Here is a 57,671-nt window from a genome sequence, read left to right on the forward strand (position 1 = left end):
TTGTTTTTATTTCTTAGTTCTAAAGCCTGTTTTAAAGTATAGGGTTCGTATTTGAAATCCGGCCCGTACATTCTTTTGGCATTTTCTTCAATAGTAGAATCAAAACCTGCTTCTTTTCTTCTTTTATTAACATTTTTGAGATCTTTAACAGGCCAGACAAAATTGACAAAGACTTGTTTTCCGTTCTTATCTTTTGTCATTTCTCCTTTTCCCTGGGTACCGTAGATCTGTTCCTTGTCTTCCTGCATCAGATATCGGTCTTCCATCATCGCAACCCATGTAAAAGGAATTTCTTTCTGTTTTCCAGCTTTTTTTATGAGAGGAAGATATTTTCCAATTTTGGTTGAATGCTGGATTACGTACCATGCGGCCTGGTTTGTAGGTTCTCCTACAAGTGTTTTTCCGGGATAGCCATATTGAGCAATAATATTTTCTATTTTCTGCACGTTCAGGCTATCATGTTCTGCAACCATCTGCCAGCCTTTCTTTTTGAACTCTTCTTTGTCAATATTCAGGGTTGCCAGGAGCTGCTCTCTTTTTTCCGGAGTTATTTCGGAATCGAAAAGCATTCTGTATCCCTGATCCACCTTCATAATCTCATCGAGTTCTTTTTTCAAAGCTTCATTTACTTTCTGCTGGGCATTCATCAGAAAAGCTGAAATCCCGAAAAGCAGTAGAAAAATTTTTCTCATTTTGTTTATTATGGTGTCTGGTTAATGTTTTTTATAAGTCGGTGACTTTTTTCCCGATTTTATAGACTGTTCCAACAAATTTTGCAATCAGCTCACTGTTTTGATTGGTAATCTGAATGTCATAAACCGCCGTTTTTCTGGTATCATTCACCAAAATACTTTCGGCTCTGAAAATATCTCCTTCCTTTCCGGCTTTGGTAAAATTGATAATACAGTTCAACGCGACAGCAGCATCACCTGTATTGTTGGATGAAAATGCCAATGCAGAATCTGCAAAAGCAAATGTAACTCCGCCATGAACTGTTTTAAGCCCGTTAATCATATCTTTCTTAATGGGCATTTCTATTAAACAGTAATTTTCTTTTACTTCAATCATTTTGATATTCATCCACTGGGAAAAATAATCCTGATTGAACATATAATCTGCTACTTGTCTTGGATTCATTTCTATTAATTATATGTTTGTTATTTCTTCATACAGCTCATCGGATAACCTGTCGTAAACATTCATTGTTTTGCCCAGAATGACTTGCTCGTATGAAAGACTTTCTGAGTCTGATGAATTTTCAGAGGGATAGGATTCATTTAAATCAATTCCATTTTCGTTGGCTAATCTTTTGATCAGTTCTTTATATTTCTCATTAAACTTTCCTAAAAGCTCAAGTCTTTCTTCAGCATTGACAGAAGAAGCTTCCTGAGTTAAATATTGTTTCTCAATCAAAAGTCTGGTTTCCAGCTCAGCTCTGAATTCTTCTATATTCATGAAGTTTTTTTGATATAATAATCTACTTGAGAGATGCTTCGACTTCGCTCAGCATGACAATACACTAGCAGATTTAAATATTTTTATAGTTTCCTCAGTAAAGGACTTTGTCTATACCTTTCTTCCTGATATTCTTCGTAAAGGTTTTGTAAGGTTTCGGAGATCTTTGCATATCCGATTTCTTTACCCCAGCTTAATAATCCTTTTGGATAATTTACTCCTTTTTGCATTGCCAGTTCAATATCTTCATCATTCGCAACGCCCAATCTTTTTGCTTCAACCGCTTCATTGATCAACATTGAAATGATTCTTAAAAAGATCTGCTGGTACAAAGCATCATCTTTCTGAGCAACAGGGTTTTCTGCTCCTTCGCTGTAATCGTAGAAACCTCTTCCTGTTTTTCTTCCATGAAGTTTTGCTTCAGACATTCTTTGCTGTAATAGAGACGGCTTGTATTTCGGGTCGTAGAAATAATCTTTGTAAACTGTTGTTGTTACTGCAAAATTGACATCAACTCCAATGAGATCCATCAATTCAAAAGGACCCATTTTGAAATTCCCCAAAGTTTTCATGGCATCATCCACCTGTTCCGGTGTTGCGATGTTTTCCTCAACAATTCTAAGTGCTTCCCCATAATAAGGTCTGGCAATTCTGTTGACGATAAATCCGGGAATATCTTTGGCAATAACAGGAGTTTTCCCCCATTCTTTCATGAGGTTATAGATTTTTTCTGCTAAAGTTTTTTCGGTTAATAAGGATGGAATAACTTCCACTAAAGGCATCAACGGAGCCGGATTGAAAAAGTGAATTCCAATGAAACGCTCCGGTTTCTTTAGTTCTGCACCCAGAGAGGTGATAGAAATAGATGAGGTATTGGAACTAAGGATACAGTTTTCTGAAACATAATTTTCAAGCTCTGTAAACACTTTGGTTTTGATGTCTTTGTTTTCTATGATGGCTTCAATGATGAGTTCACAATCTTTGAAATCCTTCAATTCAGTAGCAATGGAAATATTAGCTAAAATTTCAGTCATTTTCTCTCCTGAAATTTTTTGTTTGTCAACTAATTTGGTCAGTGTTTTTTCCAAACCTACTGTTGCCGTTTCTACTTGTTTTGCATTGGCGTCATAAACCCAAACTTTGCATCCGTTCGTAGCGGCTACTTGTGCAATGCCGATTCCCATTGTTCCGGCACCGATAATTCCAATATTCATTTTTATTTGTACAATGTATTAATGTAAAATGTATTCATGTAAATCGTTTAAAAATCATTAATACATTTTACATGAATACATTAATACGAAATTTATCTTCCTTTATAATTAGGTTTTCTTTTTTGTAAGAAGGCGTTTACACCCTCGATGAAGTCTTCTGTTTCTGCTGCTTCCTGCTGTAGATCTCCTTCCAGCTCAAGCTGCTCTTTCAACGTATTGGTATAAGAATGTGCAAAAGCTTTTTTGGTAAGCTTAATTGCCGCGGTTGGCATGTTCGACATTCTTTCAAGAATTTCCATTGATTTTGGAGCGAATTCTTCTTCCGAGAAAACTTCAGCAACAAGACCATAGGATTTAGATTCTTCAGCAGATAATTTTTTACCTGTAAACGCTAAATAATTTGCCAATTGTCTGCCTAAAAGCTTCGGTAAGAAGTATGTTCCTCCTGTATCAGGAATTAAACCGATATTTGAGAATGCCTGTGAGAAGTATGCTTTATTACTTGCCAAAACAAAGTCACAGATCAGAGCCAACATAGCACCAGCTCCTACTGCAGGACCATTCACCAATGCGATAACGGGTTTTCTGCAACGTGTAACTTCTGTCACCAGCGGATTGTAATAATCTACCACAATTTTTCTGATAATATCCTGATCATGGTGCTCTTTGCCTACCACAAAAGCTTCATCCAGATTCTGACCTGAGCAGAACGCTCTTCCTCTTCCGGAAATAGCAACACATCTTACAGTTTCATCTTCGTTGCATTCTTTGATAAAATCTTTCAGATCTCCTAAAGCCGGTTTTGTAAGGGCATTCATTGTGTCTGGTTGATTCAGATATGCGATTTTAAGCTTCCCGTCAAAATGCGTTTCAATATCGAGTTGTGTATACATAGTTTTTATTAATTTATTATTTAACAATGCACTAATTTAACAATATAAATTCATGTAACAACCTAAGATTTTAACAATCTAACAACAGCATCGTTATGCTCTGCATATTCGTCAGTTCTATTGATAAATTGGGTCATAATCTATAGTTACACTTAATGACATTTGAAATAATCAAAAGGTTCCAGGCAGTCTAAGCATTGATAAGAGGCTTTACATAAGGTAGACCCAAATCTACTGATCTGCTTGGTATGTTCAGAACCACAGCGCGGACATTTTTTCGGTTTCCCGATGTGATGTTCGTCAGCTCCTTTTTCGGGAGGGGTGATTCCGTAGACACGAAGTTTTTCTCTCGCTTCATCAGTAATCCAGTCTGTTGTCCAAATTGGGAACATCTTGGTTACTACCTTTGCTTCCCAACCGTTTTCTTTCATCATTTTGATAATATCCTCTTCAATGGTAAACATGGCAGGACAGGCAGAATAAGTAGGCGTAATGATCACTTCACAAGTATTTTCACCAGTGACCTGTGCATCTCTTACGATTCCTAATTCCACGATATCAATCACGGGAATTTCCGGATCGGGAATTGTTTTTAATAAATCTAAAAGCTGATTCATATTTTACTTTTTACCAGAATCAAGAATTATTTTCATTGAATTCTGATAATCCAAATTATCTGTTATTCCGTTGTGATACTGATCTTTTAATACAATCAGGCTATCACCTTTTTTAAAGCTATTTTTTAGTTTTAAGGATGACTTATAATTAATAACCTCATCTTTATCACCGTGAAAAATTACAACTGGCGACTTAACGGTTTTTAAATATTTACCAGTCTCAAAATTATATTTCAGTAAAAACTTGGGAAGAAATGAAAATTTTTGAGTCATTTCATCTTCCATACTATAATACGGAGCCTGTAAAATCAATAATCTTGCGTTCTGCGTTGATGCTAATTTTGCAGCTAAGCCCGTTCCTATAGAATATCCTAAAATAATAATTTTGTTCTCCGGATATCTTTTCAAGAGCTCCTTGTAAGCACTCTCAACATCCGAGAAAAGCTGATCTTTATTCTTAATCTTATCTTCACTTTTTCCGTATCCTCTGTAATCCAATATAAATGTATCATAGTTCATATTGGCATACAGTTCAGCTACTTCACCCCATTCTTTTAATGAACCTCCGTTCCCATGAAGGTAAAAAATTACTCCTTTAGGGTTTTGAGCTTTAAATAAAACGGAGTTTAAATGTTTTTTATCTTGTGTTGTAACCGTTATTTCTTCAAAATCACCATCAAATTTAAATTTGTAATTCTCCGGTAACTTTTCAGGATAAAAAATAATTTTCTCCTGATAGAAGTAGATTCCCACGCATAACATCACATATGCGATAAGAAAAAAAGCAAATATTCCCAGAAGTAACTTTTTCATACTTGTTACCAAGTACAGCCCGGATACGCTCTCTGCATATACTGAAGCTCACAAAGAATAAATCCGAAATATTCGGTATGATATCCTGTTCTTGATTTTGGCTGCATAAAAGGATTTGATGGATATTCCAACCCGAAATCTGCAAAATCTTTCTTCGTAATGGCAATGAATTCTTCGTAAAGAGCATCTGCATTCGGAACGATGTTCAAGGCAATAAGATCATCTTCACCTTCTGTTTTAGCAAAAAGACCTTTTGTATATTCCCAGATATCTTCAATGGCTTTTACCACACGGGATTTGCTTTCTTCTGTACCCTGAGCGAAAATTTTCATCCATGATGCAGCATGGGTATAATGATATCTTACTTCTTTTAATGATTTCTGAGCAATGGCTGAAAGCTCTTGATCTGCAGAGTTGGACAATGCCTCATACATCAGTTTCTGATATACAGCAAAAACGTACACTTTCAGAATTGTTTGGGCATAGTCTTCATTTGGAAGTTCTGTCCAGTGTGCATTTACATATTCGTGTTCATATCTTAGAAAGGCTAAGTCATCTTCACTTTTACCGTTGTCAATTACTCTTGAAGCATAAACATAAAAGTTATTAGCCTGCCCCAGCTCATCCAACGCAATGTTTGTCAATGCAATATCTTCCTCTAAATAAGGACCTTCACCGCACCATGCAGACAAACGCTGTCCCATAATGAAACTGTCGTCTGCGAGTTTTAATAAATAATTATATAATGGGTTCATTGTTTTATCAATTTGAAGACTGATAGATGATAGATGGATAGAAAATAGACAAGTAAACCTTAAGGTCTTTTATCTAGCCGTCTATTATCTCAAAAGTCCTATTACATATTTTTTACGTCGTTTGGAATGTCGTAGAAAGTTGGATGACGATACAGTTTGTCATCAGCCGGATCGAAGAATGCTTCTTTGTCAATTCCTTCCGAAGTCACAATATATTTACTTGGAACTACCCAAACAGAAGTTCCTTCTTTTCTTCTTGTATAAACGTCTCTTGCGTTCTGCAAAGCCATTTCTGCTGTTGGTGCCTGTACAATTCCAACGTGTTTGTGAGATAATCCCGGTTTAGTTTGAATAAACACTTCCCACATATCTAAATTTGCCATAGTCAAATTAATTTAACAATGTATCAATGTACCAGCTTAACAATGAGATGCTTTGACAAGCTCAGCATGACAATGATTGTTACATTTCTACATTGGTATATTGTTACATTATTATATTACTTCTTTTTGTTGTTTTTCTGCAAAAGCTATCGCAGCTTCTTTCACCCAGGAATTTTCTCTTTGAGCCTTTCTCTTCGTTTCGATACGCTTTTTATTGCAAGGGCCGTTTCCTTTTAAGATTTCCATAAACTCATCCCATGGAAGTTCTCCGAAATCATAATGTTGTCTTTCCTCATTCCATTTCAGATCTTTATCCGGAACAGTTAATCCTAAGAATTCAGCCTGAGAAACAGTAACATCGATAAATCTCTGACGAAGACTATCGTTACTTTCTCTTTTTACTCTGTAATTCATAGAGATCTTCGAGTTTGGAGAGCTGTCATCATTAGGTCCGAACATCATCAGAGCCGGCCACCAGAAACGGTTTAGTGAAGCCTGAGCCATTTCTTTCTGTTGTTTGGTACCACGGCAAAGTGCCATTAAAATCTCATATCCTTGTCTTTGGTGGAAAGATTCTTCTTTACAGATTTTCACCATTGCTCTGGAATAAGGACCGTAAGAATTCCCCATCAGCATTACCTGGTTCATGATAGCTGCACCATCTACCAGCCAACCTATTGCACCGATATCTGCCCAGCTTAAGGTAGGATAGTTGAAAATACTTGAATATTTCGCTTTTCCTTCCAACATATCATCATAAGTTGCATCTCTGTCTGCTCTGATGCTTCCGTCTCCTAAAGTTTCTGTTGCAGAATAAAGATATAATCCATGACCTGCTTCATCCTGAACCTTAGCTAAAAGAGCCATTTTTCTTCTCAATGAAGGTGCTCTTGAAATCCAGTTCGCTTCCGGCAGCATTCCTACAATTTCAGAATGGGCATGCTGTGAAATCTGACGAACCAATAGTTTTCTGTAATCATCGGGCATTACATCTTTTGGTTCTACTTTATTTTCGTCATGTACGTATTGTACAAATTTTTCTAAGTCCATTTTTTTGTTTTTTTGTAAAATGTAAAAAGTATTAATGTATTCATGAATACAATTTACATTCAATCGTTAATACAATTTAAACATCATAATTAAGCATCACCACATTGGTTGTCGGGTGACATTGACAGGTAAGAACGAAGCCTCTGGCTACTTCTTCTTCGGTAAGTGCGTAGTTTTTCTCCATAAAAACTTCTCCTTCCAAAACTTCCGCTTTACACGTACAGCACACTCCTCCTTTACATGCAAAAGGCACAGGAAGATTGTCTTTCAATGCTTTATCTAATATACTCTCTTTTTTAGAATTAAGATGGAACGAATATTCATCATCATCGATAATTACCGTCACCATACTTTCTATATTGGCAATTGCTTTGAATTCATCACTCATTTCCTCCGTATTTTCTTCATCCGGAGCGGTAAAATATTCAAATAAAACCTGAATAGCAGGTACTTTTTTATCTTTCTTCAGGTAGTCTGCGATGCCTTTAATCATTTCTGCAGGTCCGCAAATGAAATAAGTAGCTTCTCTTACATCAATATCTGTGTATCTTTCAAATAGCTGCTCTAGTTTTTCAGAAGAAATTCTTCCTTCAAAAACAGGATCTTCATGTTTTTCACGGCTTACCAGATAAATCACCTTCAGTCTGCCATTGAAATGTTCTACCAGCCTATCAATTTCAGCTTTTCTTAAAATATGATTCATGCTTCTGTTACTATAGAACAGGTAAGCATTACTGTTAGGTTCCTGATAAAGGCTTTCTTTAATATTGGATAAAACAGGGGTAATTCCGCTTCCTGCAGCCAAACCAACGTAAGTTTTTACGTTTGTAGGATGATAAGAAGTATTAAAACCACCCATCGGAGGCATTACTTCCAGAATTTCATCCATGTGAAGATGCTCATTGAAATAGCCTGATACTTTTCCACCCTCAAGCAATTTCACCAATACTTCCAGGGTATTGCTTTTTTCACTCGGAGCATTACAGATAGAGTAAGAACGTCTTTCCTCATTTCCGTTGATCATCATTCGGAAATTCAGATACTGCCCTTGTTTGAACCTGAACTTATCTTTCAGTTCTTCAGGGATTTCCACGGCCACGCTAACGGCCTCAGAAGTATCTTTCTGAACTTTAACTGTTTTAAGTTTATAAAATGAATTCATTATTTTTTAAGTATTCTATTAATTTTTCCACCTTCGCACTTCGGCAGGCTGTCCTGGGCATGAACTTTCACTTTCGTAGTGATTCCTACCCGTTTTTTTATTTCGTTTTCTATGTTTTTTCCAAAGTTCCCGACAAAATTAAAATAATCATCGGTATTTGCTTCTATTTTCTGTGTCTTTACCAGCTCATCATCAATTTCAACATCAATATCCAAAGCGACACACATATGTTCTTTTTCAACAGGCGTCAGATAGTAATTGGGCACCACTCCTTCCACATAGGAAAAAGCATCTTCAATCTGGCTTGGATAGACATTTACTCCTCTTACGATCAGCATATCATCTGCTCTTCCGACAATGGGTTTCATTTTCACCATTGTTCTTTTGGCATTTTCATCATAATAAAGGCTTGTAATATCATTGGTCCAGTAACGAAGAAGCGGCATTGCTTTTTTCGTTAATGTTGTAATCACCAATACACCTTCTTCTCCGAAAGGAACCGGCTGTTTGGTAACCGGATCTAAAATTTCGGGGTAAAAATGATCTTCCCAGATATAAGAACCTCCTTTTTCTTCAAAATCTTCCATTGAAACTCCCGGACCGATAATTTCGCTCAACCCATAGATATTAGTTGCATGAACACCTAATTTTTCTTCAATATGACCTCTGATAATTTCTGTCCATGGCTCTGAGCCTAACACAGCATATTTAAGACTGATTTCATCTGCGGAAATTCCTCTTTTGGCAAATTCATCCGCAATAGTCAAAGCATAGGATGGAGAACAGCAAATCACTTCCGGCTTAAAGTCTACAATCAGATCTACCTGTCTCGCAGTCATGCCTCCCGAAATAGGAAGAACACTCATCCCCAGTTTTTCTGCTCCGTAATGAAGTCCTAATCCTCCTGTGAAAATTCCATAACCATACGCATTGTGCAGCTGCATTCCCGGTCTCGCTCCTGCAGCATGTAAAGATCTTGCCACCACTTCACTGAAAAGGTCTACATCTTCTTTAGTATATCCTACCACTGTTGGTTTTCCTGTTGTTCCGCTGGAACAGTGAATGCGCTGAAGCTCATTCTTAGGAACGGTAAATAAACCAAATGGATAGTTATCTCTTAAATCCTGTTTGTAAGTAATAGGGAGTTTCCTGATATCTTCAATCGACCTTATATCCTGTGGAGATATTTGTAATTCATCAAATTTCTTTTTATAAAATTCCGATTTTTCTCCCAAGTAGCTGATCAAACTGATCAACCGGTCGGATTGAAGCTGTCTCAACTGACCCAGCTCCAGATATTCAACTGCAAAATCCATAAAACTAACTAACATTTGTTAGGTGTAAATTTAAAAAGATTTTATAAGCTGGCAAAATTTTTATGACTTTTGTCATATTTTGAATGATTCTAAATAACAAGATAAAAGCTTAATGCTTTCTTTTGAAAATGTAAAATGTATTAATGATTTTCCTTGCTAGGGCCTATCAATGTTGGTTTCCCAGCAGACCATATAGGATTTTCTCTCTAATTTCATCGGTAATTTCATCAGTAGAATCACTGCTTCTTTTGAACCAGAAATAAGAATTGTTTAAAGTATGGAGAATAAATCTTGTAGTAAATGATGGTGATTTAAGTTCCCAATTTTCTGCAATATAGATCTCAGAAATCAGTTTTTCAACTTCCTGCTGATAGTTTTTTCTCAGCTCTACAAATTCAGGAAGCTTTTCTTCCAGATGTCTCCATTCATTAGAATAAATATGAGTAACATCACGATTTTTAAGGACAACGGATAAATGTTTATCCAGTAACAGATTCAGTTTTTGCCTTGGAGCAATATCCGTATTTTTCACTTCCTGAAGTTCATCGAAAAACTCCTGCGCAATGCCAAAACAAATCCATTCCAGAATTTCTTCCTTTGAACGGATGTGTGCATACAGCGATGCTGCCTTGATATTGAGTTTCGTAGCCAGGTCTCTTACTGAACTTCCCATATACCCTTTCTCTTTGAAAAGCTCTACTGCTACGTCTAATATTTTTCTCTGTTTTTCTTTTAGTTCCATCTGGTAAAATGCAAAAGTAATTATTCTAAAATAAAAAGCTGAATTTTAACACTTACATCAAATAAATTCTCCCATTTTCATATCTGCCCGTTAGAAGTTCCTTCTCACAGTATGACTATTTGGTCATGGATTTCAAAGAAATAATTACGAAATCGGAAATTTTGTCAAGTTAATTTTCCGTTAAAAATACAATATCCGGAAAATTTGTCCTATTTTTTTGTAAATTTAATAATTGAATACTTTTTGCGATATAGTCATCGAATAAATGATTAAATAATTGATGGCATTAAGAAACTGAGCCTCAAAATTTGGTTTCTTGATGTTTTTTAAACAAAACTTTGAACACAATACCAAAAATATATAAAATATGAACTTAAACCAATATACAGTAAAATCACAGGAAGCCATCCAGGCAGCACAACAGCTTGCTATGGAATTGGGCAATCAAAGTATTGAACCTCAACATCTCCTTGAAGGAATCTTTCAGGTGGATGAAAATATATCGCCTTTTTTACTTAAAAAATCTGAAGCAGACGCTAATTTAGTAAGAGAGCGCAACCGTGAAAATTTAGAAAAACTTCCAAAAGTACAGGGAGGAAATATTTACCTTTCACAATCTGCCAACAAAGTATTATTGGACGCACCCAACATTGCCAAAAAAATGGGCGATGAATATGTAACGATTGAGCATTTATGGCTATCACTTCTTGAAACCAGCTCAGAAGTTTCCAAAATGCTGAAAGATATGGGCGTAACCAAAAATCTGCTGGAAGGCGCTATAAAAGAATTAAGAAAAGGAAGTAAAGCAACTTCTGCAAGTTCAGAAGAAACCTACCAATCCTTAAATAAATATGCTAAAAACTTCAATGAATTAGCAGCAGAAGGAAAACTGGATCCTGTAATCGGACGTGATGAAGAAATCAGAAGGGTTTTACAGATCCTTTCAAGAAGAACAAAAAACAATCCAATCCTTATCGGGGAACCGGGTGTAGGTAAAACAGCCATTGCTGAAGGAATTGCCCACAGAATTATCAACGGTGACGTTCCCGAAAACCTGATGGATAAAACTTTATTCTCATTGGACATGGGAGCTTTGATCGCCGGAGCTAAATACAAGGGTGAGTTTGAAGAGCGTCTGAAATCCGTTGTGAATGAGGTTACTAAGTCTGACGGACAGATTATCCTTTTCATTGACGAAATCCACACTTTGGTAGGTGCCGGTGGTGGTGAAGGAGCTATGGATGCTGCCAATATCTTAAAACCAGCCTTAGCAAGAGGTGAATTGAGAGCGATTGGAGCAACCACTTTGAACGAATATCAAAAGTATTTCGAAAAAGATAAAGCGTTGGAAAGACGTTTCCAGAAAGTAATGGTGGAAGAACCAGATACTGAATCTGCAATTTCGATCCTTCGTGGTATTAAAGATAAATATGAAGCTCACCACAAGGTAAGAATCAAAGATGAGGCAATTATTGCAGCTGTAGAAATGTCGCAAAGATATATTTCAGACCGTTTCTTACCGGATAAAGCAATCGACCTTATTGATGAAGCTTCTGCCAAGCTGAGAATGGAAATCAATTCCAAACCAGAAGAACTGGATGTTCTGGACAGAAGGCTGATGCAGCTGGAAATTGAACTGGCAGCCATTTCAAGAGAAGGCAACCAAACCAAAATTGATCATCTGAAAGAAGATATTGCTAAAATTTCAGAACAAAGAAATGAGATCAATGCTAAATGGCTGAAAGAAAAGCAGAAAAGTGAAGATCTTACCCAGATCAAAAAAGATATTGAATCTCTGAAACATGAAGCAGAAAGAGCTTCCAGAGCCGGAGATTATGCAAAAGTAGCGGAGATACAATATGGAAAACTTCGTGAAAAAGAAGAAGAACTCAACAAAGTTGAGCTGGAAATGCAGAACCATCAGAACGAACTGATCAAGGAAGAGGTTACTGCAGAAAATATCTCTGAAGTGATTGGTAAATGGACAGGCATTCCTGTAACCAAATTATTACAATCGGAAAGGGATAAATTATTAAATCTGGAATCTGAACTGCACCACAGAGTCGTAGGACAGGATGAAGCTATCCAGGCGGTTGCTGATGCGATCAGAAGAAACAGAGCCGGTCTTAGTGATGATAAAAAACCTATCGGATCTTTCTTATTCCTGGGAACAACCGGAGTGGGTAAAACCGAGCTGGCAAAAGCATTGGCAGAATTCTTATTTGATGATGAAAACAATATGACTAGAATTGATATGAGTGAATATCAGGAACGTCACAGTGTTTCAAGATTGGTAGGAGCTCCTCCAGGATATGTAGGATATGATGAAGGCGGGCAATTGACTGAAGCGGTAAGAAGAAGACCATATTCCGTAGTGCTTTTGGACGAGATTGAAAAGGCACATCCGGACGTTTTCAACACTTTACTACAGGTTTTGGATGATGGACGTCTGACTGATAATAAAGGCCGTGTGGTTAATTTTAAGAATTCAATTATCATTATGACCTCGAATTTAGGCTCCCACCTTATTCAAGAGAATTTTGAGAATCTTACTGAGGAAAACCAGGATGAAATTGTGGATAAAACAAAAGTAGAAGTTTTTGATCTGCTGAAACAGACACTACGTCCGGAATTCCTGAACAGAATTGATGAAATTGTATTATTCCAGCCTTTAAGAAAAAAAGAAATCGGAAAAATCGTTCAGTATCAGTTGAGAGGGTTCAATGAAATGTTATCTAAACGAAACATTATCATGACTTTCACTCAGGATGCAGTAGATTATCTGATGGAAAAAGGTTACGACCCTGCGTTCGGAGCAAGACCATTGAAAAGAGTAATCCAGCAGGAAGTATTAAACAAACTGTCTAAAGAGATTCTTGCAGGAAAGGTAAATGACGGAGACAGAATTACTTTGGATTATTTCGTAGAAACAGGTTTGGTTTTCAGACCTACTGAACAATAAAATAGTTTTTTTCATATACATTATTTTTGTGAATAGGTGCTGTAAAGTGATTTGCAGCACTTATTTTTAACACCAGGACCTTTAAGCAATTTATTTTTGATAAATAATGATTTTCATCCAATTTCATATTTTTAGAAAAAATATTCTTATTAAAAAATCCAATCTATAGTACATTCATTAAAAAACAACACTGAAAACATAAACTTCACACACAAAACAGAAATAAGTTATATTTAACATAAAATAATATGTAAATAATTAAATATATCGCATTGTTATTTCTCATATATTCGTTTGTATTAAAAAAACGAGATTTTATGAAAAAAACAATTTTAGGAGTTTTAATCACACTCATGGTTTCATGTAACAACAATGAGACAGAAAATGTTACTCCAGAAAACACAAATGTTGAAGAAACTAATATTACAGCTGGCAAAGAAGCTTTTTGCGGCTCTGATATTCTCAGAAGAAAACATCTTGCTGAAGATCCGGCAGCCATGCAGCGAATGCTTCAGATAGAACAACAAACCGTCAGTTTTATTGAGCAGAAAAAAATGGGTAAGATTTTACCTGACGGAAGTGTAGAAATACCTGTAATATTTAATGTTCTTTATACGAAAGCATCTAATAATGTCTCAGATGCCAGAATAAATTCTCAAATTGATGTACTTAATAAAGCCTTTGCATCCACTCATGCTGATATCTCCAAGATTCCTGCAGAATTTCAATCTGTAAATGCGGGTGATACCAAAATTAAATTCAGATTGGCAGGCATTAACAGAAAATCCACAAAGACTTCCAGATGGGCACCGGATGATAAAATGAAAAAAGCATCTACCGGAGGAATGGATTCTACTAACCCTAACCAATATTTAAACATCTGGGTGGTAGATTATATGCCTTATCAGACCGGATATGTTTTAGGATACGCTACTTTTCCGGAAGACGCCGGGCTTTGGAACGATGGTGTTGTTATGATGGACGACTATGTAGGAGAAGGAGGCCCTGATGCCACTCACAACCAAGGAAGAGTTACCGTACATGAAGTAGGGCATTATTTGAACCTCAGACACATTTGGGGAGATGCAAATTGCGGAGATGATTTAGTAGGTGATACTCCTCAACAGATTACCAAACACTCTGGTGTACCAACCTATCCCAGATACGAAACATGTGGCGGAGTTTCACGTTCTGTAATGTTTATGAACTACATGGACTATTCAGATGAAACAACGTTATTCATGTTTACACAACAACAAAACAACAGAATGCAAGCATCCGTTTCAGCATCAGGTCCACGTGCAGGATTAAGAGTTCTGTAAAAAAATTAAAAAAATAAAAGATCGCTTCTTCAAGCGATCTTTTTATTTTAAAGCCCTCCTTCTTTCAGACAGGATTTATATTGAAGGATTTTTTCTGCACCCGCTTATTCTTTACAAAACATACAATCCGTAAAAACACGGTAAAAATAACAGTATAATTCCCTATTCGCGAATACATTTTCTACCATATTTTTTCCGAGATTTGCATATTAATTGAGTTTCATCCGTAAAACGTTAAGCTATGAATACAGAATCAAACAATCCGCTGCAACCTGGAACAATGTCAAATAGCCTTATCCAGGCTCTGATCGATAATTACCGTCAAAACCATTTAAGTGCAATTAATACTGCTTTAGGTATTCAGGACGCTCATTCTATTTGGTTTGATCTTCCAAAATTGAAAAATTTTATTGCAAAGATTGAAGAAGAGGCTGCCAAAGTAAACCCTGCAACTTCTGACGAAGATCTGGGAATCAGGTTTTATTATGCTACATATCCGAAACAGGAAAACTGGTCTATTATGGATTCACATCCTGTTCCGGTAGAATACGCCGGAAAACATACTTTAGTGATGATTCCAACCGTGAAAAAAGCCAGTGAAACAGGAGAGCTTGTTGATTTTGACTTTAATCCTTTTCATACTGTTGAAGGAAAATCCTTAGCGTTAAATGCACATAAAGCTAAAGACAAAGGAGAAGACCCTGACACAGGCCTTGGAGAAAACAGTGGAACACTTATTCCACCAGCTCCACCTATGGGCACTTCTTATTAATTATCATTCTTAAACACAGTATGACTGAGATTCAAAAAATTTTTTCGTCATTTATGTATTGGGGAGAAGCCTTTGCTGCTTTAATCTCCATAATTTATTATAACCGTGTAAAAAAACAACACTGGAAATATCTGGCAATTTATCTCATTCTTATTTTTCTGTGTGAATCAGCTGTAAAATGGGGAGAAAAACCACTAAAAATAGACAGAATAAATTTTTACAACTACTTTGTGATTCCATTACAGTTTATATTTTTTTATTGGCTGTATGCAAAAGAATCTCTAAAGAAAGTAAAACTGTTCTACATTTTGACGGGCATATATATTTTATCATATATTCTCAGGGCACTTTTTTTCCCGGAAAAGAAAGTAGTATTTTCCTTCAATTACAACATAGGTTGTTTACTTTTAATGGGTCTTGTTATTATGGAGTTTTACAAACAGGTTAATTCATCTGAGATTCTCAATTTCAGTAAAAACAGAATGTTTTATATTAATCTGGGAATAACGCTTTTTTATATCGCTAATCAGCCATTTATGACATTTAACTCTTTTCTGTGGAAATATATAGATATCTGGGATATTTATTTTATATATTTTCAGGTTTCAGGAGCAGTGATGTATATTTTATTTGCAAGTTCATTCATATGGGGAAAACAGAGCTCTTAATAACCATTATTTCATTCAACATCTTTTTTCTGATGTTTGTAATAGCCGTATTTATTTATATCAGAAATTACAGACAGCGGAAAAGAGAATATCTGAATGAAATCGAGATGAAAAATGAACTTCATCAGAGAGAGCTTCTGGCCACCCAATTGGAAATCCAGCAGGCCACCATGCAGCAGATCGGAAGGGAATTGCATGATAATATCGGCCAGAAACTAACCCTGGTGAGTCTGTATGTACAACAGATGCTTTACGAGAATAAAGCTCCGGAAGCCAGTGAAAGGATTGACCAGGTTTCTCAGATTATCAATCAGTCTCTGCAGGATCTCAGGAGTTTATCTAAAACACTGACAGATGACAACATCAATCAAAAGGAAATTGTAACTTTAATACAGGAAGAAGTAGACAATACCAATTCTTTTAAAAAGTGCCATGTAAGCTTTGAACATAATTTTAAGCAGCTGGATCTAGGTTTTGTTCATAAAAATATGCTGCTCAGAATCACACAGGAATTTATTCAGAACAGCATAAAACATTCCCGTTGTAAAAATATTTTTATATGCCTGAATACTTCCGAAGATATCCTTTGGGAACTTGACATCCGCGATGATGGAATCGGGTTTGATACTTCACAGATCAAATCCAACGGAATAGGTCTTACGAATATGAAAAACAGAGCCGAAATTATTGGAGCAAATTTTCATATGGAAAGCCGGGAAAATACGGGAACCCGAATCAATATTATCTTAAAAAAACAGTCATGAAGAAATCTATTGTAATTGTTGACGATCATATACTTATCGCAAAAGCCCTGGAAGGCATTATTGGTAATTTCAACGAGTTTGAAGTCATCTATGTATGTGAAAATGGAAAAGACCTTATCCAAAAAATCGAAGAAGGAAATACCATTCCGGATATCATTCTTTTAGATATCAGCATGCCGATTATGGACGGTTTTGAAACTGCTGTCTGGCTTACAAAAAATCATCCTGCCATTAAAATTATGGCACTTAGTATGCAGGGTGACGACAACAGTGTGATTAAAATGATCAAAAGCGGAGCAAAAGGTTACCTTTTAAAAAACACCCACCCAAGAGATCTGGAAACAGCGCTTACCCGATTGAACAGCGATGGATTCTTTTATCCGGACTGGGCTTCTAAAATTATTTTCTCCAACCTTAATAAAGAAACGGAATCCGAAATTGCCGTAAGAATTTCTGACAGAGAAAAAGAATTCCTGAAGTATACTGTAACGGAACTCAGCTATAAAGAAATTGCAGACAGAATGTGCTGCAGCCCAAGAACTGTAGAAAGTTATCGCGATCAGCTTTGTGAAAAACTGGATTTAAAAACCCGTGTCGGATTGGCTGTATTTGCTATTAAAAATGGTTTTGCAAACTAAAATTTACCGTGAAAAAATTCTTTTTAAAATAAATTTAAACGAAAAGTATTCACGAAAAATAATCAAAAACAGAAAACACAATAACATATTTTATAGAATTGATTAAAATTCAAAACATTTAAAACAACAATGAATTAAAACTAAATAAATACGTAAATAATTATCAATTCATTAATAAAATAAGAAAAATATTTGCATATTAATTTCAAATAATATAATTTCACATCCTCAACCTAAATGATTTTGATATGAAAAAACTATTATTTGGAGCTTTTATGCTCAGTGTAATGACTGCATGTAACAATGACAACATCACCAATCAAAATGAAAACACAACTGACGAAGCAGTAACTACAGCAGGCTTTGCTCAAAGAGGCTGTGCTTCTGAAGAAATCAGACAGGAAGCATTGAAAAAAAGTCCTGAACTTCAGCAAAGATTTGCGGCATTAGAAACCAATACAGAAAAATTCGCCAATGATATAAAGTTTGGAAAAGTTCTGGCTGATGGTACTGTAGAAATTCCGGTTGTAGTGAATGTCATTTACAAGACTACAGCTGAAAACGTTTCTGACGCAAGAATTGCTGAGCAAATTGCAGTATTAAATGCTGACTATTCCGGTACCAACAGTGATGCCAGCAAAATTCCAACTGAATTCCAGACCGTAAGCTCTGGTGACACAAAAGTAAAATTCAGATTAGTAAATACTGTTAGAAAGTCTACTTCAAAAACCAGCTGGGCTACCAATGATGATATGAAAAAAGCGTCTAAAGGAGGAATTGACGCGACCAATCCTACTAATTATTTAAATTTATGGGTTGTAAGCAAAATGACCAGCCAGGGACGTACAATTCTCGGATATGCAACTTTCCCTGAATCTGCAGGTTTATGGAATGACGGTGTTGTAATTGCTGCTCCATATTTTGGAAAGACAGGAGCTTCTTCACCTTTCAACCTGGGAAGAACAGCAACACATGAAGTAGGGCACTATTTAAACTTAAGACACATCTGGGGAGATGCTAATTGTGGAAACGACCTGGTAAGTGATACTCCTACACAGACTACGGCAAATTACGGAAAACCTTCCTATCCTCTATACAATACTTGCAGCGGTGTACAAAGATCTGTAATGTTTATGAACTATATGGATTATGTAGATGACGCAGCTATGTTCATGTTCTCTTCAGGACAAAAAACAAGAATGCAGTCTGTAGTAGCCTCTTCTGGTGCCAGATCAGGACTAAGAGTGTATTAAAATTTAAACCCCTTTAAAATATTTAAAATCTATCTCCAATTGAGATAGATTTTTTTATTCATATTCTATTTAGCCCAAACAAAATTATAAAAGATCATACAGGAACGAATCAGTTCAACTACTTTTTAAGATCAATTCTTAGATTAATTTATAAAAAGCCTTCTATAAATCATGAAGAAAACAAAATTATTTACATTAAAAAACACATATGAATGTTCAGCATAAAACAATTAATCAAAATTGATTAAAATTCAAAACAAATCATATTTAGATAATAAATAATTAAACAAAATATGTTTTATATAATTATTTACCAACAATTCAACAAAATAATTTGCATATTAATTTCAAATAATATAATTTCACATCGTAAACAAAAATGATTTTGATATGAAAAAACTATTATTTGGAGTTCTTGCTCTTGGATTAATGTTTTCATGTAATAATGACAACATGTCCAGCCAAAATGAAATAGATCCAGCTACAACACCTTCTGTAACAGCTGAGTTAAATAGAAATTGTTTTTCGGAAGAAATAAGACAAGAAGATTTACAAAAAAGCCCGGAACTAAGACAGAGGTTTACAGAACTGGAAGCCAACACAGAAATGTTCTCCAAAAATACCCAACTTGGAAAAGTTCTTACTGACGGCACCGTTGAGATTCCTGTTGTTGTCAATATTCTATATAGTAATGATGCCGAGAATCTTTCTGATGCAAGAATTGCTGAGCAGATTGATGTATTAAATGCTGATTATAGCGGAACCAATACAGATGTAAGCAAAATACCAACAGAGTTTCAATCAGTAAAGGCAGGTGATGTAAAAATAAAATTCAGACTAGCTAATACTGTTCGTAAGGCAACCACAACCACAAGCTGGGTGCGAGACACCATGAAAAAATCTTCCAGCGGAGGAATAGATGCCACAAGCCCTTCAAATTATTTAAATATCTGGATCGTAGGTAAAGTAGTAAGCACTGATGGAAGAACCATTCTTGGCTACGCTACATTCCCTGAGTCTGCCGGATTATGGAATGATGGAGTTGTAATTCCTGCACCATACTTTGGAAAAACCGGAGCGGTAACTAATTTCAATCTTGGAAGAACTGCCACCCATGAAGTGGGACATTATTTGAATCTAAGACATATCTGGGGGGATGCAAAATGCGGAGATGATCTTGTAGCTGATACTCCTACACAGACTTCTGAGAATTACAACACTCCAAGTTACCCACTTTACAATCGTTGTAGTGGTAAAAACAGATCGGTAATGTTTATGAATTATATGGATTATGTAAATGATGCAGCAATGTTTATGTTTTCGGCAGGACAAAAAACAAGAATGCAGGCTGTAGTAGCCTCTACTGGTGCCAGATCCGGATTAAGAGTGTATTAAGACATATGTTTAAATTATATTGTAAAAGTCTATCCCAAATTTGGGATAGACTTTTTTATACCCCTTTATAGATTAAAATTCAGAATACCATTCTATTACCAGCTCAGTAATTTATCTAATAAAAAGCCTGGAATAAACTATATTATTTTATTTCAAAAACATATAATCCAGTAAAAAAAACTAAAAATGAGAATAATGCATGAAACACATCACTTTAATTATATTCTTAAGATATTTTCATTAACAGATTTTCAATGAAAAATATCCTACAAATTATATAGAGTATAAAATTATTTACACTTAAAAACACACTTATGCGTGAAATATAAAACAAATCAATGCAATTGATTAAAATATAATAAATATTATAATAAGTTACGATAAACATAATTAAAACAACCTTTGAATAAACATTTGTTAAATATTTTGTAAAATTATTTGCATATCAATTTTAAAAAATATAATTTCACACCCTCAACCAAATTATATTATAACGATATGAGAAAATTCTTATTCGGAGCCCTGGTTCTGGGCTTTATGTCGGCATGTAACTCCGACAACTTAAGTAATCAAAATGAAACGCCCCTGGATCAGGAAGCTTCTGCTCCAAGCGCTCTTAAAAGAAGCTGTCCTTCGGAAGGAATAAGACAGGCAATGCTTCTGAAAAATCCTGCACTAAAACAAAAAATGGCCGATATTGAATTCGGTACTGAAAAATTTACTGAAAATCTTAAATTAGGAAAAGTTCTGGCAGATGGAACCGTTGAGATTCCGGTAGTTTTTAATGTAATTTACAACACTTCTGCTCAAAATGTTTCTGATGCAAGAATCGCAGAACAAATTGCAGTACTGAATGCTGATTATGGTGCTACCAATTCTGACATTAATAAAATTCCTTCAGCATTTCAACCTTCGGCTGCAGGTGACGTAAAAATCCGTTTCAAATTAGTAGCTACCAACCGTAAACAAAGTACAAAAACAGGCTGGAGATCTGATCTTGAGCAAATGAAAAAGGCAAGCACAGGGGGAATTGATGCTACTGATGTAACTAAAAATATGAATATATGGGTTGTTAACTCAATCCTTGATGAAAATAACCAACCAGGAACTTTAGGCTATGCATATTACCCTGAAAATGCAGGACAATGGTATGATGGTCTTGTAATAGGATACCAATATATCGGAAAAACCGGTGCTTCTGCTCCATTCAACTTAGGAAGAACAGTAACTCATGAAGTAGGACACTACCTGAATCTGCCACACCTTTGGGGATCATCTGATACAGGATGCCAAACAGATTACTCCAATGACACTCCGGTATCTCCAGGTCCTAACTACGGGAATCCTACTTATCCTCTGAACAGAGTTTGTGGAGGGGTAAGCCGTTCTCAGATGTTCATGAACTATATGGATTATGTAGATGACAAATCTATGGTAATGTTCTCAGCTAATCAAAAAACAAGAATGCAGGCTGTAGTAGCAGCATCAGGGCCAAGATCTGGCTTAAGATAATTAGCCAATCAGCTGAATATTATAAAAACATTAAAATAGTCTATCTCAATTTTTGGGATAGATTTTTTTAATATTTTTACGCGACTTAAAATTTCAGCACCACTACGATGAAAAAATTAGCATTAGCATCAGGAATACTATTGCATCTATACTGTATAAAAGCACAGGATACTATCCGATCCCGAAATCTTATGGAAGATATTGTGCTTGTCAATTCCACCGGTTGTGTATTTCAGCAGAAAACACCATTTTTCAAAAAGGAATGGGTGAAAAAGTCAGTGGCTCCTGCCCTTCTTTTCACGGCGGCTGCTGCAACATGGGGAGAAAAAGAGAATATCCGTGAAGTAAGAAACCGCTATCTTCCTAACTTCAAAGTCAAATTTGATGATTATCTTCAGTATGCTCCGGCTGCAACGGTTTACGGATTAAAACTGGCAGGTGTAAAAGGCCGGAATAATATTGGACGGGCAACCTTGTCTTACGGAACAAGTTTAGCTATCATGGCTATTTTAGTTAATTCTATTAAGTATACAGCAAAAGTTGAGCGTCCGGATGGTTCCAAAAACAATTCATTTCCATCAGGACATGCTGCAATGGCTTTCACCAATGCAAGTTTTTTACATAAGGAATATGGTATGGTAAATCCAGCCTACAGTATTGCAGGGTATGGTTCTGCAGCTATTACCGGACTTGGCCGGAATTTAAATAACAGACACTGGGTTCCGGATATTCTTGCCGGAGCTGGTATCGGGATTATATCCACAGAGCTCGGGTATTTTTTTATTGATAAAATTTATAAGAATAAAGGGGATAATTTAAGTATCTTATCCAGAATACAAGGAAATGATTATCCGTCTTTTCTTACTCTGAAGATGGGAACCGCATTGGGTACAACCAATTTCCTGAGGGAATCTGAACTGGATGACAAAAAACAAGTAGGTTTTGAAGGCGGACTGGAAGGGGCCTATTTTTTTGCAAAAAAATGGGGTGTGGGTGCAGATGTTACCTTCAGCAGCTTCCCTATTAAATCTCAGAGAATAACTTTTGATGACGGACAGGATTTTGGCAACCATGAAATTAAAACACAATCCATGGGCTTCCTGGCTGCTGGAATTGGACCTTATTTTTCTCATGAATTCTCAGATAAATGGCAGCTTACTTTAAAGTTAACCGGAGGATATGCTGCTACTGCCAGTGGAAAAGTTTTTGTAAAAGGAGACGATATAGATGCTCCTAACCACGAACTTCAGATAGCCCGATACAAGCCTAAACCGGCTTTCCGTTGGAATACAGGAGCAGCGATGACTTATAAGTTCAATCCGGGACTGGGGCTCACTTTCTATACAGATTACAATCAGATCAACTCTACAATCCGATATTACTTCAGCGATGAGATCAAGGAAAGTGCTGAGCTGGATCAGGAGCTTAACAACCTGATTGCCAAAGAAAAAATTAATTATATTACAGTCGGTTTAAGATTAACTGCCTATTTTTAGAATACAAAAGCCTTCAGAATCTGAAGGCTTTCATTTTATAAGTTTTTCTGATTATTTTCCGGAGTATAATCCATAAACAGATCTCCATCCAGCTTTACAGATTTCACTTTCTTCTTAATAGGAATCACAAGATCGGTCAGTTTCTGATCTTTTTCCCAGACAGAAGGAGAGAAATGCAGCTTTTCTGTAGTCCCGTCTTCATATGATAACAGGGCATCAAATGGGATGGCAAATCCACCTACATTGGCTATGTTTACAGTAAGCATATCATTAATCTGGGATGCACCTGTTACCTTTAAGTCAATATAATTATTGGTATAAAACCAATTTTGGAAGAACCAGTTCAGATTTTTTCCTGCCCCTGTATTCATAGAGTTGAAATAATCCCATGGAACCGGATGTTTTCCATTCCAGTTGTCCATATAATGATGTAATGCTTTTTTGAAGAGTTCGTCTCCTAAATAATCTTTCAACGCCAGATAAGACAAAGAAGCTTTTACATAGGAATTATTTCCATATCCGGAACCACTCACCTGCGTACTCATCGTAATCACCGGTTGATCCTGCTCTGCAGATGGGTCATTAATCCATTTTTTAACACGGAAGTTTTTATAAAATTCTTTGGCTGCTTCTTCACCATTTTCATCAATTCCTATAAGATATTCCAGAGTAGTTGCCCAGCCTTCATCCATAAATGCATATCTCGTCTCGTTGATTCCCATATAAAAAGGGAAATAGGTGTGACCAATTTCATGATCTGCCGTCAGTCTTGCATCCTGAAGATCATCAGGAATACTGGTATCATTGATCATCATTGGATATTCCATATCAGCAAATCCTTGAATAGCGGTCATTACGTTATAAGGATATTCTACTCCCGGCCAGTTTTTAGAGAACCAATCAATGTTATAACGCATCCAGTCTACATAATGCTCAAAATCTTTTGCACCGTTTTTATATCCTGCCTGAACGCTTGCTCTTTTCGATTTTAACTGAACACTTGAGGCATCCCACACATAATGGTTGCTCATTGCAAAACAGAAGTCCGTGATGTGACTGGCTTTAAATTTCCAGACATTCCATTTATTGGGTTTGGTTACTTTCCCGGATTTCATTTCCTGTTCTGTAGCAATATGCATTACTTTATCGCTTTTTAATGAAGCTTTATATCTTTTTAAATACTCCGGCTGAAGTACTGCTTCCGGATTCAGGAAATCTCCTGTTGCCCAGACTACAAAATTTTTAGGTGCTGTGATGGCAAAACTGTAGTCGTTGAAGTCATTGTAAAACTCCTGTCTGTCTGAGTGTGGAAGCATATCCCATCCGTTATAATCATCATACACGGAAATTCTTGGAAAAGAATAAGCAACATAGAATGTTTCCGGATCTATCTGACCTTCTCTTCCACTCTGTACTGAAAGCGGATATTCCCATTCAATTTTTACTTCAGCTTTTGATTTAGGCTTTAAAGCTGTTTTTAATTTTACTTTTTCAACAGTACTCCAATCGTCACTGTTGACGTCATATTTTGTTCCGTTTACAATGAAAGATTTAATCTTAAGTCCTGAAGACAGAAAATCTTTAGACACAAATCCCGATCTTGGTGACTGCGGTTTATGAAGGTTATTCACAAATCGAATAGCCAGTTCATTCAGACTATCCGGGCTGTTGTTCGTATAGACAATTGTTTCTTTTCCGGAAACCATTTTCGTATTGGCATCCACTTTCACATCCACATTATATGCTCCCTTATTCTGCCAATAGTTTTTACCTGGTGCTCCGGAGATATCGCGGGTCCCTTTTTCATACGCTTTTTTAATATTCCTCGGCATATAGAGTTCCTGTGCAGACAATTGCAGCAAGGAAACTACCATCAGCATTCCGGAAAAAATTTTCTTCATAATGACCTTTTTAAAGATAGGTGTCAAAAATAGCGAAAATGTGACATCAAGGGATCATTTCTTTTGCAATAATATTTTATTATAGTTCGTTTTATAATAAATTATTCTACAACCTATCTTGTTCTGCAGTCTTCTTTATTGTTTTGGCATTTTTTACAGACTGATTTCCGAAGTTGAATTTCAGAGAAATTGTAAAACTCTGAGCATCCCGATAATCTATAAAATAATTATCCTGATTGGCATACTTGGTACTTATTTTTTCCTGTGAAGTTTTAAAAATATCATTGAACAAAAGGCTCGCTTCCCATTTTTTATTAAAGAATTTTTTATTGATAACCAGATATGTGGAAGAAGATTCCGAGATCCTGAAAGTTCCCTGTATCCCCGGAGAGTAGTAACGGTGTCCCATTTCCATTTTCCAATCGGTGTTTTTATCAAGGGTAAAACTTGTTGAGATATTGGAAACCCAGTTCCAGACTTTATTTTTATACAGCATTCCATCTGTTCCTTTGAAATAATTTTCATTGTGTTCAAGGTTTTCAGACATAATAATGTTCCACCATGGTTTGACCTGAAAATTTTTGTACAGGCTCAATCCGAAGGCTTCTCCTTTTTCAATATTGGTAAAGTAATAAATGAGACTGTTGGTACTTGGTTCCTGATATGAAATTTCCATAGACGGATAGATTTCTTTCCGGTAATACAGATCCACATTCCATTCCTTCCATGAGTAGGTAAGATTAAGGTTATGGGTAATGGTTGCCTTTAACTTTGGGTCTCCCTGATAGTACGAAAAAAGATTGTAATAAGATTTTGCAGGGTTCAACCATGAATAGGAAGGTCTGCTGATCCTTTTCCCATAAGAGAAACCGAATTCCTGCTTATTTTCTGTGGTATATTGTGCGTAGAAAGTGGGGAAAAACTTCCAATAGTTGGTTTTATTCAATTCATAAGGTTCAGAGACCACGCCTTCAAGGTCTGTCATTTCTGCACGGAGACCTCCTTTGAAATTCCATTTTCCAATATTGTAGGCTAATGAAGAATACAGGGCAACATTATGCTCCTTATAATCAAATATGCTGCTCTTTTCCGGGCGGTATTGTAATATTCCATTTTCGTTATCAGAGAAATCAAGTGCGCTGCTTGTCTTTACAAAACTATATTTTGCTCCGGATTCCAGTTCCAGTTTATCATTTTTCCACTGATAATCGAATTGAGTGGAATACAGCTGAACATCGGCTTTGTTCTTAGTAAGAAAATTATCTTCTTTTGGAGGCTGGCCTGCAAAGTTCAGATTGGTGATAACATTCTGATATTTATCGGCATTATTTCCGGTAAAATAATTAATCCATGAAAGACTGCTTTTCTTATTCAGTTTCCGGTCTATCTGAAAACTTACAGAGTTATTAATGGAACGTGAGCGATGATCGTTGATCGTGGTATAATTAGATTCTACAACATCCTGATTATTATAGATTAATGTAGGAACGTTGTAGGTTCCGAAGGATTTTGGAGAAAAATACCCTGAGTAGTTGAGGCTTGCATTGGTCAAGCTGTCCAATTCATATTCCACATTAAAATTCAGGGTATTCTGGTTATAGTTTTTATCCTTCCTGTTCATCGTACTGACCCATCGGGTTTGGCTTTCCGGGTAGTTCACATAGTCTGTTCCTTCCCGGTAGTACGTTCCCAGCCCTCTATAATAGCTTCCCATAACGGAAAGTTTATCTTTTTTATAATATTGGGAAAGACCAAAAACGCCTTTCGCATATTGTGTCTGTACATATTTGGATGAGAGAATTCCGCGGTAGCCTTCAATTTTATTTTTTTTCAGAACAATATTCAGGACTGCACTTCCCGAAGCTTCATATTTTGCCGGCGGATTGGTAATCACTTCTACCGACTTCACATCATCTCCCTGTGTATTTTCCAAAAGATTTTTGAGTTCATCACCCGTCAGCATTATCTTTTTATCATTAATGGTCACCAAAATTGCAGTACTTCCCTTTACCCCGAGTATATCATTGTTTATGGTAACACTTGGTGTATTCTTTAGAATTTCCCAGGCATTAAGTGAGGAAATATTACTGTTTTCAACATTAAATTCCAGACGGTCCACTTTTCTTTTCACCAAGGGCTTGCGTTTCGTCATTACCACTCCTTCTATTTCCTGAGATTCTTTTTTAAGGATAATATTCAGTGGCTCAAGCTCTTTCAGATCAAGTTTTTTCTCAAATAAAGAGTATCCCTCGTTTTTAACTACCAGTTTTACATCCTGTTCTGCTATTCCTTCCAGTATAAATTTTCCGTTTTCATCAGTTTTTAATTCTTTAATTAATGTATTCTGAGAATTATACAGCTCTACTTTTACCAATGAAAGCTTTTCATTTTCAGTGTTCGTAACTGTTCCTTCAAGTTTTTGCTTCTGGGCAAGAAGTAAAATTGGAAAACACAGAAAAAAAAGAATTTTATACATGGTTATTTTTTTATCCTAACAAAAACACTGTTCTGTTTATGGCTACAAAAATCTGTATTGAAAGGGAGAATTTCGGTTAACGGTGGGTTAATGATAGGTTAATGTCTTTTCTTTAAAATAAGAAAACCTGAATTCGGTAATTCAGGTTTAAAATCAATAGAGTATATTTTTTTATGGATAAGGAATAGCTTTATCCAGTTCTATCGGATTATAATATTTTTTGATGTCTATCTGTGTTTGTTTAGTCAAACCCGCAAACTCTTCTTTACTTTTGATTTGCCGTCCATTAATGCGGACATTCCAGTCCGGCTGAAATTCGGTTCTCATTCTGGCATATGGATCATTATAAAACTCCAGATTCAGTTTCACCCATTTCTTTAAGTCAATGGCAATAGCATCCAGTGAATAATGTCTTTCAAGAAAGCTTTTTGTATCGTATGTTTTAGGCAGATTTTTATTTCGGGAGAAAGAATATACAAAATCTTTCTTATCATCTTCCACATACAAAACCAATCCCGGCAATCCTCTGAATTTATAAGGTCCTTCAGGAATGTTGATATCAGGCGTAAACCAAGCGGTCCAGTTTCTTCCTCCAAATACAGCAGTTGCTCTTTGTAAATTATAATTATTGATCTTTTTAGTATCAGCCTCTATTTTCCACTGAACATTATCTTCGGTTTCAAAAACATAATAATAGGGCATCATCATGATCTGAACAAAGTTTTTATTTTTATTGGAATTTCTTTTTCGGATAATAGTCTGTCCGGACTGGCTGGTATGCTGGGAAGAAATTCCCCCGTGAAGAATGTTCAGGGAATCGCTTGCTAAAAATTCAGATTCATAAAACTTCACTTCATCAGGATTGATATCCAGCACCATTTCTTCTTTATCATAATTTGTCCCGTTAGGTTCAAATCTGTATTGAAGCTCATATATAAAGCGATGGGTTTGGGCATTGATATGCATCCCAAGCATCAGAATCAGAAGAATGAGTATCTTTTTCATTAAATGGTCATTAATTTTCTAAAATTACCAAAAACACATTAACCATCAGGTTAATAAAAGGTTAATGACAAAAATACTATTTCAGTAAAATGTTAAAGTTTTATCTTTGTTTCAATGATAGCCAAGAGTAAAATTCTGATTTCGGTTTTTGCTGCACTGTTCCTGCTTTTACTGGGAATACAGGTTTATTTTATGTACAAGACCTATCAGGTGAAGGAAAGGGATATCTACAGATCTGTGAATGACGGCCTTACTAATTTCACAGACAGCCTTGAAGACATTCAGGAAGTGAAAGAAAGGAATGATGACTCTCTTCAGGAAATCATTATCAAGTACCATAACAAGGAGATCAACAGAAAGGATTTTCTAAATCACTTCATAGAAAACAGAAAATCGGCCAGAGAAAGACTGGTCCATTATATTGACAGCCGCTATCAGAAAGACGGGTATGAAATTTCTGCAAGAATCAGATACCTTTCCATTGTTCATCTTCCAGACAGCGCAAAAGTAATTACCGAGCCTATTGTTATTTTTGAGACACAGGATAAGCTTAAAAATCCACGCATTGCCAGTAATGGAAGCTGGGAAACCTCAACAACCAAAAGAGATGATACGGATAATGGGCAGGTTGAAAAAAAGAATAGTTTTCTGGTTAAAACGCGGACTGATTTCGAGATTAAAAATATAAAAAGTATTGTTTTCAAGGAGCTTACTTTATTGATTATCTGTTGCATTATACTTCTTTCGGGCGTTCTTCTGCTTTATATTTTCACGATCAGAAACCTGATTCAGCAGCAGAAGCAGGTGGAAGTTCTCCACACCATTGTGGATAACATTTCACATGAGTTTAAAACTCCGATTGCCACTTTAAAAATAGCTTCCAAAGCATTAAAAAAAGAATGGAACCCGGAAACACTGCCTCTTATTGACCGCCAGATTTCCCGCCTTGAAAGTCTGATGGTTCAACTTCATAAGGATGAAATACCGGATGAAATGGCTGAGATACAACCTGAAGACTGGGATTTTTTCATTCAGGATCTTGCGGTTACTTACCCGAACATTGATTTTAACCTTGAAAATACCATCTCACAAAAGCTCCCTTTTGATAAAAACCTGATGGAAACCGTCATAAAAATCTTTGTGAAAACAGTGTAAAATATGGTGCATCTGCTGTTACAATAAATACCCGCAGCCATTCTCAACATCTGGAAATTGAAGTTTCAGACAACGGGCAAGGCATGGAACCCAAAGAGTTGAATCATATTTTTGAAAAATTCTACAGAATTCAGAACAATAACATCCATAACAGCAAAGGGCTTGGACTTGGACTTTACTTCGTTAAAAAAATTATTACAAAGTACGGAGGTAAAATAGAAGTTTCCAGCAAACCTCGGGCAGGAAGTACCTTTAAAATATCAATTCCTTATGAAAACTAAAATCCTTCTGGCAGAAGATGATCCGGATTTCGGAATGATTCTGAAGCAGTATCTTGAATTGGAAGATTTTGAAGTCAGCTGGTTTCAGAATCCGGAAGATATTGTTCCCTTACTTCAATCTGATTTTCCTTTTCAAATGGGAATTCTGGATGTAATGATGCCCAATCTCGATGGTTTTACTCTGGCTAAAATGATTTTAAAAGAAAAAAGCAATTTCCCGCTATTGTTTTTAACGGCTAAAAACCAAAAAATAGACCGGCTGACCGGATTAAAAATAGGTGCTGATGATTATATTGCCAAACCCTGCGATCCTGAAGAACTGGTTTTACGTATTAAAAACATTCTGAAAAGAACGCTTCCAGCCAGTACGGAAAGCCAAATAAAAATCGGAGCATTTTCACTGGACACCACCAAACTTCTGTTATCACATCCTAACGGAAACAACCGGCTGACCATAAGGGAACAGGAGCTTTTATTATATCTTCTGAAGCATAATAAGACGATCATTACCAGAGATAATATTCTGGATAATCTTTGGGAAACGAATGATTATTTTACCGGAAGAAGCCTTGATGTATTTATCAGCAGACTCCGCAAGTATTTCAACAGCGATCCTCAAATAAAAATCCAATCCCTGAGAGGAATTGGATTTGAAATTGATTTTCCAACCAACTGATTTTTATAGAGACAAATTCACAATCACAGGGAAATGGTCTGATGGATACAACAGATTTTCTCTTCTGTCATTGATATGTCGATGAGATCTTATTTTAAAGCCTTGTGTAAAAATATAATCGATTCTGTCTTTCGGAACTTCATTTACATTGAAGCCTGTGAAAGTTCCTACCGGCCCGTAATGCTTCGTTTCGGAATGATAAAAAGTGTCTTTCATATTCTGGGAAAGAATTTTAATTGGTTCCGAATCATCTGTCAGGTTAAAATCGCCGCTCAGAGTTACCGGAAGGTTCTTTGGATTCAGTTCTTTGATCTTTTTCAGGATCAGTTCGGAAGATTTTACCCTAGCTACATTTCCTACATGATCAAAATGAAGATTCATCGCAAGGAATTCCTTTTTTGATTTTTTATCTTTAAATATAGCGTAAGTACAGATTCTGTTTAGTGCAGCATCCCAGCCTTTTGAAGGTTTTTCCGGGGTTTCAGACAGCCAGAATGTTCCTGATTTTACCGCTTCAAGTTTGTTGGTATCATAGAAAATAGCTGAAAATTCTCCTTTTTCTTTACCATCGTCTCTTCCTACTCCAATGTAATCATAGTCTTTTAATCCTGTTTTAATATCTTTCATCTGTTCCGGAAGGGCTTCCTGTACTCCGAAATAATCTGGACGATAATAGGTCAGTAAATCTGCAACATCCTGTTTTCTCTTCGGCCATGCATTGTCTTTATCGGATTCAACATTCAGTCTGATATTGAAACTCATTACGGTAAGGTCCTGTGAAAATCCTAATGCAAAAAACATCAGGAACACCATTGAAAATCTTAAATTCATATGTTATTTTATCAGTAAGAGACAAAAATAAAACTTCTCTGTGACAGAAAAGCTTTATTGATGTGATTATATTGTTAAATTATCTTTTTCTTCTTCTATAGATATAAAATACTCCTTAAACTCAGTTTCTGAAACGGGTATATTGCTTTCAAGTTTTACCACCCCAATGGTTGTATAGTGAGCAGCCATCCTGATCTTTTTATTTTTGAGAAGAGCTTCAAGCTTTTTTAAATTTATATCTTTCTTTAAAACGGCGAGATAAGTAATCATAGGTATACCTGTATTAATCCGTTTCCTATATCTCTGTATTTTATGCCTTCAATAGGCCTTGCCTTGTTTTCAATAAGTTCCCAAATTTCTTTTGCTGATTTATCGGGAAACTGTTCCATATACAAAGCTGCAAGTCCGGAAACATGTGGTGCGGCCATACTGGTACCGCTCATCGTATAGTAAAAGTTCTTTTTGTTCTTTGCGTTTTTAGGATAGGCACTGATAATATCTACTCCCGGAGCACAGACATTTATATTTCCTCCTGTAGACGGATTGATTCCAGCATTTGAAAACCTGGCAATCTTCATTTGGCCGTCAATAGCTCCTACCGCCATAATAGATTTTGAATTGGCCGGCATTGAGACAGGCTGTGGAATCTGCGGTCTGTTGCTGTCATTTCCTGCAGCCGCTATAATAAGACAGTTATTTTCCAGTGCTCTTTCTCCAATGGTTTCAAAAAGTACGGAAGGCTGATCATCAAGTTTCACAGGAGATGCTAAAGACAGCGATAATATTCTGAATTTCTTCGTAATCGCCCAGTCTATGGCATCAATCACGCTGCTGGTAGTTCCTCTTCCGTTATCAGCGAGTACTTTTGCAATCTTCAGATTACAATCTCTGGCAATTCCATAGCGTTTTCCGTTATCACTTCTGATATTTCCTGCAGCAACTCCTGCGCAGTGTGTACCGTGCCCATTGGGATCTCTGTTCCAGTCTTCACCGTCTATGAAGGATTTACCTTCAATTTCTTCAGAGGAAAAATCGGGATGGGAAGTTTCAAGTCCTGTATCCAGAATGCAGACATCAATACCTTTTCCTGAATAGTGAGTATTTTCCAGACCAATCGCTTGTAATCCCCATTCCATTTCAATGAATGATTTTTGAGGTAAAGGTTTGCTGGTTATGTATTTTTCAAGTTCTGAAATTTTTTCTGAGAGCCCGGCAGACTGTTTTTTAAGCTCATTAATCAACTGCAGTTCATCCGCAGGAAAAAATTCCCGTTCTTTTTCGTAGTAAACGATAGAATTTGATTCATTTTTCACGGCACTTTTCAATTGATCTTCATCCATATTATCCACCACAAGAATGCCCAGGTTTTTGTAAAGCACTCCGTTATCCTGATCAATAATTTCATAGGATCGGTTTTCTTTGGAAAGAAGTTCTGAAGAAGTAATGCTCACTTCCAGCTCTTTCTCTATTTTTTTGAGTGCAGTCTTCTGCTGATCTTTCAGCAAAACGATATATCTTCCGGTTTCCATAATGCTATTTTTTAAATTAATTTCAGAAATACTTTTTCCAGAATAAGGAAAATATCCTCAGGAATAATGGTCAGTCTGAGCTTTTTATTAATTCCTGATATGGCTGTATTCTGCTCAACGAGTGAAGTCCAGAAACGTTCAATTTTAGGAATAGAATTCATGTCTTTCAGCTTTTCATCATCTAAAATTCCATTTTGGTATAATGACACAATGATTCCTGAAATAAGTTCTTCCGCATCGTCAAGTTTTTTATTTTCCTTTGCGTAGATTTCCATCAGAATACCATACATGCTTTCCATTCCATTGAATGAAAATCCTCCGAGAAGTTCCCGTCTTCCTGTCATTATTTTCTCCATTTTAATAGGGTTAAAACCTCTTTTCACCGTGGAAATCATATTCATAATCTTCAACACTTCAGATTCGTGGCTGGTGTTTCCTTTGGTACGGAAATATTCCAGGACGTCGTTGAGAAATACATCCAGCCGGGCATCAAAGTCAAAAGATTTTGACAGATAAAGAGCCTGAACATCATTGAAATGCTCCAGCAGTTCTTTAATTTTCTGTACCGTAAAGTGAATAAGTTCCTGCATCACTCAAAAGTTATCTGTTCTATTTCATTACCGTCTTTATCTTTATAGGAGACAATCCTGATTCCTTCTTCCTCCATTTCTACATGAAGATTGATGAATAATTTATCTTTATCTTCTGCTGCACTGGTGTTAGGATCTATGTAAATGCTGTTCAGCTTTGCGTTCACCAAAGTGTATTTATTCAGTAAAACCTTTGAAAAAATTTCTTTCAGCTCATCGGTTTCTTCTTCTGTAGTTCCATCCTGAGGTCTGAATATCCCGGAATTAAGAATTTTTATTTTATTTCTAAGATCCAGTTTCAGCACTTCATTGGCAGGAAGTTTTCCAAATTTCTGGTCGTTTTTTTCCAGTTTACTAAACAGTGTTTTAAACTCTTCGGTCTGGAGCTGCCTTTTCGTAATTTCAGGGATATTCATCCTTTTCTCTTTGTTCACCAGAAGGATTCTCTCATTCATTTCTGTAACAAACTGATCCTGATTCAGTTTAAAATTATATTTAGGAGCAGAATCTATATCTGTAATCTTGATCGGAATATCCATCTTTACACTGGGCAGCGCATATCTCGGAACCTTAAAATATTTAAGGTATTCATGACGGGCATATTCTTTTGCAATAAGAACTGCATTTTCGTCTGCTTTTTTACGAGCCTGAATTATCTCGTTGTTGAGATAATCCAGGTAGTCTGATAATTTTATCATCTTTCGTAAAATAGATTATTGTGAAAGAAGTCCAAGTACCTTTTCAAGCCCTGCAGGCATTTCGTCATTGGTTGCACGTACTTTTACGCCTAAAGAATATTCTTTTTCCACTTTAATTCCTGTGCTGGAAGTTCTTTTATACGATACATCCACTTTGAATTTTACAGGTCCCCATCCTCCGGAAACTCCGGCGTTGATTCCAAATTCATCACTTACATCTTTGGTGTATGTAGAATTAAGCTTAACATTAAAGTCAACTTCACAGGTTTCAATTCTGAAACTTGGAACATTCAGCAGTGCAATAAAAGGCACAGAAATTTCTACATCATTCGGAACCGTTTTAGGGTTGGTAGCACTTACTGGCTCATCTTCTTTAAAATCCGGATTCGGAATATTTTTTTTGTATTTGAATTCCGCCATTCTCAGTTTTTTAGGACTGGCAGCATTAGCAGGATCTGTAAGTTCAAACCCAACTTCATTGATGAAATTAACGGTAGCAATAGAGGCATTAGACTGTGCTTTTACACACGCATCCAAAGGTCCGCCAATAATGGTAGCAAAGTCAATACTTCCTAATTCTGCAGCAAAATCTGCACTGGCAGCATCTGAAGTTTTAAAAATTTCTTCATCGGCAGCAATTTTACCGGCAATCAGTTTCATAATTTCTGAAGAAGCACCAGAGAAAGATTTCTCCCACTTTGCATCGTAGTTCTTTTTGAAGTCTTCTACAATACCCAATAATTCTTTGTTCGTCAATGCACTCAATTCTGAAGTATCAATTCCTGATACTTTTTCATAGACTGCAGGAGTAAGTACTTTTTCAACTCCTGATAAAAGGTCGATTAACTCATTTTTTGTTTTTTTTACGTGGCTTGCTTCAAGCACCGATTTTAATGTTTCCATGTTGTTTTGTTTTTGATTAATATGGTGAGACAAAAGTAGATCACTGATGCCCAAAAGATTGTAGGGAAACACCTTTACTTACCCCGGAAAAACACCCTAAAACAAAAAGCCTGAACTTACGATTGTAAGCTCAGGCTTTTGTAACAGGTATATTTTGCTGATATATACAGCAGAATTTCTATTCTGGTTTTTTGCTATTGTTTTCCAGATTGATATCAGGAACTACCGAATTCGGATCCAGCTTTACCTCATCTATTTCCTTGTTAGAATCTACTTTGAATGTCCATTCTGTATTTCTTTTCCAAACTTCAACAGGAATTTTCACTGTTTGCGCCGTTCCGTCTTTGAATTTCAACTGTACGGTGGTAGGCATTGGCAACTGGCCAAGATTTTCAACTGTGATCTGAACTCCGTTTTTAAAGTCACCATTAATGTATTTTACATTTTTAACGGCCTGATCAATTTTCCATTTATTAAAGAACCATCCTCTCCAGAACCAGTTCAGCTCTTCTCCGGAAACGTTCTCCATCGTGTGGAAGAAATCCCATGGTGTAGGATGCTTGAATGCCCAACGGTCTATATAGGTTCTGAATGCTTTGTCAAATTTTTCAGGTCCGAGGATCGTTTCTCTTAAAACCTCTAATCCTGTTCCTGGTTTAAAGTAAGCCAACGCTCCGATGCTTCTTTCTTTCATATTATCCGGTCCTACCATTACAGGTTCCAGACTGTCGGTCAGCAGATAAGTTCCTGATCTTGCCAGATTCGGTTTACGATAATATTCTCCTTTATTGAAAGCTTCGGTGGAAAGTCCGTTTATAAATGTATTGAATCCTTCATCCATCCAGGCGAACAGTCTTTCATTAGATCCAACGATCATAGGAAACCAGTTGTGCCCAAACTCGTGGTCTGTAACACCCCAAAGATCTTCTCCTTTGGAATCCATATGACAGAATACAATTCCCGGGTATTCCATTCCGCCTTCATTTCCTGCTACATTGGTTGCTGCAGGATACGTGTATTCATACCATTTTTTTGAATAATGTTCTATAGCTGCTTTTGTATATTCTGTAGACCTTCCCCATGCTTTTTCACCTGCACTTTCTGCCGGATAAGCTGAAATAGCCAGAGATTTCTTTCCGCTAGGCAGATCAATTTTCGCTGCATCTAAAATAAATCCGGCAGATGATGCCCATGCAAAGTCTCTTGTTTGTTTAATTTTGAATTTCCAGGTTTTTGTTCCGGAAATTTTATTTTTACCAATCTCAGACTCAGGACGAATCATCACCGTTTTATCACTGTTTCTTGCTTGGTTCCATCTGTTGATTTCTTCTTTGCTGTAGACTTCCTTTTCATTCAGAAGTTCTCCGGATGCTACGACATAATGATTGGCCGGAACTGTAATATTGGCTGTAATATCCCCATATTCCAAATAAAACTCTGAAGCTCCAATGTACGGAAGTGTATTCCATCCCAGAACATCATCATATACACACATTCTTGGATACCATTGTGCGATGGTAAAAATTTTGCCATTTTTAGTATCCTGAATTCCCATTCTGTCTGAACCGTAGTCAGGAGAAACAAAAGAATATTCAATTTCTATTTTGGCAACCCCTCCATTAGCTTTGAGTTCCTGTGGAAGATCAATCTGCATTCTTGTATCGGTAATGGTATATTTCACCTCTCTTTTTCCGTCAAGCTTTACTGATTTAATCTTATACCCGCCATTAAACTCTTCACCATGAGCTCCGTTTCTGCTCCCCGAAAGCGGAACTACTCCGTTTCCTCTGGAATCTTTTGCAAAGAGGTTCTGATCCAGCTGCAGCCACAGAAAACCTAGTTTATCCGGGCTGTTGTTGGTATAAGTAATTTCCGCAGTACCTGTAATCTCTTTTTTATCTTCATTCAGGCTGACATTTAACTTATAATCTGCTGAATTCTGCCAATACGCATGTCCCGGTTGTCCGCTTGCAGAACGGGTTGCCGTACCTGTCTGCGGATAGAAAAACGGTTTGAATGCTTCTACATAATCATATTTCGGTTTTTCCTGTGCGTATGCAGAGCCTGAAAACAGCAACACTGCAACGGTGGAAACAAGAGTTGGAAGTTTAAAATTCATTTGAAAAATATTATTTACTGTATAGGTAAAAAAAACTCCCGGATTTGTTACACATCCGGGAGCTTTTTTAATATAAGTTTAATTAATTTGATTTTTTTGCTTTAATCATGGCTTCCAAAGCATCCCACATTTCACTCGGGATTGCTTCAAGCATATTAAATTCTCCGGCGCCCTGAAGCCATTCTCCACCATCAATGGTTACTACTTCACCATTCATATACGCGGAATAATCTGAAACCAGATAAGCTGCAAGATTGGCAAGCTCCTGATGTTCTCCTACTCTTCTCAACGGAACTTTTTTCTTCATATCAAACTTCTCCTGGAGATCTCCCGGAAGAAGTCTATCCCAGGCTCCTTTTGTAGGGAAAGGTCCCGGAGCAATCGCATTGAAGCGGATTCCATATTTTGCCCATTCTACAGCCAGTGATCTGGTCATCGCCAGAACTCCTGCTTTTGCACAGGCTGATGGTACTACATAAGCAGAACCTGTCCATGCATATGTTGTTACGATATTCAAAACAGTTCCCGGAGTTTTAGAATCTATCCAGTGCTTTCCTACAGAAAGTGTACAGTTTTTTGTTCCTTTTAAAACGATATCCAGAATAGAATCAAAAGCTGAGTGAGTCAGTTTTTCTGTTGGAGAAATAAAGTTTCCGGCAGCGTTATTCAATAAAATATCAATCTTTCCAAATTCTTTCAGGGTAGCTTCTTTCATTGCTTCCACCTCATCCCAGTTTCTTACATCACAAGCTACACAAAGTACTTTACCACCTGTTTCATCTTCCAGTTCCTTAGCTGTTGCCTGTAGCTTCTCCAGATTTCTGGAAGTAATCACTACTTTAGCGCCCAGTTCAAGAAAGTATTTCGTCATCGCTTTTCCAAGCCCGCTTCCGCCTCCTGTTACAATTGCTACTTTATCTTTCAGTGCACCTTCGCGCAGCATTGGTTGTGTATATAGACTCATAAATTATTTTTTCTTAAAAATAATAAATATTGAAATGCAATCCTTTAAAATAACCCGATAAATAATGCTACAAATAATTATTCTTTAGATTATTTTAAAAACAAATCAAATATTTGAAAAGAAAATAGCCTGATAATAATTACCAGGCTATTTTTTATTTGTTAAAACGATGCATTAAGAAGCTACTACTCCTTTGAAAGAAAGCGTCTTAGGAGTTTTGCTGTCACTTGTAGTAACGTTTACAGTCTTCATGAACGGACCTGCTGCCGCTGCGTTGTAGCTGGCTTCTACAAATCCTTTTTTTCCTGGCTGGATAGGCGTTTTTGTATAATCAGCTGTAGTACATCCGCAAGAAGGTGCTACATTCTGAATAATGATTGGTTTTGAACTTGTATTCGTAAATTCAAATCTGATCAATTTTGGTTTTCCCTGAGGAATATTTCCTACATCTATAGATTCTGATTTCCATTTAATAGCATCTGCAACCATTTTCACAATAGATGGAGCATCTGCAGTAAGAACATTCGCATAGAAAGGAGAGAATGCTAAAACAGCCAAAAGAGCTGTGATTTTTAATTTTTTCATGAGTATAAATTTTAATAGTTAGAAACTGATTATTTTCTTTCGATATAGCAAATGTAAAACAGACCGTGATTACAACTTGTTAACCGCTGTCAAACATTTGTTAATGAGTTGTTAATAATAAAAGATAAATAGATAATTTTGGATAATATTGTTTCAGGAAATGAAAATAAAAAAACTCAATATTATAATAACGCTGGGATTCGTAGCTATTATCGGAATTTTAATAGCTCAGCTTATGTGGACCCGGCAGGCTTATAATCTTGAAGATAAAAAATTTAATCAGAAGGTCAATATTGCCTTAATGGAAGTTGCGGAAAAGCTCTCCGGAGGAAAAACGTCCTATACTGAAAATCCTGTACAAAATATTGCCAATGATTATTATGTGGTTAATATTAATAATGAATTCCATCCTGTAGTTCTGGAATACTACCTGAAAACAGAATTTACCCGCTTCCAGATCAATACAGATTATGTATATGCATTATACAACTGCCACAGTGATAAAATGGTGTACGGAAAGTATATGACTTCGCATCAGGAAAGTCCCAGTAATAAAGTGATCAATTTCCCGAAGCACAAAAATCTGATCTATTATTTCTCTATACGTTTTCCGGATAAAACAACTTATCTGATCAGCTCATTGAGGTTCTGGTATCTTCTTACATTTGCCCTGATCATCATTCTTCTGGTGTATGTGTATTCTATTTACACCATTATTCAGCAAAAGAAATTTTCGGAGTTGCAGCGTGATTTTATCAATAATATGACTCACGAGTTTAAAACGCCCTTGTCTTCTATACTTTTGGCCTCAGAAGCTCTTAATAAACAAGATCTGGTGCAGGATAATACCAAACTGCAGACGTATACTTCTATTATCATCAATCAAAGTCATAAGCTCAACAATCACATTGAGAAAATACTGAATATTGCTAAAAATGATGCTGCAGGATTGTCATTAAAGCCTCAGAAAATACTGTTACTTCCTTTTATTCAGGAAATTGCAGACAGTATAGAGCACAAAAACAAAGACCTCAGCATCGAGATTGATATTGAAAACAGTACTTCAGTGATGGCTGATGAATTTCACTTTACGAATATCATTTACAACCTGTTGGATAATTCCATTAAATATTGTGAAACAAATCCTGTGATTAAAATTTCAGCTGATAAAGATTCAAAAGGCTTATATTTAAAGTTTAAAGACAACGGGATGGGGATTCCTGTTAAAAATATTCCTCATATTTTTGAAAAATTTTACAGGGTACACACCAAAAGAAGTGAAGAAGTGAATGGTTTTGGGCTGGGTTTATTTTATGTAAAAAAAGTAGTTCAGCAGCATCACTGGAAAATTTCTGTGGAGAATAATGAAGATAAAGGAATTACGACTACCCTATTTTTTCCCGTTTTCAAATAATCATGTGTAAGTATGGCGAAATCTAAAATTTTATATGCCGAAGATGACAAAACAATAGCTTTCCTGGTTGAGGATAGTCTTGAAAGTTATTATGATATCAGTTGCTATTCTGATGGCGAATCTGCATTGGAAGCATTTAACAGTCAAAATTTTGACATCTGCCTGCTGGATATTATGATGCCTGGCATGAACGGATTTGAAGTAGCCGAACATATCCGCAGTAAAAATTCTGAGATTCCTATTATTTTTATTTCCGCAAAAGCTTTAAAAGAAGACAGAATTAAAGGGCTTAAAATAGGTGCCGATGATTATTTGGTAAAACCCTTCAGTATTGAGGAATTGATGTTGAAAATTGAAGTATTCCTGAAGCGTACTAAAAAAACAGACACATCTCCTCAAAAATATAAGGTTGGGAAGTATGATTTTGATCCTAAAAACTATACGCTGCAAGGCCTGGAAAACAGCATTACTCTTACCCAGAGAGAATCTGATCTGCTTTTCTATTTTATCTGTCATAAGAACCTGGTTGTAAAAAGACAGGACATTTTAAAGGCAATCTGGGGCGATGATGACTACTTTATGGGGAGAAGTCTTGACGTATTTATTTCCCGATTGCGAAAAGTACTTGCCGAAGAGCGGAATGTTTTAATAGAAAATCTGCATGGAATAGGTTTTCGCTTTTCTGAAAAAGAATAAATAGTACCCGAATTTCTCTAAAACACAACAGCAAATGATGATTTTAATTAATTTTAAACTTTGAAAAATTGTCATTAATGAAAAATCACAAACCTATTGTTTTTCTTTCTCTAGTATTTTTAAGTGCAAACTTTCATGCTCAAAAATTTGAAAAATTAATACAATATGTCAACCCGCTGATCGGTACTGAAAAGATGGGCCATACTTATCCTGGAGCTACGGTTCCCTTTGGTGCAGTACAGCTAAGCCCTGAAACAGATACTATTTCTTATGAACTTAACGGAAAATACAATGGCGAGGTTTATAAATACTGCGCCGGCTACCGCTATGAAGATAAAACCATTGTGGGTTTCAGTTCTACACATTTCAGTGGAACGGGACATTCTGATCTCGGAGATTTTCTGATTATGCCTACTGTAGGAAAACTTCAATTGAATCCCGGAACAGCAACCAATCCTGAAAATGGTTACAGAAGCAGGTTTTCTCACCAAAATGAAACAGCAGAAGCAGGATATTACAAAGTAAAACTGGATGATCATAATATACTGGCAGAGCTTACAGCAACGCCAAGAGTGGGAATCCACCGCTATACTTTTCCAAAATCTGATCAGTCACATATTATTCTGGATCTGATGGCTGGTATTTATAATTACGACGGGAAAAATGTATGGACCTATGTGCGTGTGGAAAACGGAAATACCATCACAGGCTATCGTCAGACTAATGGCTGGGCAAGAACAAGAACGGTTTATTTTGCGATAAAGTTTTCAAAACCTTTTAAATCTTATGGGCAGAAAAATTATGATGAGAAGCAGGTTTACAAAGGATTTTGGAGGAAATTTGACCAGAATCAGAATTTCCCTGAGATTGCCGGAAAGAACCTGAAAATGTTTTTTGATTTTAACACCAACGAAAATGAAGCGATTGAAGTAAAACTTGCTATTTCTCCCGTAAGCCAGACCAATGCTCTGGAAAACCTCGAAAAAGAAGCAGGAAGTATGAATTTTGATCAGGCTAAGGCTCAAGCTCAAAGCAACTGGAATAAAGAACTGAACAAAATTGTCATCAAAGGTTCTGATACAGAGAAGACAAATTTTTATACGGCAATGTATCATACCTTTATCAATCCTACTACTTATATGGATGTGAATGGAGAATATAAAGGATTAGACCAAAATGTTCACAAGGCAGAAGGATTTACCAATTATACGACCTTCTCTTTATGGGATACTTACCGTACACTTCATCCATTTTTTAATATTATTCAGCCTAAACGGAACAGTAATATGGTAAAATCCATGATGGCTCATTATAATCATTTTTCTATGAAAATGCTGCCTATCTGGTCTCATTATGCCAACGACAACTGGTGTATGAGCGGCTATCACAGTGTAAGCGTTGTTGCAGATGCTATTATTAAAGGAAATTATGAAGGTGATCCTGAAGAAGCCTTAAAAGCATGTATAGAAACGGCCAACAAAAGAAATTATGAAGGTATTGGGCAATATATCGATCTTGGATATATTCCGGCTGAGAAAAACGGAACTTCAGTTTCCAATACACTGGAGTATGCCTATGATGACTGGGCCATTGCTCAGCTGGCAAAACATTTGAACAAAACAGAAATTTACAATCAGTTTATCAAGCGGTCTGAAAACTGGAAAAATAATTTTGACAAAACCATCGGATTTATGCGTCCACGTCTGGCAGATGGAAGTTTCAAAAAAGATTTTGATGTCTTAAGTACCCACGGACAAGGTTTTATTGAAGGAAACTCCTGGAACTACAGTTTCTTTGTTCCGCAAAATCCTGATGAATTGATCAACTTGATGGGCGGAAAGAAGAAATTTGCTTCAAAACTTGATGAACTGTTCACGATGCATTTACCAGATGAATTCTTTGCAGACACCGAAGATATTACCCGCGAAGGTATTATTGGAGGATATGTTCACGGAAATGAACCTGCTCACCATGTTGTTTATTTTTATAACTGGGCAGGACAGCCATGGAAAGCACAGGCACAAATCCGCCGTATTCTTGAAATGCAGTATAAAGCAACACCAGACGGACTGGGAGGAAATGATGATGCGGGGCAAATGAGTGCCTGGTATATCTTAAGCACATTAGGATTTTATCCTGTAGCTCCAGGATCGGAAGATTATTCAATAGGAAGTCCTGCGATTGATAACGCTGTACTGAATCTGGAAAACGGAAAAACGTTTGAAATTGAAGCTATTAATCAAAGTCCAAAAAATGTGTATGTTCAGAAAGTTCTTCTGAATGGAAAAGAGATCAAGAATTATACTTTGAAGCATTCTGAGATTATGAATGGCGGAAAGCTTACATTTTATATGGGAAGTAAAGCAAAGAAGTAAGAAGGCGAAGATTGAAATAATAAGTTTTGGCTAAAGCCAATGGAGGTATATAAAATAAGAGAGCGGGCTAAAGCCCGCTCCTATTGATTATTTTCCTGAACATTTTTCGTTGTATAGTTTGATCCCTTCCTTTTGATCCAGATCTTTTAATTTTTTTAATGCAGTACATGCAACGTCTGTTTTATTTTGAGCTATTGAAATTGAGGCTACATTATACAACGCTTCCGTATTTGTATTATCATCTTCATGAGCCTTATTGAAAAAGTAAACTGCATTATCAAATTTTTGACTGTTGATTGCTTTTAAACCTTTATTAAAATTTTCTGCAGACACAAACTTATCTTTTACTCTCACTACAGTTTTTTCATCTTTTTCAAAAGAAACTTTGCCAAAAAAAGCAATACTACCGGCATCACCATCTTCTAATTTAACCTTGAGATAGTATGGAATAATAATTTTTTCAAAGCTCTCAAAGCCTGTCAGATCCCATACTTTATAATCTTTTTCCAGCGTAGTTTTGAAAAATTCAATAGCTGCCTGATTATCTTTATTCTGCTTTTTAGAGTCAACTGTTACTTCAACCTTTTGTTTTTTAGGGAAAATTCTGATTTCTCCTACTGTCTCAAAATTCAGAGTATATTTCTTTTTTGAATAACTTTCAAGAATTTCAAAATTTATCCCCCTTTTCAATGATGGCATTGCGTTTCGGGAAGTAATTATAATCGAATCACCAGTTGCCTTATCCGTAAAATCTTTTAAAACCTCAGAGGTTTTTACAAACCACCTCTTTCTTATTTTATCAGGAAAAGTAATACCTTCTGGTTTTTCTATAACAATTAATGAATCGGATGTCAACTTTTCAATTTCATAAATTGGTTTATCAGCTACCCTTATTGCATTTTTTTCGATCTTAACATTCACACAACTTTTCCTCTCCGAATACCAAGGATCAATATATTCACAAAGGTTATTCCCATTAATTTTCCATACTAAAAAACTGGATGGTTTTTGGAACAAATCCCTGCTTCCATCCAACATGCTGGATTTTACACTTGTCCAGGATGAATTTGAAAGCAACTGTGTGTTGATTTGTGAACTAAGCTGTAATGAAACTGATAAAAATAAAATCAAAAAGAATTTATACATAGATATTGTAATTTTTTTTCTGCGCGAAACTACATAAATTTTAATTACCTGGAAATCTAAAAAAGTTCAAAAAAGTACTTAGCTCAATCGTTCGTCAATCTGTATAATCTGCGAACTTAATAAGTTTTAGCTAAAGCCAATGGATGATTTAAAATAAAAGAGCAGGCTAAAGCCCGCTCCTATTGAATTATCTTGACAATCTCTGGTTAATCTGAGACTATATTCTTCGATTATATCTTATTAATTTCTAGCTTCAAAAAGCAATCTTTCTCCAAACTTCTCTTCTGCAATTGTACCATTATCATACACCAGATGTCCATTGACAAATGTATGGGTAACTTTAGAATGGAAATTCATTCCTTCTAATGGACTCCAGCCGCATTTGTACAGTAAATTATCTTTGGAAACCGTCCAGTTTTCATTTAAATCAACTAAAACCAGATCTGCTTTATAACCTTCTCTCACGAAACCTCTTTTTTCAACTTTGAAAAGGATAGCAGGATTGTGAGACATTTTTTCAACGATTTTCTCAAGGGAGATTTTACCGTTTTTATAGTTTTCAAGCATCACAACTAATGAATGTTGTACCAAAGGAGCTCCTGAAGGACATTTTGTATATACATTATTCTTTTCTTCTGCAGTATGTGGAGCATGGTCTGTAGCGATAACATCAATTCTGTCATCTAACAATGCTTCCCAAAGAGCATCTTTATCATTTTGAGTTTTAACAGCCGGGTTCCATTTGATAAGTCCGCCTTTTGTTTCATAATCCTCATTAGTAAAAGTCAGGTGGTGTACACACACCTCAGCAGTGATCTTTTTATCTTTTAAAGGAATATCATTTCTGAAAAGTTCCATTTCCTTTGCTGTCGAAAGGTGGAAAACGTGAAGTCTGGCTCCTGTTTTTTCGGCAAGTTCAATAGCTTTGGAAGAAGAAATATAACATGCTTCTTCACTTCTGATCAAATGATGGAATTTTACAGGAATATCATCCCCATATTCATCCATGTATTTTTGAGTATTGGCTCTGATGGTGGCTTCATCTTCACAGTGCACAGCAATCAGCATTTGGGTATTGCTGAAAATATTTTCCAGGGTTTCCGGGTTATCCACCAACATATTTCCTGTAGATGAACCTAAGAATAGTTTGATTCCGGGAACATTTCTTGGATTTGTTTTTAAAACCTCCTCAAGATTATCATTGGTTCCTCCCATCATAAAACCATAGTTGGCATACGCTTTTTGGGAAGCTATCTCATATTTATCTGCTAACAGTTCCTGAGTAACAGCATTTGGTACTGTATTAGGCTGATCGATAAAGCTGGTTACTCCACCGGCTATAGCAGCTCTTGATTCACTTTCAATGTCTCCTTTATGTGTAAGTCCCGGATCACGGAAATGCACCTGATCATCAATCACACCCGGAAGAAGATACTTTCCTGAACCGTCAATAACCTGATCTGCTTCTTCAGAAATATCAGCAGCTATCCTGGAGATTAAGTCATTTTCTATTAGGATATCGCTTTCAAAGACTTTTCCTTCGTTGACGATATTTACGTTTTTTATAAGAACTTTCATTTCAATTTATTTCCCCGTAAAATTAAGATTTTATGTTTTAATTCACCCCAAAATCACCAAACGAATACTTAAAGTTTTACATTTGTAAAAAATTTCGACTTTGTATAAGAAACTATTAGGGCAGACAATCATCTATGGAGCGGGGGCTATAGCACCCAGAATTATTTTATTCATCCTGAATCCACTTTTGATCTATAAAATTCCCAATGAAGGTTTTGCGATTTTCACCCAGCTGTATGCGTGGATTTCTTTTGTTAATATCATTCTTTCCTTCGGTTTTGAAACTGCTTATTTCCGTTTTTCAGCGGAAGAGGATAATGAAAAAAGAACTTTCAATACTTCATTCTGGTTTTTGTTTTCAACGTCTACAGTTTTTCTTGCCTTGTGCTATTTGCTCAATCAGCCTATTGCAGATTATTTAGGTTATCATGATAATCCTGAATATATCAGGTGGTTTGCTTTGATTGCTTTTTTTGATAACTTACTTGTGATTCCATTTGCATGGCTTCGTTTTCATAATAAACCTATCAAATACTCAGCTGTAAGAGTCGTTCAGGCTATATTTCAGGCTGTTTTTACAGCGGCGTTATTCTTCTGGATTCCGGAAAACATATCCAAAAGTTTTGGCTTGGACCAAAATGTGGATTATCCATTCTTCAGTAATCTGGCAGGAAGTGCTTTAGGGGTTTTATTACTCCTTCCTATTATATTAAAAGTAAGGTTTCAGTTTGTGACCTCTTTGTTCGGACGTATGATCAAATATTCTTTTCCGCTCATGCTGGCTGGTCTGGCTTTTATGGTCAATGAAAACTTTGATAAATCCATCCAGAGAAATCACATTTCAGATGAAGAAGCTGGTGCTTATGGCGGCTGCTATAAACTGGCTGTACTGATGACCTTATTTGTCACGGCATACCGAATGGGTATTGAGCCTTTCTTTTTTAAACAAATGGATAAAGGTGATGCTAAAAAAACATATGCTAAAGTAGCAGAATACTTTTCCTTTTTTGCCTGTGCCGTAGCATTAGGAATTATCGCCAATATATCCTGGCTGAAAGAGGTTTTTATTCCCAACAAATCTTACTGGATCGCTATAGACATTATCCCTATTATTGTTATTGCCAATCTCTGCTTCGGAATATATTATAACTTTTCCACCTGGTATAAAGTAACGGACAGAACCAGTGTAGGAACTGTTATTTCGTGGCTTGGAGCAGGAATAAATATTGGCCTCAATCTTTTAGCCCTAACTTATTATCACAGTATGATCGGTTCTGCGTGGGCTACGTTCGGAGCCTATGTCATTATGATGATTGTATCCTATCTGCTGGGCCAGAAATACTATCCTATTCCTTACAGAATGAAGAAAATGTCTTTCTTTCTGATACTGCTTGGTGTTTTTAGCTTCATCATTGTAAAGTATCTCAACTATAATATTCTAACAAGTAATTTACTCTTTTTGACCTTTACCGGAATTTTGATTTATTCCGAAAAAAACCTGATTTTATCGAGAATCAGGAAGAATTAAACTTTGGTCTTTATTTTGCTTGTAAACAAACCTATTGTTAATTTAAACAATTATTTAAAAAGATATAAATCATAACTCCTCAAAGGTTTTAATTATTATCTTTAACCTAAATATTAAAAACAACTAACAAAACATCTTTTATACATATAATTTATGAAAATTATTGTCCCAATGGCTGGACGTGGTTCCAGATTACGTCCACATACACTGACAGTTCCAAAACCGCTTATTCCTATTGCAGGAAAACCTATCGTACAGAGATTGGTGGAAGATATTGCTAAAGTTGCAGGAGAAAATATTGAAGAGGTAGCTTTTATCATCGGAGATTTTGGTCCTGAGATCGAAAGATCCCTTATTCAGATTGCTGAAAAGCTGGGAGCAAAAGGAAGCATATATTATCAGAACGACCCTCTTGGTACGGCTCATGCAATTAAATGTGCTGAACAGTCTATGCAGGGAGATATCGTTATTGCTTTTGCAGATACTCTTTTCCGTGCAGATTTCCAATTAGACAAAAATTCTGATGGAGTGATCTGGGTAAAAAGCGTGGAAGATCCATCTGCTTTCGGAGTTGTAAAATTAGACAACTACGGTTTTATCACAGATTTTGTTGAAAAACCAACGACTTACGTTTCAGATCTTGCCATCATCGGTATTTATTATTTCAACAGTGCTGAAAAACTAATGGAAGAGATCAACTATATCATGGACAATGATATTAAAAACGGAGGTGAGTATCAATTGACAACAGCACTTGAGAACCTTAGATCTAAGGGAGCGAAGTTTACTCTTGGAAAAGTAAACGACTGGATGGACTGCGGTAACAAAAATGCCACTGTAGAAACCAACAGCAAAATCCTTGAATATGAAAGAGAGGAAATGAAAAATTTCCCTGCTTCTGCTGTAATTGAAAATTCATTGATTATTCAGCCGTGCTTCATTGGTGAAAATGTAAAAATCTCCAATTCAAAAGTAGGACCTGGAGTTTCATTAGGAAACAATACAACGGTTGTTAATTCTAATATTGAAAACTCCCTGATTCAGGAAAACACCAGAATTAATCATGGGAACCTTTCCAATTCTATGATCGGTAATTCTGCACAATATTTCGGAGTAGCCAGAGAAATTTCTTTGGGAGATTATTCCGTTTTAGATTTTCTATCTAAATAAAATAGTAGAAATTATTTAACTTAAACAAGATATCATCAGGCCACACAAAATGTTTTGTGTGGTTTGGCGTTAATATTGCACCGTATTTTTTAATTAAATATAAATACATGAAAAATTGGATTCCCCTTCTTTTACTGCTTCTTGTCCTATCATCCTGTAAGACCCGTACCAAAGTTCAAAATGGTACAGATCAGACACGGGACAGCATTGCTACAACATCAGATAAAGACAATGGAAATCCAAAAGATGTAAACCAGCCGGTGAGAGACAAACTCACTTTTTTCGAACATGTATTGATTCCACCCAAATTTGAGCAGATCAAGATTGACAGTAAAGTCCGTGTAGAAACAGGAAGTTATGTTCCTACCCTGGATGCCACTGTTTATATCGAAAATGATAAAAAGGTGTGGATGAATCTGAGAGCATTATTCATCAATGCGGCCAGAGGTATTGCGACTCCGGAAGGGATAAAAGGTCAGGATAAGATCAATAAAACCTATATAGATTCTGACTTTGATTATCTTAATAATTTACTGAATGTTAATTTCATTGATTATAAATCTTTGGAGAAAATCCTTTTAGGAAGAACTTTTGTCAAAATAAATGACAGACAATTTGATCTGACACAGAATGCACAAGGCTTCAAAATGGTTTCTAATATCAATCAGAAAATAATGACGGATGAAAAAAACAGAGAGTATAAAATTGCACTTCAATACGACACTAATTACGATTTATTGTCCGTCAACTTAAAAGATATTCTGTCCTCAGACGAACTTGATGTTTCGTATAGTGATTGGAATGAGTATGAAGGAATTCGCCTTCCAAAAAATGTTAAAATAATTATAAAAGGCTCAAAATCTAGTCAGATCTTAATGGAAAATACGAAATTTGACTTTTCGAGGATGGAAACACCTTATTCTGTACCATCCAGTTATAAGAAAATTGAGATTAAATGATTAGAAAATTTAGCTTTTTAATAGGTGTTTTGATGTTTGGACTGCACCAGGGACAGCAGAACAAAGAACAGCTGCAGAAGCAGAATGCCGAACTTAAAAAACAAATTGCACAAATAAATTCAGATTTAGCCAAAACCAGAAGTGAATCTAAGCTTTCTATAGCCTACCTTTCCAATGTGAACCAAAAATTGGTTTTAAGAGAGAAAGTGTATAATAATACTCAGAAAGAAAAAAGATTCATTGAGGATGATATCTATTTACGTCAGCTGGAAATCAATCGTCAGAACAAAGAACTGGCTGTGTTGAGAAAAAACTATGCTGAGGTTTTGGTGAATGCTTATAAAAATAAAGGCGTACAGAACAAAGTAACTTTTATTCTATCTGCCAAGAATTTAGGGGAAGCTATACGTAGAGTACAGTACCTTAAACAATACTCAGATTATCAGGATAAAAAAGCTGCTGAAATTACAGATGCTGCCAACCTGATCAAAAAAACAATTGCACAAAGACAAAACTCTGTAAAAGAGAAAGCAAACCTTCTGGTAAACCAACAGAAGGATTTGGCGACGATAAATGCTGAAAGGGCCCAAAAAGAGCAATTGGTAACTGATTTTAAGAAAAACGAATCCAAACTTACCGCTGAACTTAAACAAAAACAAGTTCAGTCTAAAGCATTGGAAGGACAGATCAGAGCTATTATTGCTGAAGAAATCAGAATTGCTAAAGCAGAGGAAGAAGCAAGAAGAAAAGCAGAAGCAGAAAAAATACGTTTAGCAAAACTAGCCGCTGAAAGAGAAAAAGCAAGAATTGAAGCTGAAGCTAAAGCAAGAGCAGAAGCCCTTGAAAGAGAAAGAAGACTTGCAGAAGCAGAAGCTAAGAGAGCAGCAGAGCTGGCAGCAAAAAGAGCTGAAGAAGAAAGAAAACGTAGTGAAGATGCAGCCAAAGCAGAGGCTAATGCAAGAGATGAATCCAGAAGAATCGCAGCTAAAAAAGCTTCAGACGAAGCCAATGCAAGAGCTAAGGAAGCTGCTGATAAATTGACAGCTGCCAGAGCCGCAGAAGCTGCCCTTGCGAAAAGGAAAGAAGAAGAGAAAAAGGCTGCTGAAACAAAGGCAATGACAAGCTACGGAGTTTCCACCGCTACCGGAAACAGCTTTGCAGATAATAGAGGAAGACTTGGTTATCCTGCAGACAGAGCCGGACAAATCACCCACCGTTTCGGAAGACAGCAGCACCCGGTTTTCAAAAATATATCTGAAGACAATACAGGTATTAAAATTTCTGTACCTTCAGGTACACGTGCTAAATCTGTATTCCCGGGAACTGTATCTTCGGTTGTAGCAAGCAGTGATGGTACCAAAACCGTTATTATCAAACACGGAGGGTATTTTACTATTTATTCCAACTTATCCAATGCCAATGTTTCCAAGGGACAGCAGGTTTCATCTGGAACAGCAATAGGCACTATAGCTCAGGATTTTGATGGCGCTTATACCCTTGATTTCCAAGTATGGAACGGAAGTACACCAGTTGATCCATTAGGTTGGATTTCATATTAAAAAAAGTGTAACTTTGCAAAAATTTTAAGAGATGAATACACTAACAATACTTGCCTTATCTTGGCAACATATCCTTATCGTAGCAATACTTTTGGTATTACTTTTTGGAGGAAAGAAAATTCCGGAATTAATGAGAGGAGTAGGTTCAGGAATCAAGGAATTTAAAGATGCAGTAAAAGAAGAAGACAAGCCTGGTTCTGAAAAAAAACCAACTTCGAACGATAATAATTCTCCAAGCAACTAAAATTCCTTAGAATTAATGAAATTTACTGAGACTGCATGGAAAGTCTTCAATCAAGCTATTGAAGACTATCACGTGTCTGATGACGTTAACACTCTAATTAATAACCCGTTCGAAAAAGATACTTTGGAACGGATTTTGTATGCAAAGAACTGGATTGATACCGTTCAATGGCATCTGGAAGATATAATTAGAGATGAAAATATTGATCCGGCTGAAGCTCTTCAACTCAAGAGAACAATAGACGCTTCCAATCAGAAAAGAACTGATCTGGTAGAATATATTGACGGCTGGTTCCTTACTAAGTTTGAAAATATAACTCCTAAATCTGACGCAAAAATAAATACAGAAACTCCCGCTTGGGCAGTAGACAGATTATCAATTCTTGCATTAAAGGTTTATCATATGTCGTTAGAAGCGAATAGAGAATCTGCTTCTGAAGAACACAGAAACAACTGCCAGGCTAAACTGGATGTTCTGCTTACTCAGAAAGAGGACCTTTCAACTTCTATTAATCAGTTGCTTGCTGATATTGAAAACGGTAACGTTAAGATGAAAGTATACAAACAAATGAAAATGTATAACGATGAAAGTCTTAACCCAATCCTTTATCAAAAAGGGCAACAGAAATGAAACGATTAATTTTTCTTGGAGTACTTATCATATTAACATCTTCCTGCGCAACGGAAAAACTAAACCTTTCCCCGTTGTCAAATAATTTTTATAGTGATACCAAAGGTTCTGATTCCGACAGAGGCTCAAAGAAGAATTTTAATATCAATGTTAAAGAAAATGTAAATGCTTCTGAAATTTCAAATATGATCTCCACTTTTCCCAAGTTTAAAAACAATGGGTTGAATGATGAGATTACCAGTTTGAAATACAGCCTTCAGAATTATTTATATGCTATTGATGCCAGTAATTCTGCCGGTAAGAGCAGAGCCCTTAAAAGCTTTGAAAAATCATACAAAAAAATTCAAAAGCTAAGACAGAATCTTGACAGAGATGACGATGAAGTTCTCAACAGATATCTGGTTCGTTTAAAAACCAATATCTCTGTTATTGAAGATGCTTTGCCAGGAAGTTAAAAACTAATTGAACTATCAATGATTAAAATTCAGGCGGAAGCCAATGTTCCTACAGAACACGGTACTTTCCGAATGATAGCTTTCTCCGAAAACGTCAACGACTGGATGCCTCATATGGCTATTGTTGCAGAAAATACAGATTTCTCAAAACCAGTAAATGTTCGTTTCCACTCAGAATGTATTACCGGAGAAGTTTTCCATTCAAAAAAATGTGAATGCGGCCAGCAATTGGATGCTGCCATGAAATACATCCATGAAAACGGTGGAATTATCATCTACCTTCGTCAGGAAGGAAGAAACATCGGGATCATCAACAAGCTGAAGGCATATTCCCTACAGGAAAAAGGGTTGGACACCGTACAGGCCAATCTTGAACTGGGACTTCCTGCAGACGACAGAAACTTTGGTGTAGCCATTGAAATCCTTAATCTGTTGAATGTAAAAGATATCAACCTTCTCACCAATAATCCTGAAAAGGTAAAATATGTGGTAGACAGCAATATTCACCTTAATTCAAGAGTACCGCTACAGATTCCTGCAAACGAAATAAGCAAAGGATATCTGCAAACAAAAAAAGATTTCTTTGGACATCTTCTGGATGACAATGATAACTAAATACAACAAAAGCTTCAGAAATTCTGAAGCTTTTTATTTTTACTATTACTGATCGCACGTAAAGTACTCAAATTGGTCTTCAATTGGCTATCCACAACCTTACATCATTTTTATACAAATACTGAATTATACGGTTAAAATCATTCATCGATTTATAATCATAACCGGTCATTAAAAATCAAAAGCCCCAAGATTTCTCCCGGAGCTTTTTTAATTATAAAAAACTGAAAAGATATTCTAAATTATTTAGTCTTGATTTTAGACTCATCGATATTGTAATATTTAATTACACTCTTATAATCATTGTAATCTACTACATTACCTTTAGCTGCTTTTGCACCACCAGTACCCGTTCCATTAGCAGGAAGAATAAGGACTCTGAAATTTTTATTCTGATAGTAAGATGGATTAGCTGTTAAACTAAATGCAGCAGTAGAATTAATATTAATAGTAGCAGCAAATTTACTGAATTCAAAAATATAATCTACAGCATCATTATTTGTATTCCCTACATAACGAGTATATGGAAGAAGTTTCCAAGTAGGAGAACCTCCATCAGTTCCAATCTGCATATAAATAAGAACCATATCGGACTGTACTAATGGGCTGTTAAAATCATCGCTCCATCTGTAAAGATTATCATCGACTCTAGTAAAACTAGGACTTATATCAAACGACTGGTTTATAGTATCATAATCTGTTCCCTGTACCACAGTGTCATCACTATTATCACAGCTATAAGCAGTAAACCCTACAGCGCCCAGGAATAAAAAGAGAAGTATTTTTTTCATTTCTTATTAAAGTTTAGTTATTATTTATATTGCGTATTCAAATCATATACCAAAAATCTCAAAAACTTTGTTTTCCTCATTTTTTTAATTGTATTTTTGTTCTTATTCAAAAAGTCATGAAGAAATTATTATATACTTCACTCTTTATTGTCGCATTGATAAGTCCTAAGGTGAACGCCCAATATCAGCCTAAAAATTCTTCTAAGGAAGATTTGAAAAAGGCTCAGCAATGGGTTGATAAAACCTATAAAAATCTTTCTCAGGATGAAAAACTAGGACAGCTTTTTATTGTGGCACTTTATACCAATAAAGGTGAAGATTATATCAGCCAGGTAAGAAACATTGTTGCAAATGATAAAATAGGCGGTCTGATCTTAATGCAGGACGATGCCGCAAGGGAAATCAATCTGGTCAATGAATTTCAGCAGAAATCAAAAATTCCTTTGATGATTGGTATGGATGCAGAATGGGGACTGTATCAGAGAATAGCCACTGCTCACAAATTTCCATGGGCAATGACATTGGGCGCTATCCAGGATAAAAACCTTGTGTATCAGATGGCCGCAAAAATTGCTGAGGATTGTCACAGAATGGGAATCAACTGGGATTTTGCTCCTGTAGTGGATGTAAATACCAACCCTAATAATCCGATTATTGGCAACAGAAGCTTTGGTTCTGAAGTAGATAATGTAATCAGCTCTGCCCTATCCTATTCCAATGGTCTTCAGGATAACAATATTTTAGCGGCAATTAAACATTTCCCGGGACACGGAGATACCAGCACAGACTCACACCTTGATCTTCCTGTGGTTTCCCACTCTATGGAAAGGCTTAACACAATAGAACTGGCACCCTTCAAAGCTTTGATGAATAAAGGAATCGGAGGAGTAATGGTTGCCCATTTATACGTTCCAAGCTTAGAATCCGGAAAAGGAATTCCTGCTTCTGTTTCCAAAAATATTATTACAGGATTATTGAAAGACAAGCTTGGGTATAAAGGTTTAATCATTACCGATGCATTAAACATGGGTGCTGTAGCCAATAAATACAAACCAGGCGAACTGGATGCTATGGCTTTTAAAGCAGGAAATGATATTATGCTTTTCTCACAAGGCGTTTCTGAGGGTAAAAAATTGATTCAGAAAGCCATTGATAAGGGAGAAATTCCTCAATCCAGAGTAGAAGAAAGTGTGAAAAAAATCTTGTTGACCAAGTATTTCCTTGGCCTTACGCAATACACACCAAAAAATCCGGAAAACATCAATGCTGATTTAAATAATAATTCCCATATCCAGCTGGTACAGAATCTTTATTCCAATGCACTGACTTTATTAAAGGATGAGAAGAAATTACTTCCTCTTACAGGAAAGCAGATTTACTATGTTCCTTTGGAAGAAGCCCCTTATCAGACTTTCGCCAGCAGATTGGGTAACAATGTAATTATCAAAAAAGCGGGTGAAATAAATACTATTCCAGCGAGATCAACAGTAATTGTAGGTTTCCATAAAGATAATTCAACAGCTTACAAACCTTATAAAGTTTCAGCAGAATCTAAGCAGGTGCTTTCTGATCTTACCAAAAATCAAAATGTAATTCTGAATGTATTCGGAAGTGCTTATGCATTAAAGGATATTGATATTTCAAAAGTTTCAACGGTTCTTGTTTCTTATGAAAACAATGATGACTCTATGAACGCTACAGCTGATGCTTTAAACGGAAAAACAAAAATATGGGGAAAACTTCCTGTGCTGGTTAATGATCAGCTGAAACCAGGAATAGGGATTGATCTGAATGCAGTTACCTCAGCAAATACCAAATAATACAACATCAAACAACAATAATCTAATGAAAATAGGCATACTTTGCTATCCAACATATGGAGGAAGCGGAATTGTAGCAACAGAATTAGGAATGTCTCTTGCCAATAAAGGATATGAGGTACATTTCATCAGTTCTGCACTTCCTGCAAGATTAGACATTACCAACCCGAATATTTTCTTCCACAGAGTAAATGTTCAGACTTATCCGCTTTTCCAGTATCAGCCTTATGATATTGCGTTAAGTTCAATGATCTATAGAGTTGTTAATCTATATAAACTGGATCTTCTTCATGCACATTATGCCATTCCGTATGCATATGCAGCTTTTACAGCAAAGCAAATGCTTCAGGAAGACAATAATGATATTCCACTGGTAACTACACTGCACGGTACAGATATTACCCTTGTAGGCCAGCACCCGAGTTATAAACATGCTGTAGAATTTTCCATCAACCAGTCAGATGCTATTACTTCGGTTTCTGAAAGTCTGAAAAAAGATACCCTTCAGTTTTTTAACATCAAAAAAGAGATTCAGGTGATTACCAATTTTATTGACAATTCTGAATTTGATGACTGCTCTGAGTGCCAGAGAACACAGTTTGCCAATCCTGATGAAAAAATCCTGATTCACGTATCCAACCTTCGTCCTGTAAAACGTGTGGATGAAGTTCTTCAGATCTTCAAGAATGTAGAAAAAAAGGTAAAATCCAAACTGATTATCATTGGTGAGGGTCCTGATATGGAAAAAGTCAATCAGTTTTTAGAAGAAAACCCGGATCTTATCTCAAAAATCCGTCTTTTAGGAAAAGTGAATGATCTTTATAAAATCTTACAGCTTTCTGATGTATTTCTTCTTCCTTCCGAGCAGGAAAGTTTCGGTCTGGCAGCTTTGGAAGCAATGGCCGCTTATACTCCGGTAATCAGTTCCAACGCAGGGGGAATTCCTGAAGTGAATATTCAGGGAGAGACAGGATACCTTGCTGAAATCGGAAATGTGGAGGCTATGAGCAACTACACCATCAAATTGTTGAGCAATGATGAACTTTTAACCAAAATGAAGCAAAACGCGAAAGATCAGGCTATAAAATTCGATTTGAAAAACATTCTTCCTATTTATGAGAAAATGTATAGAACGACTATAGAAAACTTTAATAAGGAGCTGACGAAAGTATAATATTTCTATTATATTTATCGTCACACTTATGACGGAAAAACTACTTCAATATCTTTGGAACTACAAGGTTTTCAAAAATTTTGACTTCAAGGATATTGAAGGAAATTCCGTTGAGATTACCCATTTCGGAAAATGGAATAAAAATGCCGGCCCCGATTTTCTGGATGCTAAAATCAAAATCAACGGCTTACTTCTCGCAGGAAACATAGAACTGCATGTTCGTTCCTCAGACTGGATTTTCCACAATCATTCTCAGGATCCCAATTATCAGAATATCATTCTGCATGTTGTACTTCAGCATGACATAGACATTCAAGAGCTTACCGGAAAGCAGGTTCCAACGTTGGAACTGAAAAATCATATCAATGAAAATATCATCCTGAAATATGAAGATCTCATTAATGGAAATGAATTTATTCCCTGTGAAAAAATCTTTGATCCTAAAAAAGTACCTGTCAACTTCCATGAAGAGAATATCCTGAAAAAACTGGACGAAAAATCTGAAGAACTTGAACAGAGTTTGATCCGGTATAAAAATAATTTTGAAGCCGTTCTATTTCACAGTTTTGCTTATTCATTCGGATTAAAAGTCAATGCCCATATTTTCCGGCAGATTGCTGAA

General features: G+C 36.1%; 55 protein-coding genes (2 of these 55 cut by a window edge). 27 read left to right on the plus strand and 28 right to left on the minus strand.

The annotated features are described in order from the left end of the window. The 13 genes from ACLMCG_RS21700 to ACLMCG_RS21760 form a co-directional block, all read right to left on the minus strand. Nucleotides 1–692, minus strand: the 5' portion of a protein-coding gene (locus tag ACLMCG_RS21700; protein ID WP_413961230.1) for a DUF6624 domain-containing protein. The gene continues 4 nt to the left of window position 1, outside the view; only the first 692 of its 696 coding nucleotides appear in the window; its start codon is at nucleotides 690–692; its stop codon lies beyond the left edge, outside the window. Between the two features lie 31 nt (nucleotides 693–723). Further along, a complete protein-coding gene (locus ACLMCG_RS21705; protein WP_047420197.1) occupies nucleotides 724–1,137 on the minus strand; it encodes a PaaI family thioesterase in 414 nt (137 codons plus the stop codon). Nucleotides 1,138–1,146: 9 nt separating this feature from the next. Then, entirely contained in the window at nucleotides 1,147–1,455 is a 309-nt protein-coding gene (locus tag ACLMCG_RS21710) for a hypothetical protein (RefSeq protein WP_309876584.1), read from the minus strand. A gap of 83 nt (nucleotides 1,456–1,538) precedes the next feature. Next, on the minus strand, nucleotides 1,539–2,669 hold the full coding sequence (locus ACLMCG_RS21715) for a 3-hydroxyacyl-CoA dehydrogenase NAD-binding domain-containing protein (protein ID WP_413961231.1): 1,131 nt from the start codon (nucleotides 2,667–2,669) through the stop codon (nucleotides 1,539–1,541). A 92-nt stretch (nucleotides 2,670–2,761) separates the two neighbouring features. Continuing rightward, nucleotides 2,762–3,562, minus strand: a complete 801-nt coding sequence (locus ACLMCG_RS21720) for an enoyl-CoA hydratase-related protein (RefSeq protein WP_413961232.1) — start codon at nucleotides 3,560–3,562, stop codon at nucleotides 2,762–2,764. Between the two features lie 152 nt (nucleotides 3,563–3,714). After that, complete coding sequence (paaD, locus tag ACLMCG_RS21725) at nucleotides 3,715–4,179, minus strand: 1,2-phenylacetyl-CoA epoxidase subunit PaaD (RefSeq protein ID WP_309436475.1); 465 nt, start codon at nucleotides 4,177–4,179, stop codon at nucleotides 3,715–3,717. A gap of 3 nt (nucleotides 4,180–4,182) precedes the next feature. Then, nucleotides 4,183–4,992, minus strand: coding sequence for an alpha/beta hydrolase (locus ACLMCG_RS21730; RefSeq protein WP_413961233.1), 810 nt, complete (start codon nucleotides 4,990–4,992; stop codon nucleotides 4,183–4,185). 5 nt (nucleotides 4,993–4,997) lie between these two features. Beyond that, nucleotides 4,998–5,747, minus strand: coding sequence for a 1,2-phenylacetyl-CoA epoxidase subunit PaaC (gene paaC / locus ACLMCG_RS21735; RefSeq protein WP_413961234.1), 750 nt, complete (start codon nucleotides 5,745–5,747; stop codon nucleotides 4,998–5,000). 101 nt (nucleotides 5,748–5,848) lie between these two features. Further along, nucleotides 5,849–6,130: a 1,2-phenylacetyl-CoA epoxidase subunit PaaB gene (paaB, locus tag ACLMCG_RS21740; protein ID WP_034679196.1), complete on the minus strand. Its 282-nt coding sequence runs from the start codon at nucleotides 6,128–6,130 to the stop codon at nucleotides 5,849–5,851. A 111-nt stretch (nucleotides 6,131–6,241) separates the two neighbouring features. After that, nucleotides 6,242–7,180 (minus strand): 1,2-phenylacetyl-CoA epoxidase subunit PaaA, encoded by a 939-nt coding sequence (gene paaA, locus ACLMCG_RS21745; RefSeq protein ID WP_309876626.1) that lies wholly within the window; start codon nucleotides 7,178–7,180, stop codon nucleotides 6,242–6,244. Between the two features lie 76 nt (nucleotides 7,181–7,256). Beyond that, nucleotides 7,257–8,342, minus strand: a complete 1,086-nt coding sequence (locus ACLMCG_RS21750) for a 2Fe-2S iron-sulfur cluster-binding protein (RefSeq protein WP_047373945.1) — start codon at nucleotides 8,340–8,342, stop codon at nucleotides 7,257–7,259. Then, on the minus strand, nucleotides 8,342–9,658 hold the full coding sequence (locus tag ACLMCG_RS21755) for a phenylacetate--CoA ligase family protein (RefSeq protein ID WP_413961272.1): 1,317 nt from the start codon (nucleotides 9,656–9,658) through the stop codon (nucleotides 8,342–8,344). The genes ACLMCG_RS21750 and ACLMCG_RS21755 overlap by 1 nt, the downstream gene beginning before the upstream one ends. A 166-nt stretch (nucleotides 9,659–9,824) precedes the next feature. After that, nucleotides 9,825–10,400, minus strand: coding sequence for a TetR/AcrR family transcriptional regulator (locus tag ACLMCG_RS21760; protein WP_413961235.1), 576 nt, complete (start codon nucleotides 10,398–10,400; stop codon nucleotides 9,825–9,827). A 367-nt stretch (nucleotides 10,401–10,767) separates the two neighbouring features. Here ACLMCG_RS21760 and clpB point away from each other — a divergent pair, with 367 nt between their 5' ends. The 10 genes from clpB to ACLMCG_RS21810 all read left to right on the plus strand — a co-directional run bounded on the left by clpB (nucleotide 10,768) and on the right by ACLMCG_RS21810 (nucleotide 23,182). Next, complete coding sequence (gene clpB, locus ACLMCG_RS21765; RefSeq protein WP_223601840.1) at nucleotides 10,768–13,362, plus strand: ATP-dependent chaperone ClpB; 2,595 nt, start codon at nucleotides 10,768–10,770, stop codon at nucleotides 13,360–13,362. A gap of 317 nt (nucleotides 13,363–13,679) precedes the next feature. After that, nucleotides 13,680–14,684 carry a zinc metalloprotease gene (locus ACLMCG_RS21770; protein WP_413961236.1) on the plus strand — a complete coding sequence of 335 codons (1,005 nt, stop codon included), beginning with the start codon at nucleotides 13,680–13,682 and terminating at the stop codon, nucleotides 14,682–14,684. Between the two features lie 241 nt (nucleotides 14,685–14,925). Next, nucleotides 14,926–15,456, plus strand: a complete 531-nt coding sequence (locus ACLMCG_RS21775) for a hypothetical protein (RefSeq protein ID WP_413961237.1) — start codon at nucleotides 14,926–14,928, stop codon at nucleotides 15,454–15,456. Between the two features lie 20 nt (nucleotides 15,457–15,476). Further along, a complete protein-coding gene (locus tag ACLMCG_RS21780) occupies nucleotides 15,477–16,124 on the plus strand; it encodes a hypothetical protein (RefSeq protein WP_413961238.1) in 648 nt (215 codons plus the stop codon). Nucleotides 16,125–16,156: 32 nt separating this feature from the next. Next, on the plus strand, nucleotides 16,157–16,888 hold the full coding sequence (locus ACLMCG_RS21785; protein ID WP_414136888.1) for a sensor histidine kinase: 732 nt from the start codon (nucleotides 16,157–16,159) through the stop codon (nucleotides 16,886–16,888). Beyond that, nucleotides 16,885–17,526 carry a response regulator transcription factor gene (locus ACLMCG_RS21790; RefSeq protein ID WP_142719699.1) on the plus strand — a complete coding sequence of 214 codons (642 nt, stop codon included), beginning with the start codon at nucleotides 16,885–16,887 and terminating at the stop codon, nucleotides 17,524–17,526. Before ACLMCG_RS21785 ends, ACLMCG_RS21790 begins: the two co-directional genes overlap by 4 nt. 248 nt (nucleotides 17,527–17,774) lie before the next feature. Beyond that, entirely contained in the window at nucleotides 17,775–18,779 is a 1,005-nt protein-coding gene (locus tag ACLMCG_RS21795; protein WP_413961239.1) for a zinc metalloprotease, read from the plus strand. 390 nt (nucleotides 18,780–19,169) lie between these two features. Next, the gene (locus ACLMCG_RS21800) at nucleotides 19,170–20,174 is read left to right on the plus strand and encodes a zinc metalloprotease (RefSeq protein WP_413961240.1); all 1,005 of its coding nucleotides are present in this window, start codon (nucleotides 19,170–19,172) and stop codon (nucleotides 20,172–20,174) included. A 498-nt stretch (nucleotides 20,175–20,672) separates the two neighbouring features. Continuing rightward, the gene (locus ACLMCG_RS21805) at nucleotides 20,673–21,686 is read left to right on the plus strand and encodes a zinc metalloprotease (protein WP_223601847.1); all 1,014 of its coding nucleotides are present in this window, start codon (nucleotides 20,673–20,675) and stop codon (nucleotides 21,684–21,686) included. A 107-nt stretch (nucleotides 21,687–21,793) separates the two neighbouring features. After that, a complete protein-coding gene (locus tag ACLMCG_RS21810) occupies nucleotides 21,794–23,182 on the plus strand; it encodes a phosphatase PAP2 family protein (RefSeq protein ID WP_413961241.1) in 1,389 nt (462 codons plus the stop codon). A gap of 35 nt (nucleotides 23,183–23,217) precedes the next feature. On the opposite strand, the gene ACLMCG_RS21815 is transcribed toward ACLMCG_RS21810, so the two are convergent. The 3 genes from ACLMCG_RS21815 to ACLMCG_RS21825 all read right to left on the minus strand — a co-directional run bounded on the left by ACLMCG_RS21815 (nucleotide 23,218) and on the right by ACLMCG_RS21825 (nucleotide 28,564). Further along, the gene (locus tag ACLMCG_RS21815) at nucleotides 23,218–25,083 is read right to left on the minus strand and encodes a M1 family metallopeptidase (RefSeq protein ID WP_413961242.1); all 1,866 of its coding nucleotides are present in this window, start codon (nucleotides 25,081–25,083) and stop codon (nucleotides 23,218–23,220) included. A 106-nt stretch (nucleotides 25,084–25,189) separates the two neighbouring features. Further along, nucleotides 25,190–27,559: an outer membrane beta-barrel protein gene (locus ACLMCG_RS21820; RefSeq protein ID WP_413961243.1), complete on the minus strand. Its 2,370-nt coding sequence runs from the start codon at nucleotides 27,557–27,559 to the stop codon at nucleotides 25,190–25,192. A gap of 171 nt (nucleotides 27,560–27,730) precedes the next feature. Further along, nucleotides 27,731–28,564 (minus strand): GLPGLI family protein, encoded by an 834-nt coding sequence (locus tag ACLMCG_RS21825; RefSeq protein ID WP_413961244.1) that lies wholly within the window; start codon nucleotides 28,562–28,564, stop codon nucleotides 27,731–27,733. 114 nt (nucleotides 28,565–28,678) lie between these two features. On the opposite strand from ACLMCG_RS21825, the gene ACLMCG_RS21830 reads away from it, so the two are divergent. The 3 genes from ACLMCG_RS21830 to ACLMCG_RS21840 are packed head-to-tail and all read left to right on the plus strand — an operon-like array spanning nucleotide 28,679 to nucleotide 30,676. Then, complete coding sequence (locus tag ACLMCG_RS21830; RefSeq protein WP_413961245.1) at nucleotides 28,679–29,719, plus strand: histidine kinase dimerization/phospho-acceptor domain-containing protein; 1,041 nt, start codon at nucleotides 28,679–28,681, stop codon at nucleotides 29,717–29,719. Nucleotides 29,720–29,742: 23 nt separating this feature from the next. Continuing rightward, nucleotides 29,743–30,000, plus strand: a complete 258-nt coding sequence (locus ACLMCG_RS21835; RefSeq protein ID WP_413961273.1) for a sensor histidine kinase — start codon at nucleotides 29,743–29,745, stop codon at nucleotides 29,998–30,000. Continuing rightward, nucleotides 29,990–30,676 (plus strand): response regulator transcription factor, encoded by a 687-nt coding sequence (locus ACLMCG_RS21840; RefSeq protein ID WP_413961246.1) that lies wholly within the window; start codon nucleotides 29,990–29,992, stop codon nucleotides 30,674–30,676. Before ACLMCG_RS21835 ends, ACLMCG_RS21840 begins: the two co-directional genes overlap by 11 nt. Nucleotides 30,677–30,679: 3 nt before the next feature. On the opposite strand, the gene ACLMCG_RS21845 is transcribed toward ACLMCG_RS21840, so the two are convergent. The 9 genes from ACLMCG_RS21845 to ACLMCG_RS21885 form a co-directional block, all read right to left on the minus strand. Then, nucleotides 30,680–31,507 (minus strand): endonuclease/exonuclease/phosphatase family protein, encoded by an 828-nt coding sequence (locus ACLMCG_RS21845; protein WP_413961247.1) that lies wholly within the window; start codon nucleotides 31,505–31,507, stop codon nucleotides 30,680–30,682. A gap of 66 nt (nucleotides 31,508–31,573) precedes the next feature. Next, nucleotides 31,574–31,777 carry a hypothetical protein gene (locus ACLMCG_RS21850; RefSeq protein WP_413961248.1) on the minus strand — a complete coding sequence of 68 codons (204 nt, stop codon included), beginning with the start codon at nucleotides 31,775–31,777 and terminating at the stop codon, nucleotides 31,574–31,576. Then, nucleotides 31,774–33,036, minus strand: a complete 1,263-nt coding sequence (locus ACLMCG_RS21855; RefSeq protein WP_413961249.1) for a S8 family peptidase — start codon at nucleotides 33,034–33,036, stop codon at nucleotides 31,774–31,776. Before ACLMCG_RS21855 ends, ACLMCG_RS21850 begins: the two co-directional genes overlap by 4 nt. A gap of 11 nt (nucleotides 33,037–33,047) precedes the next feature. Continuing rightward, entirely contained in the window at nucleotides 33,048–33,626 is a 579-nt protein-coding gene (locus tag ACLMCG_RS21860) for a hypothetical protein (protein ID WP_413961250.1), read from the minus strand. Further along, nucleotides 33,626–34,324 (minus strand): hypothetical protein, encoded by a 699-nt coding sequence (locus ACLMCG_RS21865; protein ID WP_413961251.1) that lies wholly within the window; start codon nucleotides 34,322–34,324, stop codon nucleotides 33,626–33,628. The genes ACLMCG_RS21860 and ACLMCG_RS21865 overlap by 1 nt, the downstream gene beginning before the upstream one ends. 15 nt (nucleotides 34,325–34,339) lie before the next feature. Continuing rightward, a complete protein-coding gene (locus ACLMCG_RS21870) occupies nucleotides 34,340–35,227 on the minus strand; it encodes a DUF2589 domain-containing protein (RefSeq protein ID WP_413961252.1) in 888 nt (295 codons plus the stop codon). A 178-nt stretch (nucleotides 35,228–35,405) separates the two neighbouring features. Beyond that, nucleotides 35,406–37,346, minus strand: coding sequence for a M1 family metallopeptidase (locus tag ACLMCG_RS21875; RefSeq protein WP_413961253.1), 1,941 nt, complete (start codon nucleotides 37,344–37,346; stop codon nucleotides 35,406–35,408). An 82-nt stretch (nucleotides 37,347–37,428) separates the two neighbouring features. Then, a complete protein-coding gene (locus ACLMCG_RS21880; RefSeq protein WP_223601861.1) occupies nucleotides 37,429–38,310 on the minus strand; it encodes an SDR family oxidoreductase in 882 nt (293 codons plus the stop codon). A 174-nt stretch (nucleotides 38,311–38,484) separates the two neighbouring features. After that, entirely contained in the window at nucleotides 38,485–38,895 is a 411-nt protein-coding gene (locus ACLMCG_RS21885; protein ID WP_034695742.1) for a DUF1573 domain-containing protein, read from the minus strand. A 160-nt stretch (nucleotides 38,896–39,055) separates the two neighbouring features. Here ACLMCG_RS21885 and ACLMCG_RS21890 point away from each other — a divergent pair, with 160 nt between their 5' ends. The 3 genes from ACLMCG_RS21890 to ACLMCG_RS21900 all read left to right on the plus strand — a co-directional run bounded on the left by ACLMCG_RS21890 (nucleotide 39,056) and on the right by ACLMCG_RS21900 (nucleotide 43,380). Then, nucleotides 39,056–40,309 (plus strand): sensor histidine kinase, encoded by a 1,254-nt coding sequence (locus ACLMCG_RS21890; RefSeq protein WP_413961254.1) that lies wholly within the window; start codon nucleotides 39,056–39,058, stop codon nucleotides 40,307–40,309. 12 nt (nucleotides 40,310–40,321) lie between these two features. Then, nucleotides 40,322–41,005, plus strand: coding sequence for a response regulator transcription factor (locus ACLMCG_RS21895; RefSeq protein ID WP_413961255.1), 684 nt, complete (start codon nucleotides 40,322–40,324; stop codon nucleotides 41,003–41,005). A 77-nt stretch (nucleotides 41,006–41,082) separates the two neighbouring features. Further along, nucleotides 41,083–43,380: a GH92 family glycosyl hydrolase gene (locus tag ACLMCG_RS21900; RefSeq protein ID WP_413961256.1), complete on the plus strand. Its 2,298-nt coding sequence runs from the start codon at nucleotides 41,083–41,085 to the stop codon at nucleotides 43,378–43,380. Nucleotides 43,381–43,467: 87 nt separating this feature from the next. Here ACLMCG_RS21900 and ACLMCG_RS21905 read toward each other — a convergent pair whose 3' ends face one another. Next, nucleotides 43,468–44,457: a tetratricopeptide repeat protein gene (locus tag ACLMCG_RS21905; protein ID WP_413961257.1), complete on the minus strand. Its 990-nt coding sequence runs from the start codon at nucleotides 44,455–44,457 to the stop codon at nucleotides 43,468–43,470. Nucleotides 44,458–44,766: 309 nt separating this feature from the next. Then, the gene (locus tag ACLMCG_RS21910; RefSeq protein WP_413961258.1) at nucleotides 44,767–46,104 is read right to left on the minus strand and encodes a dihydroorotase; all 1,338 of its coding nucleotides are present in this window, start codon (nucleotides 46,102–46,104) and stop codon (nucleotides 44,767–44,769) included. A 100-nt stretch (nucleotides 46,105–46,204) separates the two neighbouring features. Here ACLMCG_RS21910 and ACLMCG_RS21915 point away from each other — a divergent pair, with 100 nt between their 5' ends. The 8 genes from ACLMCG_RS21915 (at nucleotide 46,205) to ribA (ending at nucleotide 53,264) form a co-directional block, all read left to right on the plus strand. Further along, nucleotides 46,205–47,632 carry an oligosaccharide flippase family protein gene (locus ACLMCG_RS21915; RefSeq protein WP_223601867.1) on the plus strand — a complete coding sequence of 476 codons (1,428 nt, stop codon included), beginning with the start codon at nucleotides 46,205–46,207 and terminating at the stop codon, nucleotides 47,630–47,632. A gap of 153 nt (nucleotides 47,633–47,785) precedes the next feature. Further along, nucleotides 47,786–48,802 carry a sugar phosphate nucleotidyltransferase gene (locus ACLMCG_RS21920; RefSeq protein ID WP_413961259.1) on the plus strand — a complete coding sequence of 339 codons (1,017 nt, stop codon included), beginning with the start codon at nucleotides 47,786–47,788 and terminating at the stop codon, nucleotides 48,800–48,802. A gap of 107 nt (nucleotides 48,803–48,909) precedes the next feature. Then, a complete protein-coding gene (locus tag ACLMCG_RS21925) occupies nucleotides 48,910–49,761 on the plus strand; it encodes a DUF4292 domain-containing protein (RefSeq protein ID WP_223601869.1) in 852 nt (283 codons plus the stop codon). Further along, nucleotides 49,758–51,320 (plus strand): M23 family metallopeptidase, encoded by a 1,563-nt coding sequence (locus ACLMCG_RS21930; RefSeq protein WP_223601870.1) that lies wholly within the window; start codon nucleotides 49,758–49,760, stop codon nucleotides 51,318–51,320. Before ACLMCG_RS21925 ends, ACLMCG_RS21930 begins: the two co-directional genes overlap by 4 nt. Nucleotides 51,321–51,351: 31 nt before the next feature. Beyond that, nucleotides 51,352–51,564: a twin-arginine translocase TatA/TatE family subunit gene (locus ACLMCG_RS21935; RefSeq protein ID WP_047373994.1), complete on the plus strand. Its 213-nt coding sequence runs from the start codon at nucleotides 51,352–51,354 to the stop codon at nucleotides 51,562–51,564. 15 nt (nucleotides 51,565–51,579) lie between these two features. Then, nucleotides 51,580–52,194: a DUF4254 domain-containing protein gene (locus ACLMCG_RS21940; protein WP_223601871.1), complete on the plus strand. Its 615-nt coding sequence runs from the start codon at nucleotides 51,580–51,582 to the stop codon at nucleotides 52,192–52,194. After that, entirely contained in the window at nucleotides 52,191–52,649 is a 459-nt protein-coding gene (locus ACLMCG_RS21945; protein ID WP_223601872.1) for a hypothetical protein, read from the plus strand. The genes ACLMCG_RS21940 and ACLMCG_RS21945 overlap by 4 nt, the downstream gene beginning before the upstream one ends. Nucleotides 52,650–52,667: 18 nt before the next feature. Next, a complete protein-coding gene (ribA, locus tag ACLMCG_RS21950; protein ID WP_413961260.1) occupies nucleotides 52,668–53,264 on the plus strand; it encodes a GTP cyclohydrolase II in 597 nt (198 codons plus the stop codon). 242 nt (nucleotides 53,265–53,506) lie between these two features. Here ribA and ACLMCG_RS21955 read toward each other — a convergent pair whose 3' ends face one another. Continuing rightward, nucleotides 53,507–54,055: a hypothetical protein gene (locus tag ACLMCG_RS21955; RefSeq protein WP_223601874.1), complete on the minus strand. Its 549-nt coding sequence runs from the start codon at nucleotides 54,053–54,055 to the stop codon at nucleotides 53,507–53,509. Nucleotides 54,056–54,171: 116 nt separating this feature from the next. Between ACLMCG_RS21955 and ACLMCG_RS21960 the strand changes: the two genes are divergently transcribed. The 3 genes in view from ACLMCG_RS21960 to ACLMCG_RS21970 are tightly spaced (at most 28 nt apart) and all read left to right on the plus strand, a layout consistent with a single transcriptional unit that may run on beyond the window. Continuing rightward, the gene (locus tag ACLMCG_RS21960; protein WP_413961261.1) at nucleotides 54,172–55,875 is read left to right on the plus strand and encodes a glycoside hydrolase family 3 protein; all 1,704 of its coding nucleotides are present in this window, start codon (nucleotides 54,172–54,174) and stop codon (nucleotides 55,873–55,875) included. 25 nt (nucleotides 55,876–55,900) lie between these two features. Continuing rightward, nucleotides 55,901–57,049: an N-acetyl-alpha-D-glucosaminyl L-malate synthase BshA gene (gene bshA, locus ACLMCG_RS21965; RefSeq protein ID WP_047420302.1), complete on the plus strand. Its 1,149-nt coding sequence runs from the start codon at nucleotides 55,901–55,903 to the stop codon at nucleotides 57,047–57,049. A 28-nt stretch (nucleotides 57,050–57,077) separates the two neighbouring features. Next, on the plus strand, nucleotides 57,078–57,671 hold the beginning of the coding sequence (locus ACLMCG_RS21970) for a DUF2851 family protein (RefSeq protein WP_413961262.1). 663 nt of this gene lie beyond the right edge of the window; only the first 594 of its 1,257 coding nucleotides appear in the window; the start codon lies at nucleotides 57,078–57,080; its stop codon lies beyond the right edge, outside the window.

Source organism: Chryseobacterium sp. S90 (assembly GCF_047444895.1).
Taxonomy (GTDB): domain Bacteria; phylum Bacteroidota; class Bacteroidia; order Flavobacteriales; family Weeksellaceae; genus Chryseobacterium.

What these genes read in the sequence shown, in the direction of transcription:
- ACLMCG_RS21860 (WP_413961250.1), bottom strand. Translation starts at nt 33,626, where the DNA reads ATGCAGGAACTTATTCACTTTACGGTACAGAAAATTAAAGAACTGCTG.
- ACLMCG_RS21780 (WP_413961238.1), top strand. Translation starts at nt 15,477, where the DNA reads ATGACTGAGATTCAAAAAATTTTTTCGTCATTTATGTATTGGGGAGAA.
- ACLMCG_RS21895 (WP_413961255.1), top strand. Translation starts at nt 40,322, where the DNA reads ATGGCGAAATCTAAAATTTTATATGCCGAAGATGACAAAACAATAGCT.
- ACLMCG_RS21855 (WP_413961249.1), bottom strand. Translation starts at nt 33,036, where the DNA reads ATGGAAACCGGAAGATATATCGTTTTGCTGAAAGATCAGCAGAAGACT.
- ACLMCG_RS21720 (WP_413961232.1), bottom strand. Translation starts at nt 3,562, where the DNA reads ATGTATACACAACTCGATATTGAAACGCATTTTGACGGGAAGCTTAAA.
- ACLMCG_RS21820 (WP_413961243.1), bottom strand. Translation starts at nt 27,559, where the DNA reads ATGTATAAAATTCTTTTTTTTCTGTGTTTTCCAATTTTACTTCTTGCC.
- ACLMCG_RS21795 (WP_413961239.1), top strand. Translation starts at nt 17,775, where the DNA reads ATGAAAAAACTATTATTTGGAGCTTTTATGCTCAGTGTAATGACTGCA.
- ACLMCG_RS21925 (WP_223601869.1), top strand. Translation starts at nt 48,910, where the DNA reads ATGAAAAATTGGATTCCCCTTCTTTTACTGCTTCTTGTCCTATCATCC.
- ACLMCG_RS21830 (WP_413961245.1), top strand. Translation starts at nt 28,679, where the DNA reads ATGATAGCCAAGAGTAAAATTCTGATTTCGGTTTTTGCTGCACTGTTC.
- ACLMCG_RS21755 (WP_413961272.1), bottom strand. Translation starts at nt 9,658, where the DNA reads ATGGATTTTGCAGTTGAATATCTGGAGCTGGGTCAGTTGAGACAGCTT.
- ACLMCG_RS21865 (WP_413961251.1), bottom strand. Translation starts at nt 34,324, where the DNA reads ATGATAAAATTATCAGACTACCTGGATTATCTCAACAACGAGATAATT.
- ACLMCG_RS21845 (WP_413961247.1), bottom strand. Translation starts at nt 31,507, where the DNA reads ATGAATTTAAGATTTTCAATGGTGTTCCTGATGTTTTTTGCATTAGGA.
- paaB (WP_034679196.1), bottom strand. Translation starts at nt 6,130, where the DNA reads ATGGCAAATTTAGATATGTGGGAAGTGTTTATTCAAACTAAACCGGGA.
- ACLMCG_RS21885 (WP_034695742.1), bottom strand. Translation starts at nt 38,895, where the DNA reads ATGAAAAAATTAAAAATCACAGCTCTTTTGGCTGTTTTAGCATTCTCT.
- ACLMCG_RS21770 (WP_413961236.1), top strand. Translation starts at nt 13,680, where the DNA reads ATGAAAAAAACAATTTTAGGAGTTTTAATCACACTCATGGTTTCATGT.
- ACLMCG_RS21910 (WP_413961258.1), bottom strand. Translation starts at nt 46,104, where the DNA reads ATGAAAGTTCTTATAAAAAACGTAAATATCGTCAACGAAGGAAAAGTC.
- ACLMCG_RS21955 (WP_223601874.1), bottom strand. Translation starts at nt 54,055, where the DNA reads ATGAAAAAAATACTTCTCTTTTTATTCCTGGGCGCTGTAGGGTTTACT.
- ACLMCG_RS21875 (WP_413961253.1), bottom strand. Translation starts at nt 37,346, where the DNA reads ATGAATTTTAAACTTCCAACTCTTGTTTCCACCGTTGCAGTGTTGCTG.
- ACLMCG_RS21870 (WP_413961252.1), bottom strand. Translation starts at nt 35,227, where the DNA reads ATGGAAACATTAAAATCGGTGCTTGAAGCAAGCCACGTAAAAAAAACA.
- ACLMCG_RS21900 (WP_413961256.1), top strand. Translation starts at nt 41,083, where the DNA reads ATGAAAAATCACAAACCTATTGTTTTTCTTTCTCTAGTATTTTTAAGT.
- paaA (WP_309876626.1), bottom strand. Translation starts at nt 7,180, where the DNA reads ATGGACTTAGAAAAATTTGTACAATACGTACATGACGAAAATAAAGTA.
- ACLMCG_RS21730 (WP_413961233.1), bottom strand. Translation starts at nt 4,992, where the DNA reads ATGAAAAAGTTACTTCTGGGAATATTTGCTTTTTTTCTTATCGCATAT.
- ACLMCG_RS21715 (WP_413961231.1), bottom strand. Translation starts at nt 2,669, where the DNA reads ATGAATATTGGAATTATCGGTGCCGGAACAATGGGAATCGGCATTGCA.
- ACLMCG_RS21800 (WP_413961240.1), top strand. Translation starts at nt 19,170, where the DNA reads ATGAAAAAACTATTATTTGGAGTTCTTGCTCTTGGATTAATGTTTTCA.
- ACLMCG_RS21760 (WP_413961235.1), bottom strand. Translation starts at nt 10,400, where the DNA reads ATGGAACTAAAAGAAAAACAGAGAAAAATATTAGACGTAGCAGTAGAG.
- ACLMCG_RS21810 (WP_413961241.1), top strand. Translation starts at nt 21,794, where the DNA reads ATGAAAAAATTAGCATTAGCATCAGGAATACTATTGCATCTATACTGT.
- bshA (WP_047420302.1), top strand. Translation starts at nt 55,901, where the DNA reads ATGAAAATAGGCATACTTTGCTATCCAACATATGGAGGAAGCGGAATT.
- ACLMCG_RS21805 (WP_223601847.1), top strand. Translation starts at nt 20,673, where the DNA reads ATGAGAAAATTCTTATTCGGAGCCCTGGTTCTGGGCTTTATGTCGGCA.
- ribA (WP_413961260.1), top strand. Translation starts at nt 52,668, where the DNA reads ATGATTAAAATTCAGGCGGAAGCCAATGTTCCTACAGAACACGGTACT.
- ACLMCG_RS21825 (WP_413961244.1), bottom strand. Translation starts at nt 28,564, where the DNA reads ATGAAAAAGATACTCATTCTTCTGATTCTGATGCTTGGGATGCATATC.
- ACLMCG_RS21960 (WP_413961261.1), top strand. Translation starts at nt 54,172, where the DNA reads ATGAAGAAATTATTATATACTTCACTCTTTATTGTCGCATTGATAAGT.
- ACLMCG_RS21750 (WP_047373945.1), bottom strand. Translation starts at nt 8,342, where the DNA reads ATGAATTCATTTTATAAACTTAAAACAGTTAAAGTTCAGAAAGATACT.
- ACLMCG_RS21785 (WP_414136888.1), top strand. Translation starts at nt 16,157, where the DNA reads ATGTTTGTAATAGCCGTATTTATTTATATCAGAAATTACAGACAGCGG.
- clpB (WP_223601840.1), top strand. Translation starts at nt 10,768, where the DNA reads ATGAACTTAAACCAATATACAGTAAAATCACAGGAAGCCATCCAGGCA.
- ACLMCG_RS21920 (WP_413961259.1), top strand. Translation starts at nt 47,786, where the DNA reads ATGAAAATTATTGTCCCAATGGCTGGACGTGGTTCCAGATTACGTCCA.
- ACLMCG_RS21945 (WP_223601872.1), top strand. Translation starts at nt 52,191, where the DNA reads ATGAAACGATTAATTTTTCTTGGAGTACTTATCATATTAACATCTTCC.
- ACLMCG_RS21890 (WP_413961254.1), top strand. Translation starts at nt 39,056, where the DNA reads ATGAAAATAAAAAAACTCAATATTATAATAACGCTGGGATTCGTAGCT.
- ACLMCG_RS21710 (WP_309876584.1), bottom strand. Translation starts at nt 1,455, where the DNA reads ATGAATATAGAAGAATTCAGAGCTGAGCTGGAAACCAGACTTTTGATT.
- ACLMCG_RS21840 (WP_413961246.1), top strand. Translation starts at nt 29,990, where the DNA reads ATGAAAACTAAAATCCTTCTGGCAGAAGATGATCCGGATTTCGGAATG.
- ACLMCG_RS21705 (WP_047420197.1), bottom strand. Translation starts at nt 1,137, where the DNA reads ATGAATCCAAGACAAGTAGCAGATTATATGTTCAATCAGGATTATTTT.
- paaD (WP_309436475.1), bottom strand. Translation starts at nt 4,179, where the DNA reads ATGAATCAGCTTTTAGATTTATTAAAAACAATTCCCGATCCGGAAATT.
- ACLMCG_RS21940 (WP_223601871.1), top strand. Translation starts at nt 51,580, where the DNA reads ATGAAATTTACTGAGACTGCATGGAAAGTCTTCAATCAAGCTATTGAA.
- ACLMCG_RS21935 (WP_047373994.1), top strand. Translation starts at nt 51,352, where the DNA reads ATGAATACACTAACAATACTTGCCTTATCTTGGCAACATATCCTTATC.
- ACLMCG_RS21930 (WP_223601870.1), top strand. Translation starts at nt 49,758, where the DNA reads ATGATTAGAAAATTTAGCTTTTTAATAGGTGTTTTGATGTTTGGACTG.
- ACLMCG_RS21775 (WP_413961237.1), top strand. Translation starts at nt 14,926, where the DNA reads ATGAATACAGAATCAAACAATCCGCTGCAACCTGGAACAATGTCAAAT.
- ACLMCG_RS21880 (WP_223601861.1), bottom strand. Translation starts at nt 38,310, where the DNA reads ATGAGTCTATATACACAACCAATGCTGCGCGAAGGTGCACTGAAAGAT.
- ACLMCG_RS21850 (WP_413961248.1), bottom strand. Translation starts at nt 31,777, where the DNA reads ATGATTACTTATCTCGCCGTTTTAAAGAAAGATATAAATTTAAAAAAG.
- ACLMCG_RS21790 (WP_142719699.1), top strand. Translation starts at nt 16,885, where the DNA reads ATGAAGAAATCTATTGTAATTGTTGACGATCATATACTTATCGCAAAA.
- paaC (WP_413961234.1), bottom strand. Translation starts at nt 5,747, where the DNA reads ATGAACCCATTATATAATTATTTATTAAAACTCGCAGACGACAGTTTC.
- ACLMCG_RS21815 (WP_413961242.1), bottom strand. Translation starts at nt 25,083, where the DNA reads ATGAAGAAAATTTTTTCCGGAATGCTGATGGTAGTTTCCTTGCTGCAA.